Raw genomic sequence first — 53917 nt, 5'->3', positions numbered from 1 at the left:
TCCATCCGGACCGCCAGCGCGATATCACGCGGCAAACCAAGGTTTTGACCTCTCCTTACGCGCCGAGCAGCGTCTATCGCGACAGTTTCGGCAACCAGGGTCGCCGCTTTATGGCGCCCGCGGGCGGATTGCGCATTCTCTACGACGGGCTGGTGCAGGACAGCGGTTTGCCCGAGCCCGTCAATACGCTCGCTGGCGAAACAGCTGTCGAAAATCTTCCGCCCGAAGTGATCACATTCCTGCTTGGCAGTCGCTATTGCGAGACCGATCACATGTCCGATCTCGCATGGCGGCTGTTTGGCCATGTGCCGGCTGGCTGGGCGCGGGTCCAGGCGATTGTCGACTACGTGCATGAGCGCCTGTCTTTCGGCTACGGCTACGCCCGGTCTACTCGCACAGCCGCGCAGGCGCATGAGGAACGCGTCGGCGTATGCCGCGACTTTGCCCATCTGGCGATTACGCTGTGCCGATGCATGAATATTCCGGCGCGCTATGTGAACGGCTATATGGGCGATATTGGCGTGGAGCCCAACCCATCGCCGATGGATTTCAATGCCTGGTTCGAAGCCTTTCTCGACGGCAAATGGTACACATTCGATGCCCGACACAACCAGCCGCGTATTGGCCGCGTTGTCGTCGCGCGTGGGCGCGATGCCACCGATGTGCCGCTGCTGCATTCCTTTGGTGCCCACAAGTTGACCACTTTCAAGGTGTGGACCTATGAGCAGGAAAACCATCCGGCGACCCCGCCAATCCATGGCACCGACCGGACGCTATCGACGCCGTTGATCGCCTGACCCACAAGGAGACCAGCAATGACCCGCTTTGTTCCCGCTCTGATGGCCGTAATTCTGATGTCGGGCCCTGCTGCAGCGCAGACCAAGCCACCCGTGGTGCCAGCGCAGAACGCTATCAAGCTGTCTGAGATCATCACCCGCATAGAGATGCGGGCGCAATTCCACTATATTGAGGCTATCGACTGGGACCGGGGCGGCTTCTACGAAATTACCTATTATACGACCGACAAAGCCAAGGTGGAGATCAAGATCGATCCTGTCACCGGCGAGGCGCGCCTCTAGCTGGCATCTGTTTGTCAAAGCATTGGACGCAGTTCCAGACGCATCGGTCGCGTTAACCCTCCAGCAACTGCTCATCTTGATTTGCATCTTTTGCGTGTATACCGTCGTCGGTTCGAGGTATGGACGTAACGAGCAACCCCCCTTTCGTTCTCTATGCAGACACTGTTGCAGGGTGCGCCAGTGCCTGCCGGAACCATGTGTGCGGGCAAAGATCGAGGATTATTTTATGAGAAGCGCTGCATTTATCCTGGTTGCTGCCAGCACGCTGGCTGCGCCATCACCCTCAGGCGCGCAGATGCGCAACCATGCGTTGCCACCGGAGAACTCGCTCAGACTGTCCGAGATCATCACGCGGGTCGAGCAGCGCGATGGCTTTCGCTTTGTGGATGAGGTGGAGTGGGACCGGGATGGCTATTACGAGGTTTCTTACTACACCGTTGACGGGGCGAAAGTTGAGATCAAGCTTGATCCCGTGACGGGAAGTCCGCGCATGTGACCTTCCGGCAGCGGGAATAAAACCGCTTGTCAAAATTCGCTTATAGGAATAAATACCTTGCATGGTATTTCCTCATGCAAGACACATTTGTCGCGTGTTCGGCGCGATCTGGCTCGCAGGCGCGCTGACCTTCTGGGGAGCCCTTGCGCATTCTGAAAACTTTGAAGGGCCGGTGCGCGCGACAGTGCTGAAGGTGCTGGATGGCGATACGTTTGTAGCGGTTGCGCATATATGGCCCGACCAATCCATCGAGGTGCACGTGCGCGTTCGCGGTATCGACGCGCCCGAAATGAAAAGCCGATGCGCCTCCGAACACGCGGCGGCATTGGACGCGCGTGATGCATTGGCCGACCTGCTGGGGCCGTCCGTTTTCATCTCCAACATTGGCGGCGGGAAGTTCTACGGCCGCATTCTCGCTGACGTGACGACGCGCGAGGGAGACAGGGTCGACGAGATCCTGACGACCATCGCGCTGGCACGACCCTATGCCGGAGGGCGACGAGCCGGCTGGTGTTAGGAATGCGTGAAAAGAAAAGGCCGTCCCTTTGCAGGAACGGCCTTCCGTGTTTCCGTCCATGGCGCGGCTCATAGCGTCGACCCGAAGGTCGTCCGCCGCGCTTGTCGCGCCTAGCGGGAAGACTGCTTCCCGAAAGTGCAATCCGCTGAGCCTGCGTTCTGGAAAACGAAATCACTCGACATCGGATCACCTCCTTTCGATTGTTGAAGACAAGAGTAAGGTGGGACCGATATGCGATTTTGGCAAGGGCTAATTTTCACGTAGCGTTAGCGGTTTCCTCGGCAAATACGGCACGCGCGGCGAGCAAAGCGTTGAGGGCTGATGGAAAGCCGCCATAGACCGCCATCTGCATCATGATCTCGACAATTTGCTGCCGTTTGAGGCCGACATTCAGTCCGGCCTTGATATGCATTTTCAGCTGCGGTTCTGCATTGCCCATGACAGTCAGCGCGGCGATGGTGGCGATTTCCCGCGCTTTCAAATCGAGTTCTGGCCGAGAATAGAGATCACCAAAGGGGAACTCCACCAGCATTGTGGCAAAGTCTGGCGCTATGTCTGCCAACGCCTCTGTAATCTGCGCAGAGGCTTCGGCGTTGATTTTTGAAAGGGTGCGGGTGCCGCGGACGAACCGGGTCTCTGGCTGGGTCATGGGTGGGCCTCGTTCTCGTGGGCCTTGCCCATTGCCAAGGGTGGCCAGACTGAAATCGACGTCGGAACCCATCCCTCCACGCTGGGCACTTATTGGCGCAACGGTGTTTCATGTCCAGATGTTGGCCATTATTTCCGAATGTCCGGCCGATCGCCTGCGAATCGAATGCCTATCGTGCGGCGTCTTCCTCGGTTGTTCGCACATCCATGCTCAAAGTTTCCGGTGTCGTGGTGGGCACGACCGGGATGACACGGAAGTCGGGTCGCAGCGACGGGTGCATCGCCGTGGTTCGTACCGAGCGCCAGAGCGCATAAAGCCCGTAGAGCGCGTATACCCCGCCCATGGCAACGAAAAAGCCGTTCGGTCCCATCTGGTCCATGAGACGCCCACCAAGCTGGGGGCCCACCATGTTGCCGACACCGTAGACGATCAACAGGCCGCCTGAAACCTGGATGAACTCGTCCGCATTGGCCTGGTCGTTGGCATGCGCAACATTGAGCGCGTAGATCGTGAACAGGACGGAACCGAGCGCAAACATGCCTGTGATGATTCCAACCGGTTCAGTTGGCGCCACGATGACCATTGCGACGGAGATCGCCACCCCTATCGCGCCGGCCAGAGCCATCACGTAGCGGCGGTCGAAGCGGTCGGACAGTTTGCCGAACGGCACCTGAAAAACCATCCCCCCGATCATTGCCGCCGTCAGCATCGCCGCGATGCCCGTCGAGGACAGTCCGAGAGCCTGACCATAGAGAGGGCCAAAATAGATCCAGTTACCGAAGATGACGCCGGAGAGAAATGAGCCGACAACAGCCACGGGGGATCTCCTGAATAGTGCGGGCGCGTCGATCGACACCTGTGTGAGTGGTTGGGGAGCTGGCGCAATCGAAAGAGCCACGGGGATGAGGGCTGCTCCAAAAGCAAGGGCTGCCACCATGAACAGGGTCTGGTTCATGATGTCTCCAAGCGGCAGGATGAATTGCCCGGCCGCAACACCTGACATGGAAACGATCATGTAGGCTGCGAAGACAGTGCCGCGATTGGCATTGTCGACCCGCTCATTCAACCAGCTTTCGACGACCATATAGCCGCCAACGAGGGTCAATCCTCCGACAGCCCGGAAGGCAGCCCAGGCAAGTGGGTGTGGCACGAGCGCAAGCAGCAGCATCGAGGCCGCAAGCATGGTCTGCAAGATGGCGAAGACCCGGATGTGGCCGACGCGTCTAACGAAAAGTGGCGTCAGCAGGCAGCCGGCCGTAAAGGCGACCGCGTAGGCTGTTCCGATCCAGGCTATTGTCGTTGACGACCAGCCTTCGGCTGATGCCCGCAAGGGTATCAGCACATTGCCGAGGCCAGCGCCGACCATCATCAGGAAAGTACCCAGAAGAAGCGCCGCAAATGATCGAAGTTGAAGCCACACGATGAACGCTCACGCCATTATCAATGGTCCAATGTAGGCTGCTTCGCAATCGGGCAACCATGCGAAAGCGCCCGGTCCGTGACGCTTTCCAGCTAGTGCGATCTTGCCGAAAAGGTATGTGGTGAGCGCTTATCTGGCGCGCCGTCAGAGTGACGCGCCAGATAAGGGATTCACCCCTTTTTGTTTTGCCGGTTGGCGACAAGATCATCCACGACAGCCGGATCGGCCAGGGTCGAGGTGTCGCCGAGCGCACCAAAATCATCCTCGGCGATCTTGCGCAGGATGCGGCGCATGATTTTGCCGGAGCGCGTCTTGGGCAGGCCGGGCGCGAACTGGATCTTGTCGGGTGAGGCGATGGCGCCGATTTCCTTGCGCACATGGGCAACCAGCTCCTTGCGCAGATCGTCGGTCCATTCCTCGCCGGCCATCAGCGTGACGTAGCAATAAATGCCCTGTCCCTTGATGTCGTGGGGATAGCCGACGACGGCCGCCTCAGAGACTTTTGCGTGGCTGACCAGCGCTGATTCAACCTCCGCCGTTCCCATGCGGTGGCCCGAAACATTGAGCACATCATCCACGCGGCCGGTGATCCAGTAATAGCCGTCGGCATCGCGCCGGCAGCCATCACCGGTGAAATATTTGCCCTTGTAGGTGGAGAAATAGGTCTGGATGAAGCGTTCATGGTCGCCATAGACGGTGCGCATCTGGCCTGGCCAGGAATCGGCGATGCACAGATTGCCGTCGGCAGCCCCTTCGAGCACGGTGCCCTCGCCATCGACCAGCTGCGGCTGGATTCCGAAGAAGGGGCGTGTCGCCGAGCCTGCCTTCAGGTCGGTCGCACCTGGCAGCGGGGTGATCAGAATGCCGCCGGTCTCGGTCTGCCACCAGGTGTCGACAATAGGCACCTTCTTGTTGCCGACAATGTTGAAATACCAGTCCCAGGCTTCCGGATTAATAGGTTCGCCAACCGAACCCAGAACCCTGAGGCTTTTGCGCGAGGATTTTTTGGTCACATAGTCGTTGCCGGCGCCCATCAGCGCGCGGATGGCGGTGGGGGCGGTGTAGAAAATATTGACCTGGTGCTTGTCGACCACCTCCCAGAAGCGAGCCGGCGTCGGGTAGTTGGGCACGCCTTCAAACATCAGCGTGGTGGCGCCATTGGCGAGTGGGCCATAGACGATGTAGCTGTGGCCGGTGACCCAGCCGACATCGGCGGTGCACCAGTAGATATCGCCTTCGTGATAGTCGAATACATATTCATGCGTCATCGACGCATAGACCAGATAGCCGCCGGTGGTGTGCAGCACGCCCTTCGGCTTGCCGGTCGAGCCGGAGGTGTAGAGGATGAACAACGGGTCTTCCGCCTTCATCTTTTCGGGCTTGCAGTCCGGCTTCACTGCCTGGACTGCGTCGTGGTACCAGACGTCGCGGCCATCAGCCCAGCCGATCTTGCCGCCGGTGCGGCGCACGACCAGAACAGTTTTGACCGTCGTGCCGGCCTTTTCGGCAATGTCGACTGCGCGGTCGGTGTTTTCCTTCAGCGGGATGGTCTTGCCACCGCGCAAACCCTCATCGGCGGTGATGACAAAGGTGGATTTACAGTCGTCGATGCGACCGGCCAGCGCGTCGGGTGAAAACCCGCCGAAGACGACCGAATGCACCGCGCCAATGCGCGCGCAGGCGAGCATGGCATAGGTCGCCTCGACGATCATCGGCATGTAGATGGTGACCCGGTCACCCTTCGTGACGCCGTGCGCTTTCATCACATTGGCCAGCCGGCAGACGTGCTCGTAGAGCTCGTTGTAAGTGACCTTCTTGTCGTCGTAGGGGTTGTCGCCTTCCCAGATGATGGCGGTCTGGGTGCCGCGCTTCTTCAAATGCCGGTCAATGCAATTGTAGGCAACATTGGTGAGGCCGTCCTCGAACCATTTGATCGACACTTTGCCGGTAAAGCTGGTGTTCTTCACCTTGGTGTAGGGCTTGAACCAGTCGATGCGCTTGCCGTGCTTGTCCCAGAACTTGTCGGGGTTTTTCACGCTGTCGCGATACCATTTGAGGTAGGTATCATTGTCGATGAGGGCGCGTTCGCGCCAGGCCGGCTGGACGCGATGAAGTTTTGCGTCGGACATTGTTGGTACCCTCCCCAGGTCATGCACTATCGCGCTGCCGATCGTGCAGGCGGTCGGCGGCATTATTAGCATTTGGCACTCAACCACAACATTAGACGATGGACCCGGTGGCGGCTTGACGCAGCCAGGCGCTGGCTATTTGCCTGTTTCGACGTCAGCACTCCCCTAAAGAGGCTGCTAACATATTGTTTTTCCTGAGGGAAAAGGGTCGGGGATGTCGGCCTTCAAGAATCCATTAAGGTTCGAGGATCACACTGGTCTTCGCAAACGTAACAGCGCCGGAAGGACTGACATGCGTAACAATGCCGAGATGGACATGATGCTGAGGGGCTACGGCCTCACCACCGCACAGTTTCTGTATCATATGCCCGACCACCCGCATGTGCTGCAGACGTTTCTCTGGCAGCACTATGATGTGGCACCGAAATTCCCGGCACTGTTTCACTTCATCGAGTTCTGGAAAGCCACGCTCGACGGGCCGCTGCATTCGGTCGCCTATACCCACAAGCAGCTGATCGCGCCGTCGGAATGGCGCAATGTGAGCGGGGAGCTGATCTTGCATTGAGGGGGGAGGGGAGCGGTGCAGTGCACCGTTCCCTGCTGCAGGCAGCTCACACCATCGGCGGGTTCAGCCGGGCAAATCCTTCCTGGCGTTGGTAGGGGAAATAGGGGTAGGGCGCGGTCACTGCGCTGGCCGCATCGAGCCTTGCTATCTGGTCTGCGCTCAGCGCCCATCCGACCGCGCCCAGATTGTCGCGCAGCTGCTTTTCATTGCGGGCGCCGATGATGACGGACGAGACTGTCGGTCGCTGGAGCAGCCAGTTGATGGCGATCTGCGGCACGGTCTTGCCGGTTTCCTTCGTTACGGCGTCCAGCGCCTCGACTACCTTGAACAGATGCTCGTCCTCGACGGGCGGGCCAAACTGCGCCGTTTCGTGCAGACGACTGCCTTCGGGAAGCGGTGTGCCGCGGCGGATCTTTCCGGTCAGGCGGCCCCAGCCGAGCGGCGACCATACCAGCGCGCCAACGCCCTGATCGCGGCCCAGCGGCATCAGCTCCCATTCGTAATCGCGACCCAGAAGCGAATAATAGACCTGGTGGGCGACATAGGGCGACCAGCCATTCTGCTGGGCGATGCCTTGCGATTTCATCAGCTGCCAACCGGAAAAGTTGGAGACGCCGGTGTAACGCAGCTTGCCGGCGCGGATCAGCGCGTCCAGCGTCGACATCACTTCCTCAATCGGCGTCGCGGCGTCATAGGCGTGTAGCTGCAGAAGATCGATATAGTCGGTGCCGAGACGTTTCAGCGCCTTGTCGACCGCGCTGATCAACCGCGAACGCGAGGTGCCGTAGTCAGCCGGGCCATCGCCTGTCGGCAAGGCCATCTTTGTCGAGATCAGCACTTTGTCGCGGCGGCCTTTGATCGCCTCGCCCAGCACAGTTTCGGAGGCGCCGTCCGAATAGACATCGGCGCTGTCGAACAAATTGACGCCGGCATCGAGGCAGATGTCAACCAAGCGTCGCGCTTCCTGCGCATCACTGGTGCCCCAGGCGCCGAACAGGGGGCCGGAGCCGCCAAAAGTGCCGGCTCCAAAACTGAGAGCCGGCACCCTGAGGCCGGATGCGCCGAGATTTCTATATTCCATCTGCTTGTCCTTTGGTGAGGAACGCGATTGCGCGCTGGTTGGCTGGAGATGGGTGCGAGAGGATTTGTGAGCCAGACTTGAATTTGAGCAACATAATGTGAAATACATTCACAAATGAGCCACATAGAACTCAACCGATCCGGCGAGATCGAAGTCTTTTTAAGGGTAGTCGAGCTGGGCAGCCTGTCGGCTGCAGGGCGCGCGTTGCGGCTGACACCGTCGGCAGTCAGCAAGCTGGTGACACGGCTCGAAGATCGGCTGGGCACCGTGCTTTTGCGCCGCACGACACGCAAATTGCAGGTCACCGCGGAAGGTGCGGCTTTTTATGAAAAAGGCCTGCAAATACTGGCTGACCTAGACGAGGCCGAGCGCGAGGCTTCACGGGGGGCTGCGCCGCGAGGCCGACTGCGGGTGAACTCGTTCGTGCCGTTCGGCCAGCATGTGCTGATCCCGTTGATCCCGGCCTTTCAGGTGGCACATCCCGAAGTGCAGGTGGATCTGATGTTGACCGACCGGATCGTCGACCTTCTCGACGAGCGGGCCGATGTCGCCATCCGCGCCGGGCCGCTTGCAGATTCGCGGTTGACGGCACGCAAGCTTGGCCAAAGCCCGATGGTGCTTGTGGCAGCTCCAGCCTATCTCGAAAAGCACGGGACACCGGATGCACCGGCCGATCTCGACCGGCACAGCCTGATTGGCTTTTGTTTCACACGCCATGTCGCCGGGTGGACACTGACGGGCCGGGACGGGGATGACATTCGGGTGGTGCCCTCAGGCGGGCCGCTGGTCAGTGATGGGGAGGCTATGCGTCTTCTGGCGTTGGCCGGAGGCGGCATCGCGCAACTGGCGCGGTGGCATGTCGCGCGGGATATGGCAGACGGTCGACTGATCGAGGTGATGGGCGCGTTTCGCTCCCGAGAGGCAGAGCCGGTCCATGCCGTTTATGTCGGGGCGTCGCGCCATTTGCCGGCGCGGGTCCGGGCGTTTGTCGATTTTCTGGCTCAAAGCGTCGCCCTTTGACCCAACTTCGCGGCACAGCTGGCCTAGCGGGAGCCGAAAATGGCGGAACCGACGCGCACACTGGTGGCACCAAAGGCGGTGGCGGTTTCATAATCACCCGACATGCCCATCGAAAGTTTTGCCACGCCGGCCTCGCGGGAAAGCTTTTCCAGGAGGGCAAAATGGGGGCCGGGATTCTCGTCGGCGGGCGGGATGCACATCAGGCCTTCGATCTTGAGGCCATGGACATCACGGCAGCGCGAGACGAAGGCGACTGCCTCGGTTGGCTCGATGCCGGCCTTTTGTGGTTCGGAGCCTGTGTTGACCTGGACATAAAGCCGCAAGTCTTTCTTTTGTTTTGTGATTTCGGCGCCGAGCGCGGCTGCGATCTTTTCACGGTCGACGGTTTCGATCACATCAAACAGCGCCACCGCGTCGGCTGCCTTGTTGGATTGGAGCGGGCCGATCAGGTGCAGCTCGAGGTCTGGAAACGCAGCCCGCAGAGCAGGCCATTTGCCTTGCGCCTCCTGGACCCGGTTCTCGCCGAAGACGCGCTGGCCTCCGTCGAGGACGGGACGGATTTCGTCAGCGTCAAAGGTCTTTGATACAGCCACCAGCGTCACTGCATCCGCCGGCCTCCCGGCCTCCTCAGAAGCGGCGGCAATGCGCTGTTTTACCTCATGAAAAGCGGCGGTTATGTCGTGCATGAACGCTTCTTCCTAGTCTCCATTTGCCGCCCGGAGTTGACGGGTTCGGCAAAGCATGGTGAACGTCTCCGGCATTTCTTCATAGGCGAAAATACGGGCATGGCAACCGAACGATACAACCCTCGCGCAGCAGAGCCGAAGTGGCAAAAGGCGTGGAACGAGGCGGAACTCTTCACCACGAAGAATGACGACCCGCGCCCGAAATATTTTGTGCTCGAGATGTTCCCCTATCCGTCGGGTCGCATCCATATGGGCCACGTGCGCAACTATACGATGGGCGATGTCATCGCCCGCTGGCGCCGGGCCATGGGCTACAATGTGCTGCATCCGATGGGCTGGGATGCATTCGGTCTTCCGGCCGAGAATGCGGCGCGCGACAACAAGGTCAATCCGCGCGACTGGACCTATGCCAATATCGAGACAATGAAGGGCCAGCTCAAGACCATGGGTCTCTCGCTGGACTGGGCGCGCGAATTCGCCACCTGTGATCCAGATTATTATCGCCACCAGCAAAAGCTGTTCGTTGATTTTTGGAGTGCCGGGCTGGTGGAGCGCCGGTCGGCCAAGGTGAACTGGGACCCCGTCGACATGACGGTGCTCGCCAACGAGCAGGTGATCGACGGTCGCGGCTGGCGCTCGGATGCGCTGGTGGAACAGCGTGACCTGACGCAATGGTTTTTCAAGATCACGAGCATGGCGCAGGAGCTTCTGGACGGGCTGGATACGCTCGACCGCTGGCCCGAAAAAGTGCGCACCATGCAGGCGAACTGGATTGGCCGCTCGGAAGGCATGTTGCTGCGCTGGAAGCTTGATGCCGCAAGCGCGCCGGAGGGCGAGAGCGAGCTGGAGGTTTACACGACCCGGCCGGATACGATTTTCGGCGCTTCCTTCATGGCAGTGGCCGCGGATCATCCCCTGGCGCGCAAGGCGGCTGAAAATAACCCCGAACTGAAGGCGTTCATCGATGAAGTGCGCCATATGGGCACCTCGGCCGAAGCGTTGGAAACTGCCGAAAAGCGGGGCTTTGACACCGGTGTTCGCGTGGTTCATCCGTTTGATGAAAGCTGGACGCTGCCGGTCTATGTCGCCAATTTCGTGCTGATGGATTACGGCACGGGCGCGATCTTTGGCTGCCCGTCCGGCGACCAGCGGGATCTTGATTTCGCCAACAAGTATGGCCTGAAAGTTGTGCCTGTCGTCATGCCTGAAGATGGCGATGCAGCGACATTCCAGATCATCGACGAGGCGTTTGTTGATGATGGCGTGATGATCAATTCGCGCTTTCTCAATGGCATGACGCCGAAGGCGGCTTTTGATGACGTTGCGAAGCGGCTGAGCGAGACCACGATCAATGGGCGTCCACAGGGCGAACGCAAGGTGCAGTTTCGCCTGCGCGACTGGCTGATTTCGCGCCAGCGCTATTGGGGCTGCCCCATCCCGGTCATCCACTGCCAGTCCTGTGGTGCTGTACCGGTGCCAGACAAGGATCTGCCGGTCGAACTGCCGATGGACGTTACTTTTGATAAGCCTGGCAACCCACTGGATCACCATCCGACATGGAAGCATGTGGACTGTCCGACATGTGGCTCAAAGGCCGTGCGCGATACCGACACGATGGATACATTTGTGGATTCGTCATGGTATTTTGCCCGCTTTACCGATCCGTGGAATGAAAACGCGCCAACGACGCTTTCGGCGGTGGACGGGGCCAACGGCTGGCTGCCGGTGAACCAGTATATTGGCGGTGTCGAGCATGCGATCCTGCATCTGCTTTATTCACGGTTCTTCATACGGGCGATGAAGGTTACCGGGCATCTGAATGCCGTTGAAGAGCCATTCGACGGGCTTTTCACGCAGGGCATGGTGGTGCACGAGACCTATCGTGCCGGTAGCGGTGGCAAGGGTCGCTTTGTTCAGCCGTCAGAGGTGGAGATCGAGGAGATCGATGGAAAGCGCAGTGCAACGCTGATTGCCGACGGCTCTCCGGTCGAGATCGGCGCTATCGAGAAGATGTCGAAATCGAAGAAGAATGTGGTTGATCCCGATGACATTCTGGCCAGCTATGGTGCCGACACCGCGCGCTGGTTTGTGCTGTCGGATTCCCCGCCTGAACGCGACGTGATCTGGACCGAGGCCGGCGTTGAAGGCGCGCACCGCTTTGTGCAGCGCGTCTGGCGGCTGGTCTCGGAAACCGCGCCGCATCTGGCCGGCATCGCGCCGCAGGCAGGCAGTGCGGGCGAAGCTGCGCAGCTTTCCGCGGCTGCCCATAAGACAGTAAAGGCAGTGGGTGAGGATATCGGTCGGCTTGGCTTCAACAAGGCCGTCGCGCGGCTCTACGAACTGGTCAATGTGTTGAACGCGCAGGCAGGCCCGCTGGCGGCCGGCACGGCGAAGCCAGAGATGGCGGGTGCCCTGCGTGAAGCCACGGAAATGCTGGTCCTGATGATCGCGCCGATGATGCCGCATCTGGCAGAGGAATGCTGGTCGGCCCTGGGTGGCCAGGATTTCGTCGCCAACCAGCCGTGGCCTGCCTTTGAGGCGGGGCTAACCGTCGACAATGATGTCACCTATCCGGTGCAGGTGAACGGCAAGAAGCGTGGCGATTTGACAATTGCCCGCGACGCAGACCAAGGTACAGTCGAGCAAGCGGCGCTCGCCCTCGACTTCGTGCAGAAGGCGCTTGAGGGCAAGCCGCCTCGTAAAGTGATCGTCGTTCCGCAGAGAATCGTCAATGTCGTTGCCTGAGCGAAACAGCACTATCGTGAGCCTGCTGCTTCGGGCAGCGGTGGTTACCTGCGTGGCCTTTACTGCAGCCTGCACTGTGCGGCCGCTTTATGGAACCTATGTCGCGACCACAAGCGGGGGAGCCGATATGGGGACGGCACTTCAGTCCGTGTCGATCAAACCGGAATCGACACGCTATGGCCAGGAGATGCGCAACCATCTGATTTTCCTGTTCGGTGGTGGCAAGGGGCAACCCGCCAGTCCGGTCTATACGCTCGATCTTGGGGTTGTGGCGCAAAAAGAGGCTGCGGCGATCATTCAGGTGGGTGATGAAGACGAGCCGACGGCTGGTACAGTCACCATGGTTTCGAACTACCGACTGTCCAAGGATGGTGCGGCGGTGGGGAGTGGGCGCCGCCAGATTTCTTCGTCCTATGACGCCCCACGGCAGGAATTTGCCAAAATGCGGGCAATTCGAGATGCTGAGAACCGGGCCGCGCGTGAACTTGCAGAACTTGTGCGGCTGGCTGTTGCGCAGGATATCGAACGCCTGGCCTCCCGCTAGCGGCACGCGAGGAACAACATTCGCGGCGTTTTTGGTGTAGGCTGCGTGTCATGACCGCGTCACAGGTTTGGGCCAAACAGCGCTAACGGAGTTCAGGGAATGGATTCGCGGATGACGCCATCCGGCTTCACAGCAACGCTCGGTGCGCGGTGGTTTGGAACCACAGGCGACAATGCGCATATCGTCGACCAGATGATCGCCGAGCGGTCGACCAAGCTGTCGCGCCATCCCATGTGGCCGCTGCTGCGGCCGTTCCTGCTGCGCTTTTTGCATTATCGCCAGGCGGTCGACATGGCCGACACGGTTGCCGACATGTCCGGTTGGGATGCCATGTCCTACCTCAGCGACCTGCTGTCACTGGATGTTACGGTGGACGGCCTTGAAAACCTTCCGAGAAACGAGGGTTTTATTCTCGCGCCCACCCATCCGACCGGCATCCCCGACGGGGTCGCGATTTTCGATGTGCTGAAGAATGTACGTCCCGACATGGCGATCTTTGCCAACCGCGATGCGCTGCGCGTGGCCAATGGCCTACGCGATCTGATTATTCCCGTGGAATGGCGGCAGGGCGAAAAATCACACGCCAAGAGCCGCGATACGCTTGAAATGACAGCCCGCGCCTTCGCCGCCAACAAGGCGGTGGTTCTGTTTCCGTCGGGTCGCATAGCCTATTGGAACGAAGATGTTCTGACCGAGCGCCCGTGGCAGACGTCGATTGTCTCGCTTGCCCGTCGCTATCGCTATCCGGTTGTTCCGGCGCGGATCACGGCGCGTAACTCGGGGCTGTTTTATCTGCTGTCCAAATATTCCACCGAACTGCGCGACATGACGATCTTCCATGAGCTGCTCAACAAAAAGGGCCGCGCCTTTTCTGTGACGATCGGAAAACCTATCGCCCTTGAAGCGCTAGACGGCGAGCCGGCTGAACTGGCCGCGCAATTGCAACAGCACACAGTGCACGCGATTGCCGCTGACCGCGATGCTGAATTTTGTTCCGCGCCAGCGGCACCGGGGAGCCGGTCCTCATAGGGCGGGTATCAGTTCTCCGTGCGGGAGAATTCGGGCAGTTCTATATCTCCGCTGACGACAGTGCGCTGATCTGCGCCGCAGACAAAGGTGAGGGTCTGTTCGTCGGCGATCTTGCGGGCCATCTCATTGGCGCTGCTGTTGCCCGTGGCGACCACCAGCCCGATGACACAGCTTTCGCGCTCGACCATCTGGGCAACCTTTGAGACCACCAGCACTTCAATTTTGGTGTCCGAGTCTTCCGGACTGCTGACATTTCGACGATGGATGGTGGCGAAGGGGACCTTGCGGTCGCCGAAGGCCTCGACGCGCCATTCGATCTTCGGGCCGGATGAATTGAAGGCGCTGAAGCTTTCCCAGGCCGGGGCAACGTCGCCTGCCGGCGGAAAGCCGTAGAAAAGCGATTCACGTGCGTCATTGTAGGAAAGGAGCACTGGAAAGCCGCGATAGCCGGCACAGGCAAGATTGGCCCATTCACCGTCGCCTTCTGCAGCAGTTGCATAGGTGACGCAATCTTTCACCGTATCCAGATCCGTATATTCGCTCGAAATCTCACCCGCCAGGGCAGGGGCTGAGACTAGAATTACCATAAGGGCTGCAGGGAATGTACGCATGTCGTCCTTGCTCCGTGTCAGAAATGCAAACTAAGGGCAAATCACGGATCCGCCAAGCACCCGATCAGACCTTGCAGCCGTTTTGCGGTTTCAGCTGGATCGCCCGCGATGCGTACGGTCTTGATCCGCGAAGTCGAGCCTGACGCCAGCGCCACATCCCGCACCGGAACACCAAGCCATGTGCTGACGAGGCGTTCCAGCGCAGTGTTTGCCCTGCCACCTTCCGGCACAGAACGGACGCGCACCTTGATATAAATCCTGCCGTCCGCGGCTTCCATCAGTCCGTCTATCGTGTCGGTTGCGGCGCGCGGGGTTAGCCTCACCTGAATATCGAGACCGTCGCTGCGTAGCCGGACCGGGCTTGCGCGCATGTGGTTCAGATCACCATCGGGGCGACGGTCTGGATCAGAAACTGACGGATGAAAAAGATGATGAGCAAGAGGACGATGGGTGCGATGTCGATGCCACCGAGATCTGGCATCCGGTTCCGAATTGGCCTCAGGGCCGGTTCCGTCACACGAAACAGCGCGTTGCCGATCGCGGCGATGGCCTGGTTGCGCGGATTGACGACATTGAACGCATAGAGCCAGGAGAAGATCGCCGAACCGATGATCAGCCACCAGAAAATGTCGAGCGCCATGAGGATGGTCTGGATCAGAGCGAGCATGCGGGTCTCCTTTGGTTGCCGACATGTAGCCACTGGCTGCATCTGCGGCAAGTGGTTGCAAGCGTCGCGCATGCCAGCCTGCTTGCCCACTAAAAATTCGCGCACATGCTGGGCTCAGCCGGGAGAGCGCGCCGATGGCAATGGCAAGGTCAGGAATTTGGTCCTCCTCAGTTCCACCTTGGGCCTCCAGCAAAGAGTTTCAGATGCAATTAGAGGTTGCCTTTGCGGCAGTCGTTACTTTTCGGCCACAGTGGCAAACACATCGTCCAAGAGGTCGCTCGAAAGGCATTTTTTTTTCGTGCACTCGGGGAGGGAATCCCCAAATGAAGCGGCGGGGGCTAGTTCACCTTTGAATGTGTGGTTCTGCGGAACTGCCCGCAAAAATTTTCGGAGCATAGAATGAATATCAGAAGTCTTATTCTCGGATCGGCAGCATCGCTTGTCGCCATTTCAGGCGCCCGCGCCGCGGACCCTGTCGTTTTGGCGGAGCCGGAGCCAGTTGAATATGTTCGCGTCTGTGACGTTTACGGCGCAGGATTTTATTACATGCCAGGTACTGAAACCTGCCTGAACGTTGGCGGCTACGTCCGTTACGACATCGGCGCCGGTTTCCTCGGTCACGAAGACGTGGTCGACAAGAAGGACCTGGTGAACGGCATCGTTGACTTCAACGACACCTACTACAAGCGTGCTCGCGCAGCCCTGAAGCTTGACGCCCGCACCGACACCGAGCTCGGCACGCTGCGCTCGTTCATGCAGATCAATTTCAACTGGGACACGACAACGCTCGCCACCAACTTCGGCGATGTCACCAGCACGAAGCAGGCTGTCGACGTTGAGCACGCCTACATCGAGCTCGGCGGCTTCCTGATCGGTCGCACCGATACGTTCTTTGACACGTTCTCCAACTATGCCGGCAACGTGATCAATGACGATCTGATCGCCTATGGCCCGACTTCAAAGTCGATCCACACCATCTCTTACACTTTCCACGGCACCAACGGCTTCTCGGCCGGTCTGGCGCTGGAAGAAGGCTATGACGATTACACGATCGACAGCTATGTTCCTCACGTCACCGGCGGTGTGAAGTTCACGCAGGGCTGGGGCGGCGTATCGGTCATGGGTGGCTATGATTCGGTCTATGAAGAATGGGCTGCCAAGGCACGCCTGGACTTCGTGGCCACGCAAACGATCTCGGCCTTCGTCATGGGTGGCTTCAAGAGCGACGATGCTGGCGAGCCAAACTTCTACGGTCAGTGGGGCGGCGACTGGGCTGTCTGGGGCGGCATGACGGCGACAGTTTCGCCGAAGGCAGCTTTCAACGTTCAGCTGAGCTACGACGATCACCAGAACTTCGCGGCCGTTGCCAATGTCGCTTACGAACTGGTGCCCGGCCTGACGATCACGCCAGAAGTTGTCTATGCTGACAACTTCGATGACGACACTGTCGATGCGTTTGACGGTGGCAAGTTCGGCGGTTTCCTGCGCTTCCAGCGCAGCTTCTAAGCTTCTGAACAATTGCCGGCATTTCAGTGTCGGTCGTTTCTGCTCTGGGCCCCGCTTGCGGGGCCCTTTGTATTTTAACAAGGAGTCAGCGCGCCAGACCAAGCGGGAAGGCGAAGGCCCAGCTCGTGCGGCGGGCCTCCGCAGGGATCGACGGAAAAGGCGCGGCGCGGCGTACGATGGCAAGGGCCGCCGCATCAAGTTCCGGCGAGCCCGAACTGCGCGCGATGCGGATGCTTCCGACACCGCCGGCGGACGACACCACAAATGAGACGTGAACATCATTGGATGCAGTAGCCCGCAACTGGCGGGACACACTGCGCACGGCGCGGCGCAGCTTTGCCGCGACCTTGCCCGGATAGTTTGTGGCTGCCGCATTGCCGGCAGTCAAATTGCGCCCGAAGGCCTTGCCGCTGGTGGTTGCCTTGGCGCGCGCTGTGCCATCGGCGGCACCTTTTGCGGCATGGGCTCTGCTCCTGCCGGCTCTGCCGCCTGCGGCGGGTTTCATCGCGGTGCCGGCAGCTTGTGCTGGCGCGGCTTTGTCGGTGACGGATCGCGCCGGCCTGTTTGTGCTGGGAACGGGTTGGTGCCGGCCGGCCTTCGGTGTCGGTTCAGCTGGTTTCGTGCGTTCAGGCATGGGTTTTGGCGCAACAGGTTGCTTGCGCTTCTTTTCAGGAGCGCGTGCTTTCTGGGTGGCGGGCTGGCTGGCAGGGCGTGGAGCCACGACCGGGAGCCGGACGGAATGTTCTTCTTGCGCAATGGGCGCGGTGTTGGTGGGATCAGCTTTCGCCGACGAAAGGATGGAGGGGGCAGGAGGCGGAGAGGCCAAAGCTTCAAGCGGCGCCGTTGTCCACGGCACCTCAACTGGTTTCTCCGGCTCCGGTTCTGCGGTTGGTGGCGGCGCTTCGGATGCAGCTTCCGGAGCAGGTTCGTCGAGAGCGGGCACAGGTTCGGGGACAACCCGCGCTGCCGGCTCCGGTGGCGTTGGTTCGGTCGGTTCGACCTGGCGTGGCAGTTCGCTCGGCGCAATCAGGGTGACCTCGACCTCGTCGCCTGCCATGGCAAGGTCCACGGCGGTAAACCCCAGAAGCGTGACAGACGGTGCGGCATCGCCGGCAATGTCTATGTGCTGGCTGGCTGTCGCCAGAAATGCCGAGGCGATGGAGACGTGGAGGAAAAGCGAGAAGGCAATCGTTGTTCTGGTGCGGGCGCGGTTGCCAGCGCTAGCTGGAAGCGCCAGAGGCGCGGGCGCAGCGATTGCCAGATCGGGATTGCCCTCCACAAGCTCCGGCTCATCACAGTAGAAACCGGCGCTGGCAAATGCGTCTTCTGCCAGCGCCACTGTCGGGTCATCCCTCTCGCGTGGCGACGTGCCTTCCCACGTTATGCCGGATGTGAACAGGCGTGGTTCTGCCACGGCATTCACGCGCAACACTCCAAGTGCCGGGCCTGTGCCAAACCTCTTTCGGGAAGGGCACAGGCCATTGTTCTACCAACCAAACTGCTTGATCAGTGCGACCTTGAAGGTCCGGCCCTTGGCTGGATCGTTGGAGAGGAACTCGCGGTATTGCTTGTTGAAGATGTTGTCGATGCCGAAGCTTGCCTCGATGTTTGCGAACTTTCCTTCCTCGGGCTTCCAGTTCAGAAACACATCATGAACGGAGAAGCCGGGAGTGGCGACGCGTGTATTTGGGGTGCCAGCGACGCGATCCTGATTATCGACAAAGCGCGCCTTCCAGCCAAATGAGAGGTCTTGGTCTGGCATGCGGCCGCCAATGGTGAGCGACAGTTCATCAGGGGCAATTGTGTTGAGACCGCCGCCCGTCACATCATTGCGGCCACGGGTGAGCGCGTAGCCCGCATTGGCAAAGACATAGTCTGAATCATAGCCAATTTCGATCTCGGCACCATAGAGATGAGCCTTTCCGACATTGACATATTGCGGATAGCCGTTGCGACGCCGTTCAATCAGGTCGGTGATGTCATTGTAGAAGCCGGTGGCTTTGAATTGAAGGGCATCGCCACCCTGGAGAATATCGTAGGCAGAGACTGCAAAGCCTGCCTCGTAATTATTCGAACGCTCCTTGTTCAGGTTGATACTGTAATTGGGAATGCCGCCCCTGGTGAAGTCGCTCGAATAGATTTCGTCGAGTGTGGGGAAACGCTCGGTATGGGCGTAGGAGCCAAACACCGACAGCGTGTCGTTCAAGCGGTAGAGGGCTGCTATCTTTGGCGAGATGGCCGTGTCTTCGACAGTGGGTGCATCGCGCACAGAGCCATCAGCTTCCAGTCTCTGGAAATCGAAGCGGATGCCAGGGATGATTGTCAGCCTTTCGTTCCAGACAAATTCGTTTTGCAGGAAAATCCCGGTCTGGAAATCGGTGCCTTCGGGGTGGGTGCCGATGGGCAGCTCGGTGTCTGTGGTGCGGTGCTGACGTGCGGTTTGCGAGCCGATGGTCAGATGGTTCTCGAAACTCTCACCTGTATAGTCGAAGGTATTCTGGACGTTGAACTGCCAGGTTTCATAGCCATAGCGGGTGTCCTGGAAGATCGTGCTTGGAAAATCCGGGTCGCCTGGAAACGGCTTGTGGTTGCTCTGATCGACGGAGGTGTCTGAGTAGGAGCCCGTAACTTTAAGATTGAGCCATGGATTGTCGCTTGCCGGGTTTTCATAGGAAAGCACAGCAGTCTTGTCAGTCACGAGGCGGTCTACGGTGCCGAATGCGCCGAAAACGCTGCCGGGCTTATCGCTGGAAACCTGTGCATAATCCTGATCGGAAGCGCTACTGGTCCAGTGCTGGTAGGAGAGGCGGATAGTCTGCTCGTTGCCATCGCCCAAGGTGCCTTTGATCAGGCCGGAGGGGGCCTCAAAATAGGAGCTGCGGATTTCCGTGCCGTTTCCAGTCACGTAATTATCGGCAACGCGGTAATTGCCAGCGGCCAGCACTTCGAAGTTCTCATTGAAGCGATGGGCCAGGATGGCCGCGCCCAGCCAGCCATTGCGGTTGGAATTAAACGCGCCCTTGAGGCGTAGTGCACCTGTCTGGCCGTCGGCAATGAAATCGGATGCATCCTTGGTGGTGAAGTTGATGACGCCGCCAAGCGCGCCTGAGCCATAAAGGGTCGAGGATGCAGGACCGCGCAGGACTTCGACGCGCTTGTAGAGCTCGGGGTCGCTGAAGAAGCCGCCCATGCGGTATTGTTCGTAATATTTGGTGGCGCCATCTACGGTGACGATGATGCGCCCTTCTTCGGAGCCACTTTCGGGCGAACCTATGCCGCGAATGTTGAAGGTTTCACCCAGAACGCGTTCGCTGCCTGAGACAGTGACGCCCGGGATCTGGGCAAAAATGTCGCCGACGGTGGTTGCCTGCGCGCGGTCAATATCTTCCTGCTCGACTACGGTGACCGCCTGGGGCGTATCAATTGCCACCTTGTCGGTACCAGCGCCAACAACGATGCGCTGGAGCAGCGTGACGCGTCCCTGCCTGGCCGTCTTTTCGACCTCTTGCGCGTGAGAAGCGCCCAGCCCCATCGCCAACAGTGCTGCCCCACTCAGCAGAATTGCCGTATTTCTTGATACCAACCCCATGCCCCTAATTCCTATCTGTTCGGTTATGCTGGCTGGCGCATCGCTCGCTTGCAAATGATTGTCCGGATGCGAATTTAAACTTGACTCGATTACTCCGGTATTGCACTCACTATTAAACATGAGTAAACGAGTCAACATTGATTTTGACGCTCCCGGAACCGTGAGGACGACCATGAACAGCCACACGAGACACGAATTCAGCGCGGGCAATTCCACGCCTTCACGTGGGCCGGACAGCATGCTGCCAGCGCCGCATCGTGTGGTGGATAGTACTGTCCTGTTTGTGGGTCAGCGCGAGATCGGCATTGAACATCATGGCGCGCTTTACCGGTTGAAAATCACCCGGCAGGGCAAGCTCATTCTCAATAAGTAAACGGACCGGGGATCGACATGAATGCACAGGTGAGACTGACACCAGCCGATATACGCAAGGCACGCGCTGACAATTCGAAGATGCGCGAGCGCGACCTTGCGGGCCAATTGGGCATCTCTGAAGCTGAGTTCGTCGCGGCGTTTCTCGGTGAGACCGTCACGCGCATTGAGCCGCGTGTGAGCGACCTTCTGGGCGGTCTTGAAGCCGTTGGCGAAGTTATGGCGCTGACACGCAATGAGAGTGCTGTGCATGAGAAGATCGGCGTCTACGACAAGGTGGTAACCGGCGAGTTCAATGCAATGGTACTGGGTGCCGATATTGATCTGCGCATTTTCCCACAACGTTGGGCGCACGGTTTTTCAGTTGAAAAGCGTGATGGAGAGACAGTGCGGCGCAGCCTGCAATTCTTTGATGCGGCAGGGCAGGCGGTGCACAAGATACATTTGCGGGAGGCCTCCAATCTGCAAGCTTTTGAGGCATTGGTGGCAAGCCTTGTTTCAGACGATCAATCGCCGATGGCGCCTCTGCCGACAATGAATGGGGAGAGCAAAATCGTCGAGATTAGTGCCGATCCGGTGGACGTGGCCAGCTTGCGTGAGCGCTGGAGCGGATTGACCGATGTTCACCAGTTCTTTGGCATGCTGACTGCTTTGAAGATCGACCGCCAGGCTGCCGTGCGCCATGTCGGGCGTGATTTTGCCTGGCAGCTCAATGCGGGCAGCGTCAAGGCCATGTTCGATGACGCTGTGACGGGTGCCATTCCGATCATGTGTTTTGTCAGCAATAAGGGCTGCATCCAGATCCATTCGGGACCGGTCCACACAATCAAGGAAATGGGTCCGTGGCTGAACGTTATGGACGAGACATTCCATCTGCACTTGCGGCAGGACCACATTTCGGAACTGTGGGCCGTGCGCAAGCCGACCAAGGACGGCCACGTCACTTCGATTGAGGCCTATAATAAGGATGGGGAATTGTTCATTCAGTTCTTCGGCAAGCGGCATGAAGGCGAGGGTGAACGCGCAGACTGGCGTGCGCTGGTCGAGGCGCTTCTCGCCGTGGATCAGGTGGATGCCGCATGATACAGGTCTGCACCCTTCGCCGCGCCATGGCGGTGCTGCCCATGGCTGTAATGGCGTTCGCTTTTGCGCTGTCTCCGGCTCTGGCTGAGGAGACACAGACAGCCCTGCCAAAGGATGCGCGAATCGTTGCGATCGGTGGTTCGATCACCGAGATTATCTATGCGCTTGGTCAGGAAAATAGGCTTGTGGCGCGTGATTCCACCAGTCTTTACCCAGAGGCGGCACTTGCGCTGCCTGATGTGGGCTATATGCGCCAGCTTTCGCCTGAAGGCGTTCTTTCTGTGGGGCCGCAAGGCATTATTGCGCTGGAGGGCAGTGGCCCGCGTGAGGCGGTCGATGTGTTGAAGAAGGCCAGTGTGCCCATATTCATGGTCCCGGAGCGTTTTGATCGGGATGGCATTGTGGACAAGATCCACGCCGTAGGGGCCGCGCTTGGTGAGAGGGACAAGGCTTTGGAACTGGCGGCCTCAGTCAGTGCCGATATAGATGCCGCAGAGGCGCTGACCAAGGATGTCGGTGCGCGCAAGCGTGTGCTTTTCATTCTCAGCATTCAGGGTGGCAAGGTCATGGCATCGGGTAGCGGAACGGCTGCCAATGGGGTGATTGCCATGGCGGGCGGCGTCAATGCGATCGAAGGTTTTTCAGGTTATAAGCAACTCAGCGATGAGGCGATCATTACGGCGCGGCCAGACCTGATCCTGTTGATGGACCGGGGTGGTGCCAATGGCATCACCCAGGAACAGCTTTTGGCAAATACCGCACTTGCCACAACGCCTGCCGGTACTGCCAAGGCTATTGTGCGCATGGACGGGACATATCTGCTTGGCTTTGGCCCGCGCACCGGCGCTGCAATCCGAGATCTGGCCACAGCTCTTTACGGCGCCAAGGTGCGAGGCTGAGATGAGCGATCAGGCCGTTGTCGGGAGCTTCGCGCCCTATGCAGCGCAGCGCGCCGGAGAGCGAGGCGCGCGCGCCAGGCTTGCCATTGCAGGTCTGGCGCTTCTTCTCTGTGTTACAGCGGCGATAAGCCTTGCTTCGGGTGCGTCTGATGCATCGGTGCTTTCGGTACTGGGCCAATGGATGAAGGGTGGCGTGAATGCCGATGCGTTGTCGCTGCGCGACAGGGTCATCATCCATGATATCAGGTTGCCGCGGCTTGTGCTTGGCATGCTGGTGGGTGCTTCGCTTGCCGTTTCCGGGGCCGTGATGCAGGGGCTTTTCCGCAATCCTCTGGCTGATCCGGGGATTGTGGGTGTTTCCAGCGGCGCCAGCCTTGGCGCAGTCTCGATGATTGTCCTGGGGGGCACATCGCTTGCACCCTTTACCAGCCTGTTTGGAAATCACGCTTTGCCTTTGGCAGCCTTTATGGGTGGCCTGCTCGTGATGTTCGTTCTCTACCGCGTTGCAACGCGCGGGGGGCAGACTTCGGTTGCGACGCTTTTGCTGGCCGGTATTGCTATCGGTGCATTGGCCGGGGCGCTGACCGGCATGCTGGTCTTCATGGCCGATGACAGCCAGTTGCGCGACATGACTTTCTGGCAGCTTGGCTCCTTGGCAGGGGCTACATGGAGCAAGGTCGCCGCTGTTGCGCCTGTCATGATTGCGGCGCTCGCTGCAGCGCCTTTTATGGCACGCGGGCTGAACGCGCTGGCGCTTGGAGAGGCAACGGCTTTTCATCTGGGCGTTCCGGTCCAGCGGCTGAAATATGTGGCGATCGTGGCGACTGCGGCAGCAACTGGTGCCGCCGTTGCCGTGAGTGGCGGGATCGGTTTTGTGGGGATCGTCGTTCCGCATTTGCTGCGCCTTTTGATCGGACCGGACAATCGTTATCTGCTGCCAGCTTCAGCGTTGCTTGGGGCAACGCTTCTGCTTTTGGCTGATGCTCTCAGCCGGACAATTGTAGCACCGGCAGAACTGCCCATCGGCATCGTGACGGCGGCGGCTGGCGCGCCCTTCTTTCTTTGGATTTTGCTGCGTCGCCGCGGCATGCTGGACCTTTAGGCGCGATATGATTTCGGCTCACAATCTATCCGTCTCGCTGGGTGGGCGCGCTATTATTCAGGGCGTGGATTTTGCCGCATGTGCTGGCTCTCTCACAGCGATTGTCGGCCCCAATGGGTCTGGCAAGACAACACTTCTCAAAGCTCTCTCAGGCGATTTATCCTATACAGGCAGCGTCATACTTGCAGGGCAGGAACTTGGGCAGATGACGGCAGGCGCGGCAGCACGGCGCCGCGCGGTGCTGCCGCAGCAGGCAGTCCTGGCCTTTCCCTTCACAGTGCGCGAAGTGGTGCGGCTTGGCATGTTGGCCGGCTTTTCGGGTGCGCGGCCCGGAGAGGTGGACACGCTGCCTGAGCGGGCACTGGCGCGGGTTGACCTTGCCGGGTTTTCGAACCGGTTTTACCAGGAACTATCGGGCGGGGAACAGCAGCGTGTGCAGCTGGCACGTGTGCTGTGCCAGGTCTGGGCGCCGGTGCTGGATGGCCAGCCGCGGGCATTGCTTCTGGATGAGCCAGTATCCAGCCTCGATATACGCCACCAACTGACGGTGATGGATGTTGCGCGCGATTTTGCGCGTGCTGGCGGGGCAGTCGTGGCCGTACTGCACGATCTTAACCTCACGGCCATGTATGCCGACCATCTGCATGTCATGCATGGGGGCCGAGTGGCGGCGTCCGGGCGGGTGGAAGATGTGCTTGATGATGAATTGATGGAGCGGGTGTTTGGGTGCCGGCTCAAGGTTGGGCATGTGCCTTTGGGCAATGTGCCTTTTGTGCTGCCGCAATCCGTTCTGGATCAGCGCTCAGCGGCCTAAGGACGAATCAGAACCGCCAGCATCATTACGGCAATGGCGACGACAGCGATTTTCCAGAAGTCACCGCGCTTTTTCAGACCCGGCAGGCCGAGCGGCTTGATGAGATGGACGAGCATTGCTGCCAATAGAAGCAGCGCCATGATCTTGCCCATTGTCAGCCCCAGTCCGTTGCACCTTGTTGGTAATAGACAGGTGCTGTCAGGAATGCCAATTCTTGGCCGACATTTCGGGAGGATGGCTGATGAACACACGGTATTTCGAGGTTTACGATAGCTGGAAGAACGATCCCGAGGGTTTTTGGGCGAAAGCCGCCGGGGAAATCGACTGGTTCAAACCATGGGATCGTGTGTTTGATGCTGAGGCGGGTGTCTATGGGCGCTGGTTTGTGGGGGCAGAATGCAACACCTGCTTCAACGCGCTCGACCGGCATGTGGACAATGGGCGCGCCGATCAGATTGCGCTTATCCATGACAGCGCCATTACCGCAAGCATCCGCAAATTCACCTACAGGCAGGTGCTGGAGGAGGTGACCGCGCTTGCTGCCGTGTTGCGTGCCAAGGGCATTGGCAAGGGTGACCGGGTGATCATCTATATGCCGATGGTGCCGGAAGCGGCCTTTGCGATGCTCGCCTGCGCGCGGCTGGGGGCGGTGCATTCGGTGGTGTTTGGCGGGTTTGCGGCGCATGAGCTTGCGACGCGTATTGATGATGCGCAGCCTAGACTCATCATCTCGGCGTCGTGTGGCCTCGAACCCGGACGGTTGATTGCCTACAAGCCGCTTCTGGATGGTGCGATTTCGCTGGCGCGTCACAAGGTGGATCATTGCGTGATCTTGCAGCGCGATGCGCAGCGATGCGAATTGATTGAAGGGCGCGATATTGATTATGCCGATGCCGTGGCCCGCGAAAAGGCGGCAGGCACGGTGGTGGAGTGTGTGTCCGTGCTGGCGACGGACCCGCTCTACGTGCTTTACACATCAGGCACGACGGGCCAGCCCAAGGGCGTGGTGCGCGATAATGGCGGCCATATGGTTGCGCTCAAATGGTCGATGTTCAACGAATTTGGCGTGAAGCCGGGCGAGGTGTTCTGGGCAGCGTCGGATGTGGGCTGGGTGGTTGGGCACTCCTATATTGTCTATGGCCCGCTGCTGCATGGCGCGACATCGGTGATGTTTGAGGGCAAGCCTGTCGGCACACCGGATGCCGGGACATTCTGGCGGGTGATCTCTGACCATGGCGTGGTGGCGCTGTTTACGGCGCCGACTGCGTTTCGCGCGATAAAAGGGCAGGACCCGCAGGGCAGTTTTGTGCCCAAATATGATCTGTCGAAGTTTCGCACCTTGTTTCTGGCCGGCGAGCGGGCTGATCCTGAAACCGTGAAGTGGGCCGAGCAGAAACTGAAAGTGCCGGTGATCGACCATTGGTGGCAGACCGAGACCGGATCTCCGATGACGCTGAACCCAGCGGGGCTTGGGCTTTTGCCGGTGAAATATGGTTCTCCGGGCGTGCCGATGCCGGGCTATGATATTCGCATTCTGGATGATGCCGGCGATGAGGTGGCGCGTGAGACGCTTGGCAATGTGGTGATCAAACTGCCGCTGCCGCCGGGCTGCCTGCCGACCCTGTGGAACGCTGACCAGAGGTTTCGTGAGGCCTATCTGAGCGAATTTCCCGGATACTATAAAACCGCAGACGCCGGCTATATCGATAATGACGGCTATCTTTTCGTTATGGCGCGCACCGATGACATCATCAACGTTGCCGGGCACAGGCTTTCAACGGGTGCGATGGAAGAGGTGCTGGCGGAACATCCCGATGTTGCCGAATGTGCGGTGGTGGGCATTGCGGATGCGCTGAAGGGGCAGGTGCCTTGTGCGTTTGTGGTGTTGAATGCAGGGGCTGACCGCGATAGCGCCGAGATTGAGCGCGAAGTGGTGGCGCTGGTGCGCGAACGCATTGGGGCTGTGGCAGCTATGAAGACAGTGGTGACAGTCAAGCGGCTGCCGAAAACGCGCTCGGGCAAGATTTTGCGCGCCACCATGCAGAAAATTGCCGACCGCGAGGAATGGACAATGCCGGCGACCATTGATGATCCGGACATTCTGGACGAAGTAACAGTTGCGCTGAACCAACGCGGCATGGGTGTCTGACGCTTGACCGCAGGAATTTGGCACAGCAGGGTCTGCGCCAAACAGGAGCACTATGACTATGAAACTTGCAGGAAAATCAGCCGTTGTGACGGGGGCTGCCGGAGGCATCGGCTATGCCATCGCCGAGCGCTATCTCGCTGAGGGCGCGAAGGTCATGATCGGCGATTTTGACCGCGCGCGCGGGGAAAAAGCAGTAAAGCAGCTGGAGGGCGCCGGTGAGGTGCATTTCGTCGAGACGGATGTGGCCAAGCGTGCGGCAATCGACGGACTTCTGGAAGCTGCGCTGAAGGCATTCGGCACGGTTGATATTCTCGTGAACAATGCCGGCATTGTGCATGGAGCCGATTTTCTGGATCTCGAGGAGAGCGATTTCGATCGTGTTCTCAACGTTAATCTCAAAGGCTCATTTCTGGCAGGCCAGGCGGTTGCCCGGCACATGGTGGAGCGCGTGAAGAAGGGCGAAAAGCCGGGCGCAATCGTCAATATGTCTTCGGTGAATGCGGTTTTCGCCATTGCCAACCAGGTGCCCTATTCGGTTTCCAAGGGCGGCATCAACCAGCTGACCAAGGTGATGGCGCTTTCGCTGGCGCCTTATGGTATCCGCGTGAATGCTATCGGGCCCGGCTCGATCATGACAGATATGCTGGCCAGCGTGAATTCTGACCCGGCTGCTAAGAACCGCATCCTGTCGCGCACGCCGATGGGCCGCATTGGCGACCCTTCGGAGATTGCATCAATTGCTGCGTTTCTGGCGTCAGACGATGCAAGCTACATCACCGGTCAGACCATCTATGCCGATGGTGGCCGCTTGCCGTTGAATTATACAGTTGCAGTACCCGAACAGAAATAGAACGCATACGCATCCCTCCTGACGGAGTGCTGGCAGGAGGGGTGTGCGACGATGTTTTCTCAGTAGGAGACATTGTCATGACCCATTTCAGCACCGGCCTTTTTCGATCCGCGCGGCGGTATGTCGACGCCGTGCGCACCCGCCAGCGGAATATTCGTGCAAAGCGCGTGATGCGCTCGCTGCCTGAACATTTGCGACGGGATATTGGTTGGGTGGAAACGGGATGCGGCGTGAAATGGCGCTGATATCTCCATCCTTGCGCGCAAGGCTCCTGACATCATGGTGTCAGGAGGACTGTGGCAAGCTTAGAAGATGGGGCAGCCTCCTTGCTGCCCCTTCCGTGCGGCCGATACCGCCGGTTGAGGGGATGGGACACAGCAATGAGACGCGCCGACCGATTATTTCAGATCGTCCAGCATTTGCGCGGGGGACGATTGGTGACTGCACACAAACTAGCCGGATGGCTGGAAGTTTCCGAGCGGACGATTTACCGCGATATCGCCGACCTTCAATCGACCGGCGTGCCGATCGATGGGGAGGCCGGCGTCGGCTACATGATGCGCGAAGGCTTCGACCTTCCACCGCTGATGTTCACGCGTGACGAGATCGTCGCTCTGGTTGCCGGCGCCCGCATGGTGCGGGCCTTTGGTGGCGTGACGATGGCGCGGGCGGCGGAAGAAGCGCTGGTCAAGATCGGCGCTGTGCTGCCTGACTCTGAAAAAGACAGGATCGCAAGGACAGAAATCCATGCGCCGATGTATGTCGTCAACGATGCCTCACGGGCCGCTATTGACGTGATCGAGCGTGCGATTGAAAAACGTCAAGTACTAGCCATTGATTACCGAGACGAAGCCGGGCGTGGCTCCATGCGCAATTGCAGGCCGCTCGGCCTGTGGTTCTGGGGCAAGGTGTGGACGCTGATAGCCTGGTGCGAACTGCGCGACGACTTCCGTACGTTCCGTATCGACCGCATCGCCTCGGTCATCCCGGGCGATACGTTCAGGCCGGAGCGTGGCAAGCAGCTCGCCGACTTCTACCGCCGCGCCGAAATGAGCGAACGCACCGGAGCCAACATGCCCCGGGCGTTCCCGACCTCGTCGGCTTCGTAAGCGGGATAGTGAGGCCCCAAATCTGGATTATTGGTTCCAGACCCCGGTTGACGCTGTCTCGCGGGCATAGTCTGCAAAATCTCTTGGAGGCCGTCCTAATGCTTGCTGCACGCCGTCGGCGAGGCTTTGGTTGCGGCCATCCAAGACCACTGTGAAAAGCTCCTCTAGCAACAAGACCATATCGGCGGGTACTCCGCCTTCTTCCAGCATGGCCTTAAACTCGGCGTGGCTTATTTGTGTGTAGGAAATGTCGCGGCCTGCTGCCGCGGCAATTTCAGCTATGGCAGTTGAAAAGCTCAGGAGCCTTGGTCCGGTGATCTCATAAAGGCGATTTTTATGATGATCTTCCGTTAGAGCGGCGACGGCGATTTCTGCAATATCTTCCGCATCTACAAATGGCTCAAGGATCTCGCCAACGGGGAGTGCGACCTCGCCTGCAAGCACTGCATCGAGCAGGAAGCTTTCGCTGAAATTCTGGTCGAACCAGCTGCACCGCAGGATCGTCCAGTCAGCGCCTGACGCTTTTAGAATTTCCTCGCATCGTTGTGCCTTAGGCTCGGCTCGTCCTGATAAAAGGACCAGCCGTTTCACGCCATTGGACAAAGCGAGCGAGATGAATTCGCCAATGGTTTCGGGGGCGCCTGGAGCAGTCAAATCTGGATAGTAGGCGATATAGGCAGCAGAAACGCCCTGTAGCGCCGGCTGCCAGGTTTGTTTGTCTTCCCAATCGAAAGATGGCGTGGCCTGGCGGGAGCCGGATCGCACCGGAACACCCTTATCTTGAAGCCGCTGAACGATGCGCCGTCCGGTCTTCCCGGTGGCCGCGGTAACGAGAACTGTACCTGTTGTCATAGCGAGATCCCAAATGTGAGTAATGCTCATATTTGTGTTATGTGATAAATCCTCATATTGTTGCTGTCAAGCGGGGAACAGACGGAGCTGGAAGTGGTTGATGTGCCGGGATCACCAGTGTGCGACATGGGAAGGCTGACTGCGCTTCGCAGGGAGCCAAGCCAGAAGCGCAGCCGTGAGCGCGTGGAGCGGATGGTGGCCGCGGCCTCGGAGCTGATTGCCGAGCAAGGCAGCGATGCCATGCGGATGGGTGAGGTTGCCGAGCGCGCAGAGGTCTCGATTGGCTCGCTCTATCAGTATTTCCCAGACAAGGGCTCGATCATCCGCACCCTGGCCGACCGTTACAATATGGCGGGACGGGAGTGCATTGAGCTTGAGCTGGCGCCGGTTCACGACGAGGCAGGCTTCCGAAACGCTTTCGGGAGTCTGATTGACACCTATTACCAGCTTTTTCTGGATGAGCCTGTGATGCGTGACATCTGGTCAGCGACGCAGGCTGACAAGCAGCTGCACGACATTGACCTTGTCTATGGGCGGGCGAATGGCGAGATTCTCGCCAGGACGCTGAAGCGGGTGAGGCCGACCGCCGATCCTCAGCGGATCGAGCGGGCGGCATTCCTGGCAATGTCGCTCGGCGAATCGACGATGCGCCTTGCGATCTCGGTAGGGCGCGAAGAAGGTGCAAGCCTCGTTGCGATCTACAAGGATATGGTGTTGAGCGAACTGCTATCGGCTGCGTGAACGGGTGGAAACAGAGCGGAGAAGACCGCTCTATTCGTCGTCGGGCTCAGGGTCTTTCGACTTCAGCGAAGAGAGCTTGGCGAATACGGCGGATGCGTCGAGTTCGGCGTCATCATCGCGAGGCTTGGGCGCTGCCGGTGTCAGGCGCTCGGTCAGCGAGGCGGGAAGCAGCGTGTCACCCGCAGGCGCCGCGTTATCGCGACCGCGCGAGGCGCGCTGTACCTCGATGTCGAGATCGATCTGGGTGCACAAGCCAAGCATGACCGGGTCCATCGGAACCAGATTTGCAGCATTCCAGTGCTTGCGGTCGCGGATCTGCTCGATGGTGGCCTTGGTAGTGCCGACCAGGCGGGAAACCTGTGCATCCTTCAGCTCAGGATGGTTGCGGACCAGCCACAGGATGGCATTTGGGCGGTCCTGACGCTTGGAAAGCGGCGTATAGCGCGGACCCTTGCGCTTTTGATCGGGCACCCGCACCTTGGGCTCCGAAAGTTTCAGCCGGTGGGTGGCGTCTTTTTCACCCCGGGCAATCTCATCGCGGGTCAGCTGGCCGGTCATGACCGGGTCCATACCCTTGATGCCCTGCGCGGATTCACCGTCGGCAATGGCGCTCACTTCGAGCGGGTGCAGCGTACAGAACTGGGCGATTTGCTCGAACGTTAAACCGGTGTTGTCGACCAGCCATACGGCGGTCGCCTTGGGCATGAGCAGCGCATTGGCCATCAGAATATCCTTCTCGTTCGCCCGCGTTCCCGCGCGGGCGGTGGTTTAGAAGCCACCAAAAATGGGAAATCGAGGCGTATATAGCGTTGTTCGGCCATAGGGGCAAGAATGTTTGCCTGTGGACGAGGCATGATCGTCGCGAAACTGTCATGTCAGTGTCATCGGCGTGAAACACGCAAGCCCCATGGCATGGCCCTCGTATCGCCAAAGGGGTTTTCTGACATGTTGAAACTACACACCGCTGCCTTGTCTGCAGCACTGGCAGCTTCCGTGGCTGTTCCGGCCGTGGCCGACCCGATGTTCAACCGCATCGCCAGCTTTCCCGTAGCCCACAACCTGCCAGAGGATGCCAACAAGGCGCAGCTTACCTCCTCCGAGATTATTGACGCCAGCGAAGATGGTATGACGCTGGTCTATTCCGACAGCCCGCTTGGAGCGATCGGCTTCATCGACCTGACTGACCCCAAGGCGCCGAAGCCGGGCGGCAGCGTGAAAATCGAGGGGGAGCCTACCTCCGTCACTATTCTCGGCGGTAAGGTTTTTGCAGGGGTGAACACGTCTGAAAGCTACACTGCGCCATCGGGCAAGCTGGTCGTGATCGACCTGGCATCCAGAAAGATTGAGCTCAGCTGTGACCTGGGTGGCCAGCCGGATTCCATTGCACATAGCAAGGACGGCACGTATCTCGCGATTGCCATCGAGAATGAGCGCGATGAGGATTTGAACGACGGTGCGTTGCCGCAATTGCCTACGGGTAATCTGAAGATCATTCCGGTGACTGAAGGGTCCGTCGATTGCGCATCCATCAAGACGGTTGAGCTGACCGGTCTGCCTGAGGTTTCGCCGGACGATGTGGAGCCGGAGTTCGTGGCGTTTAACGACGCCAACGAGATCGCGGTGACCATGCAGGAAAACAACCATATCGCCATCGTTGATGCCGCGACTGGAAAAGTGCTCAGCCATTTTTCGGCGGGTGCGGTCTCGCTGGACAATGTCGACACCAAAAAAGACGGTGCGTTGAAATTTTCCAGTAAAATGGAGAATGTGAAGCGGGAGCCGGATGCGGTAAAGTGGCTCGATAATGATCGTATCGTGATCGCCAATGAGGGCGACTACGAAGGCGGATCACGCGGTTTCTCGATCTTTTCGAAAACCGGTGAGCTGCTGTTTGATGCCGGCACAACACTCGAATATCACGCGGCCAATGCCGGCCACTATCCCGAACACCGTAATAAGAAGGGCGTCGAGCCGGAAGGCCTCGAAGTGGCCAGGATCGGCGACGACACGCTGATCTTCGTGGCGCTGGAGCGGGCGTCGCTGATTGCGGTCTACAAGGACACCGGTGCAGAACCGGAATTTGTGCAGATCCTGCCATCAGGTGTCGGCCCCGAAGGTCTGGTGGCCATCCCCTCGCGCAATCTTCTCGTCACAGCCAACGAGACGGATCTGGTAGAAGACGGGCTCGGCCGTTCGCATGTGATGGTGTATGAGCGAAGCGAAGGTGCCGCGACCTATCCGATGATTAGTGCCGCGCTGACCGACGAGAAAACACCGCTTGGCTGGGGTGCGCTTTCGGGTCTTGCTGCCCATCCAGACGAGGCCGGCAAGCTTTATGCGGTTTCGGATTCGGTCTATCGCAACGCGCCGGCGATCTTCACCATCGATGCAACGCAGACACCGGCCATGATTACCGGCAAGATGGTTGTAACGCGCGATGGAGCGGCGGCCCAGAAGATTGACCTCGAAGGCGTGGCGACGGACGGCAAGGGCGGCTTCTGGCTGGCTTCTGAAGGCAATAGCGACAAGCTGACGCCACACGCAATTTTGCACGTCAACGAGAAAGCCGAGATCAAGGAAGAAATCGCGTTTCCGACCGAACTTCTGGCACATGAAATCCGCTTTGGCCTCGAGGGTATCACCACAGTTGGTGAAGGCGATGAGATGATGCTGGTGATGGCCATTCAGCGCGAATGGCGCGACGATCCGAAGGGCCAGGTCAAGCTTCTCGCCTACACGCCTAAGTCCAAGGAATGGTCGGCCGTGCGCTATCCACTGGAGAGCCCCGAGGCGGGCTGGGTGGGCCTGTCTGAAATCACGGCCCATAACGGCAAGCTCTACATCATCGAGCGCGACAACCAGATTGGTGAGAATGCCCGGATCAAGCGTCTCTATACCGTTGCTCTGGATGGCTTCAAACCGGCCAAGCTGGGCGGCGAACTGCCAGTCGTCGAAAAGACACTGGTGCGGGACCTGCTGCCGGACCTGAAGAACACCAACGGCTATGTGGTCGACAAGGTGGAAGGCTTTGCTATCGACAAGAATGGCGATGCGTTCGTAGTCACCGACAATGATGGTGTCGACGATTCGTCGGGGGAGACCCTATTTCTGAAGCTCGGCAACATCGAAGCCGTGAACTAATCCAGCCGGACCTCCCAAGCTCGGCCAGAGCAGACCTGCGTGAGAAGCGCTGGTCTGCTCGATCTCTTCCTCTGAGAAAGCAACAAAAAACCCGCTGACCATTCGGTGCAGCGGGTGTTTTGGAGCCTGCGGCGGGACAAGTCCCGGCTGAAGCGGCTCTGCTTAGCGTGCCTGACGGGCAACCATCTCGATATCGGCGCGGGTAATGCCAAGATCGGAGAGCTGGCGGCTGTTCATCCGGCTCAATTCACGCACCGTCTCATTGTAGCGGCGCCAGTTCCTATAACTGCGAACCAGGTTCATTGGTTCCTCCATTCGTTTCGATGCCGCTCATATGGATGCGGCGCGAACCGAGGAGAATGGATAGTTTTGCATAGGCGGCTTGCATCTGTTGCATTGCACAACCCGCGAAGAACGCATTGCATGACACATATCAGCCGACGTCGAGCACGATCTTGCCGATGTGGCTACCCTCTTCCATACGCTCATGGGCGCGCCAGGCTTCATGGAGCGGGTAGATCATGTCCATCACCGGGGCAATGCGGCGTTGTTCGAGAAGGGGCCACACTTTTGCCTCCAGCTCGGCGGCAATGGTGGCCTTGAACTCCGTGGATCGAGGCCGCAACGTCGAACCGGTATGGGTGAGCCGCTTGACCATCAGCCGCGAAAAATCGCCGCTGGCGATAGCACCAGCCTGGGTTGCGATCTGGACGATGCGGCCATCGACCGCAGCGGCCTGATAATTGCGCGCGACATAGTCGCCGCCCACCATGTCGAGGATGACATCGGCGCCGCGACCGCCGGTCGCTTCCCTCACAGCGGGTACGAAGTCTTCCTCGTGGTAATTGATGGCGCGGTCTGCGCCGAGGCGCAGGCAGGCGTTGCACTTTTCCGCCGAACCGGCGGTCACCACCACATAGGAGCCGAAAGCGGATGCCAGCTGGATTGCCGTGGTGCCGATGCCGGACGAGCCACCATGGACGAGGATGGTTTCTCCCTTCACAAGCGCGCCGCGTTGAAACACGTTGTGCCAGACTGTGAAGAAGGTTTCGGGAATTGCAGCCGCCTCGGTGAAGGTGAAGCCGGATGGCACCGGCAGGGCGTTGCTTTCGTGAACCAGCACATATTCGGCATAGCCGCCGCCCGGCGTGAGCGCGCAGACGCGGTCGCCGACGCGCCAGCGAGTGGCTGCCTCGCCGGTTGCGGCCACTTCGCCAGCAACTTCGAGGCCTGGCAGGTCAGAAGCGCCGGGCGGCGGTGGATAAGCGCCCTTGCGTTGGAGCACATCAGGGCGGTTGACGCCTGCGGCGCGCACGCGGATCAGGATCTGACCCGGGCCGGGCACCGGCACATCGCGCTTCTCGGGCTTCAGAACCATTGGGCCGCCCGGCTCGGAAATGGCGACCACCGTCATGCGGGCCGGAATTTTCGAATCGTTAGACATAATGTTTCCTTTTCCGACCTGGTTTGCTGCGAGATTTGCATCAACAGCCTTCTGGTATGTAGTCTCCTGACAGATCATGTAAACGGGAGCATTTCGATGGCCCTTTTCGACGACGCGCCGCCCAAGCCTAAACGGGCGCATGAAATAGGGCAGGACATTTCGCTGCTGTCGGTCGGTGAGCTGGAGGAGCGAATCGGGATTCTGCGCGGCGAAATTGCCCGACTGGAAAGTGAGCTTGCCTCCAAAGGCACCACCAAGGCAGCGGCCGAAGCGCTGTTTCGGCGAGACTAGCCGGTCGATTTGTGTCGGTGCCGTTGAAAAGCCCCAAACGGGCTATCTTGAGGGGTCGATCCGCACACCCACCATAATCAGGCAGTTCTTCGATGTTTGCAGCCTATCGCCCTATCCTGTCGCTCCTGCGAGGCACTGCATTTTTGCTCGCAGCATCGGGTTTGCACGGGCTGCTTCTGCCGCTGCGCGGCCAGGAGGAGGGGTTTTCGACCGCTTCGCTCGGCCTGCTCGGAACCGCATGGGCCGGCGGCTTTGTTGCTGGCTGCTTTTTCGCGCCACGTTTGGTGCGCCGGGTCGGGCATGTGCGTGCCTTTGGCGCGTTTGCGGCGGCAGGAGCCATCATCGCGCTGTTGACCGGCCTGATGATCAATGCGCCGGTCTGGATTATCTTGCGGATCGGAACCGGGTTTGCGATGGCCGGCGCCTTCATGGTGATCGAAAGCTGGCTTAACGAAACGTCGACCAACGAGAACCGCGGCACCGTGTTCGGGCTCTACATGATGGTGACCTACGGCTCGATCATGGCAGGGCAGATGGTGGTTGCCGCTGGCGATGTCAGCGAGGCCTCGCTGTTTATGGTTGCTGGCATCCTGTTTTGTTTTTCGCTGATCCCGACCGCTGTTTCGTCTGCCGCAACGCCGAGACCGCTGCAGGACGTGTCGCTGGATATCAGGGGTCTGTACGCCAATTCACCCGTGTCGGTGCTGGGCTGCCTGCTGATCGGCGTCGCCAATGGTGCCTGGGGCACGCTGGGCGCTGTGTACGGCGCACGGATTGGCATTTCGACGAGCGAAATTGCGCTGATGATGAGCCTCGTTGTCGTCGCGGGTGCCGCCATGCAACTGCCGATCGGACGGATTTCAGACAAGACGGATCGACGCTATGTGCTGGCCGCCGCTTCCCTTGGTTCAGCGCTGGTCGGGGTGATGATTTTCATGCTGGCACCGCGCTCAAGTGTTCTCGTGATTGCCTTGACGGCAGCCTATGGAGCGCTTGCCTATACGCTGTATTCCCTGGCGGTTGCTCATGCCAACGATCACGCCTCGTCTGAAGACTTCGTCAAAGTGTCGGGCGGGCTTTTGCTGCTTTATGGTTTTGGCACCATGATCGGCCCGGTTCTGGGTGCAATTTTGATGGGCAGTTTCAGCCCCGAGAGCCTGTTTCTGGCGACAGCGCTCGCGCATGGAGCGCTGGCGGCCTACACGTTGGTGCGCGTCAACGCCCGTGCGCCGGTGCCGCTGGATGAGAAGGACGCTTTTACCTCATTGCCTGCAGAGCGCGCGGTAACGCCGGAAGCGTTGCGGATGGATCCCCGCGGCGATGCTGAGCAAAACGAAAACGCCGCCTGAAAAGGCGGCGTCGAGGGAGGATTTGTAGAAACAAAGCCGGCGGGAAATCCGGCTTCACCTGTTAATGCGTTGTATAATCTGATCTCAATTTTTCCATCTCATCCTTCAGAGCCAGCTTGCGTCGTTTCAGTCTAATGATCTCCAGATCGTCGACTGAGGGGTGTAGCAGCGCCTGATCGAGTTTCCGTTCGATATCGCCGTGTTTGCGCTGCAACTCTTCGAGATGGTTAGTCAAAGACATGATTGGAGTTCCCTTTCATGGTTTCCTCGAGATGCCGCCACCCACAGTCCACCGTCGGAAGCAGATGGACGGACACGGATAGTTTGCCACCACACAAAGCCGAAGTCGATTTCGTCGTAGTAGCATTTCCTGTCCGCGTGAAATGTGATAGGAGCGCCTGCGCCGGATGATTGAGTCCGGTCCCGCCCGGAATGGCGCATATCGGGCGCCGGAATCATGCAGACGGTTGAAGATGTCGGATCAGGCAAAGGCGGAAATTCGTCTCGAATATTCGCGGTTGAAGCAGGAACACGCAGATTTTGACGCCGCCATCGACGCGATGATGGCCATGGCCTGTGATCCCCTTCAAGTTCAGCGGATGAAGAAGAAGAAGCTGACGATAAAAGATCGTATGACGAATCTGGAAGACCGGATGGTTCCCGACATCATCGCCTGAATGCCAGCAATTCTCTCGTATTGGTGCTGCCATCCTTGCGGTTCCCGCCAATCTCCGTTAATCGGCCACTTCCTTCGGGTCGGGAGTGCATGCCGTGGCACACAAAAGCGCTGACGTCGCCATCATCATGGGCAGCCAGTCGGACTGGGCCACGATGAAGCACGCTGCTGATACGCTGGCGTCACTCGGCGTTTCCCATGACAGCCAGATCATTTCCGCGCACCGCACTCCGGAGCGGCTCTACAGTTTTGCCAAAGGCGCCAAGGCTCAAGGGTTCAAGGTCATCATCGCCGGCGCAGGAGGCGCCGCGCATTTGCCGGGAATGGCAGCGGCCATGACCGTGCTGCCGGTGTTTGGCGTTCCCGTCGAATCAAAAGCGCTGTCGGGGCAGGATTCTTTGCTTTCCATTGTGCAGATGCCGGGCGGAATTCCGGTTGGAACTCTGGCGATTGGCAAGCCCGGCGCCATCAACGCCGCATTGCTTGCTGCTGCCGTCCTGGCGCTTGGCGATGATGGTCTGGCGGGACGGCTCGAGAGATGGCGCGCCGAGCAAACTGCCAAAGTGGCCGAACGACCTGTGGACGGCGCATGAGCGCCGCACTTCCCGCCGGCTCGATCATCGGCATTATCGGTGGTGGTCAGCTTGGCCGCATGCTGGCAATGGCCGCGGCACAACTGGGCTATCGCACCGCGGTGCTTGATCCACAGGCAGACTGCCCGGCATCGCAGGTGGCAAACCGCCACATCATTGCTGCCTATGATGATGCGCGTGGGCTGGTCGATCTGATGGGTGGCGCGGCCGTCATTACCTATGAGTTCGAAAACGTCCCGGTCAGCGCCATTGAAGCACTTGGTGCCGATATAGCGGTATTTCCACCGGCGCGTGCGCTCGATGTGAGCCAGGACAGGATGCGTGAAAAAGCATTCCTCAATGACCTTGGTTTGTCCACAGCGGCCTATTTTCCAGTGGATAGTGATCACGATCTGGAGGAGGCCCTGAAAAGGTTTTCCGGTATTGGCATCCTGAAAACCAGACGCATGGGTTACGACGGAAAAGGCCAACGGGCTTTCAACGGGAGCGATCATTCTAACGGTACCTACTCCGCGATGGGCGAGGTGCCGCTTGTTCTTGAATCTTTTGTTTCCTTTGAGCGCGAAATCTCGGTGATCGCAGCACGCGGGCGCGACGGTACCGTTGTTGCGTACGATCCGGCTAACAATGTGCACCGCGCTGGCATTCTCCATTCCTCGACCGTGCCCGCAGCGATTTCCGCCGCCACGGCGGAAGCGGCGAAAGCTGCTGCAGGCCGCATCCTCGCTGCACTCGATTATGTCGGCGTGCTCGGTGTTGAGTTTTTCGTTCTGAAGGACGGTGGTCTGGTGGTGAACGAGATCGCGCCTCGCGTTCACAATTCCGGGCATTGGACTGAAGCAGCCTGTGCGGTTTCGCAGTTCGAGCAGCATATCCGCGCAATCGCCGGCCTGCCTCTGGGCGACACCCGCCGTCACAGCGACTGCGTCATGGAAAACCTGATCGGGGATGAGGTTCTGCGCGCGCCAGTGCTTGCGGCTGAGCCGGATCTTGTGCTGCACCTTTATGGCAAGGCCGAAGCGCGGCCAGGCCGAAAGATGGGACATTTCACGCGACTGACCCCCGCGGGGCGCTAATCGAAGCTGTCTCGCGGTTGACAGAGGCGAGCCACCTCGGTTATGAGCCTGTCACAAATTCGGCGCGTCTTCGGGCGCGCCTTTCAGTTAGGCCCTTCACGGGCCCAGTCGATGGGCAAGACCAATGAAGATCAAGAACTCGCTCAAAGCCCTTAAGGGCCGCCACCGCGACAACCAGCTGGTTCGCCGCAAGGGCCGCGTTTACATCATCAACAAGACTGCTCCGCGCTACAAGGCCCGCCAGGGCTGATTGGCGCTTTCGCGCCATCACGCGAATTTCAGTTTGACGTTCTGCAAGCTGCGGGTAGATTCGCAGCATGCGGAACGTATTTGCTTTTTTGCTCGCCCTCACCCTCTGCCCGGCAGCCCAGGCCGAAAGCGCCTTGCCCGGCGTCTCTGCCGGCCTGAGCATTCCTGAGGCGGAACCGGAACCACAAGCCACGAAATCGGTGGAAGAGCGGCTGGACACCCTGTTTTCCCAACTGAAGCGGGAGCCAAACGAAAAGGCTGCCCAGCGCATTGCCGGTAAGATCTGGCAGGCCTGGTTCGAGTCCGGAAGCGCTTCAATCGACCTGATGATGAAATGGGCGAACGACGCCATTGAGGCGAAGAACTATCCCGTCGCGCTCGATTTTCTGGACCAGATCGTTGTTTTGGAGCCAAAATTTGCCGAGGGCTTCAACCGCCGCGCCACCGTGCATTTCATGATGCGCGATTTCGGCAAGTCGATGGCTGATATCGAGCGGACGCTGCAGCTTGAGCCCCGCCATTTCGGCGCTTTGACAGGGCTGGCCGAGATCATGAAGGGGCGCAACAGCAAGCAATTGTCGCTCGATGCCTATCAGCGCGTGCTGGCCCTCTATCCCATGCTGCGCTCGGCCCAGAAAGAGGTTTCGGACATGTCCGAAGATCTCACCGGCGAGCGTATCTGAAACTGCTGGCGCCGCGCGCGCGTTTCTTCCTGAAATCTCCGACCCCGGGCTACCCACACGATGAACCTTATCACCGCTGCCGTTGCGTTCCTGCTCGCTTTATTCCTGGTGCTGGTCGGGGTGACCCGCGTCGGCGCGTGGCTGATCGAGCGGCGGCATCCGCCGGTCGGCAGTTTCGTGACGGTCAATGGAACCCGTATCCACTATGTGCATGTTCCGGCTGGTCCTGCCGCCGACCTGCCGCCGTTGGTGTTCGTGCATGGTGCAAGTGGCAATCTAAACGACCAGATGCTGCCGCTGAGGAAATTGTTCGCCGGGCGTGCCGAGATGTTGTTCTTTGATCGTCCAGGTCACGGCTGGTCCGACCGGGGGCCGCGCAATGAAAACCCCTCAGACCAGGCTGAAACACTGGCCGCCTTGATGGAAGATCAGGGCATTCGGGATGCGATCATTATCGGTCACTCGTTCGGCGGCGCAGTAACCGCGACCTTCGCAGTCGAGCATCCTTTGCGCACGCGTGGACTTGTGTTTCTATCTGCAGCCACCCATCCGTGGCCGGGCGGAGCGACCTCCTGGTACAATACGTTGGCCCGACAGCCTGTCGTGGGCTGGCTGTTCACCCAGGCGCTGACGTTGCCTGCTGGGACGTTGCAACTGGGCGCAGCAACGAAATGTGTATTTGCGCCAAACCGTTTGCCTGACGATTATGGGGCAGCTGCCATTTCGCTGGTGCTGCGGCCTTCCGCCTTTCGCGCCAACGCAATTGATGTTGCCGGGCTGTTTGACCATGTGGTCAAAGCGTCCACGCTTTACAGCACCATAGATGCGCCGACAGTGGTGATTACCGGGGATCGCGACACCGTGGTCTATGAGGAAATTCATTCGGAAGGGCTGGCGCGCGACATTCCGGGCGCCGAGCTGGTCTGGGTACATAACCTTGGTCACAAACCGGACTGGGTCGTGCCGGAGCTGGTTTTGGGGGCGGTCGAAAAGGTTGCCGGCAAGACGGTCGATCTTGACAGCATCGCGCGCTCGGTCGAGGCCCGCATATCGGGCGACGCTTTTGGGTCCGAATGCACTGATCCGGGGCTGCCGGGTGGTGAACAACCGGCAAACCCCTAACGGAACCCTAGCAGCCTCAGGACCCGCTGAGGCCGTCCGAGCCGATATAGGCGATGCGCAGCATGTTGGTTGAGCCTGGTGTGCGCAGCGGCACGCCGGCGGTAACGATAATGCGGTCGCCCACCTTGCCGAACTCTTCCTGAAAGGCGATCTGGCAGGCGCGGTTGACCATGTCGTCGAGATCAGTGGCATCTGGCGTCACCACGCAATGGGTGCCCCACAGCAGTGACAGGCGGCGGGCGGTTTCAAGCACGGGTGACAGCGCGACGATTGGAACATGTGGCCGTTCGCGTGCGGCGCGCAGGCCGGTGGTGCCCGATGCGGTGTAGGTGACGATGGCCTGCAACTTCAGGGTCTCGGCGATCTGGCGGGCGGCAAGCGAGATGGCATCCGCACCGGTTGCTTCCGGTTCGGAACGTTGGGCATTGATGATGCCGGCATAGGTCGGGTCGCGCTCGACCTGCTGGGCGATGCGGTCCATGGTTGCCACCGCCTCGACCGGGTAATCACCGGCGGCAGATTCGGCCGACAGCATGATCGCGTCAGCACCTTCAAAGACGGCTGTGGCGACGTCTGAGACTTCGGCGCGAGTGGGCACCGGTGCGGAAATCATCGATTCCAGCATCTGCGTGGCCACGACGACCGGCTTGCCAGCGCGACGTGCGGCGCGGGTTATCTGTTTCTGGATGCCCGGCACGGCCTCGAGCGGCATTTCGACACCAAGGTCGCCGCGGGCCACCATCAACGCATCAGAAAGTTCAATGATCTCGGCCAGCCGGGTTACAGCCTGCGGCTTTTCAATCTTCGACATCAAAGCGGCGCGTCCGCGCGCGATCTTGCGAGCTTCGGCCAAATCTTCGGGGCGCTGGATGAAGGAAAGCGCCACCCAATCCACGCCGGTTTCGAGCACTGCGTCGAGATCGGCGCGGTCTTTCGGGGTGAGGGCACCGACGGGCAGGTCCGTATCGGGCAGGCTGACGCCCTTGCGGTTGGAAATCTTGGTTCCCGAGATCACTGTGCAATCAATCGACTTGCCGTTGGAGGCATCCGCGCGAAGCTGCAGACGGCCATCGTCGATCAGCAGGCGGTCGCCCGGCTTCACCGATTGCAAAATTTCGGGGTGCGGCAGGTGTACGCGGGAATTGGTGCCGGGCTCTTCGTTGTCGTCGAGCGAAAACTTCTGGCCTGCGACGAGGATTTCCTCACCGTTGGCAAATTTGCCAACACGCAACTTCGGCCCCTGCAAATCTGCCAGGATGCCGATCGGGCGACCGAGATCATCCTCGACCTTGCGGATACGGGCGACCAGCGTTCGCATCATGTCGTGGTCGGTATGGCTCATATTGATGCGGAATACGTCGGCGCCGGCTTCGAAAAGCTTGCGGATCATGCCCTCATCGGAGGATGCTGGACCGAGCGTGGCGAGTATCTTGACCTTGCGGCTGCGTCTCATTGAGGATTTGTTCCCGTGATGGCACCTGTGCCATCCGTTGCGGGCTGGTCAGTCAGCTGGACCATCCAGCTCGCCTGTTCGCCCGTGTCGTATTCCTGGAAGCCGGCGCGCTGGAAGCCGCGGGCAAAACAATCGCTGACGCCGGAAATCTTGAACTCTTTTTCCGCCACGCACATGTTTACCGGTCCGTCCCAGCGCCCGCCTCTCTCCGAATCTTCTGCATAGAGATAGTAATAGCGTGATGACAGTTGCCCTTCGATCAGCGTCTTGCAGGTCGAACCCTCGATGTGCCACCAGCCTTCCGTCACCCAGCCGGCCTTGGAGCGATAGCCGATGCCGACACCAACAAGGCTTTGCGTGGCGTTGCAGACACGAAAATCGGCATGCGCTGGCGTCGCCGAAACTGCGGCCACCGCGATAAAACCGGACAGAGCGCAAAGTGCGGTCACCAATTGGTGAGCGCGCCGCCGCCAGGCGAATTTCATTATGACGTCCCTTATGCGCAAAATCAGCATTGCTGTGCCCTTTTCGGCAAGTTGCGTGCCCATGTCAACGCGATCCCTTGCCAATCCTAATCGATTAATGCCGCGTCGCGTGCGATGGGCGCCCGACACGAATTTCATTAGCCTGGAGAATGGCCAAACAACGGCGTTGCGCCAAGGGGCGCTTCATGGAAAGACAAGCCATCCCTCGTTCGCAATGGCTTTGCCGCCCCATGACCCGATCCGCTGTCTTTGCCCCTTTCGAACTCATTGAAGGCGACCGTAAACGCGGCATCGTGCTACTGGCTGACCATGCGCACCGGGAACTGCCTGAGGAGTATGGCGATCTAGGGCTGCCCGCTGCCGAGTTCGAGCGCCACATCGCCTACGATATCGGCGTCGAGATGGTGACGCGGAAGCTGGCAGAGCTGCTCGGCGCGCCTGCTGTAATGGCTCGATTTTCGCGCCTGCTGATCGATCCGAACCGGGGCGAGGATGATCCGACGCTGATTCGGCAGCTCTATGACGGCACGATTGTTCCCGCCAATTACCCGATGAGTGACCAAGAGCGCGAAAAGCGGCTCGATCGCTTTTATCGCCCTTATCATGATGTGGTTGCCGCGCTCGTGGCTTCTGTCGCGCATGATGCAAAGCGCGCCCCGCTCGTCTTTTCGGTGCACTCTTTCACGCCGGTGATGCAGGGGCGGCCACGTCCCTGGCATGTCGGTGTGTTGTGGGATCTCGACGACCGCGTGCCAAAGCCGCTGATGGAGATGCTGGCTGACGATAAAGCTTTGATTGTCGGTGACAATGAGCCCTATGACGGCGCACTGCACGGCGACACCATGTATCGCCATGCGATTGTGCATGGATTTCCACACGCGCTGATCGAGATACGCCAGGATCTGATTGGCGACGTGAAAAATGCCGACGCTTGGGCGCACCGGCTGGCACCGATCATTGAAGCGATCAATCAGGGACCCGATATTAAGCAGGTCAGGCAGTATGGCTCGCGCACCGGGCCACTTTAATCGGAGGCGCATGATGATCGATCTCAGCGAACAGCAGCAACGTGATTTCGAGGCAGCGGCGTTTCGGCGGCTGGTTGCCCATATGCGCGAACGCAGCGATGTTCAGAACATCGAGCTGATGAACATGGCGGGATTTTGCCGCAACTGCCTGGCCAACTGGTACCGTGACGCTGCCGAGGGGGAGGGCGTGGCGCTGACCAAGGAGGATGCACGCGAGATCATCTACGGCATGCCCTATGGTGAATGGCAGGCGGCGAACCAGACTGAAGTGTCCGACATCACCAAAACCACGTTCGCCTTGACCCGGCCCAAAGACCACTGACAGAAGCGCCGATTCAAGGCTTGACCCGTCTTCGGCTCTCAGGCATCGAACCGCCGACCCGCCGCTTCTACCGAGTCGTGGCTTTGAACATTTCCGGAGACAGACATGGCCGACGACATCACTGAAACCAGCCAGACCGTTGCTGCAGGCCAGTTGCGCGCCTTCATCGAGCGTGTCGAGCGGCTGGAAGAAGAAAAGAAGACGATTGCCGACGACATCAAGGAAGTGTTCGCCGAGATGAAGGGCACCGGCTTTGATACCAAAGCTGTGCGTACCATCATCCGGTTGCGCAAGCAGGACCATGCAGAGCGCCAAGAAGCCGAGGCAATCCTCGATCTCTACATGGCCGCTCTCGGAATGGAATAGCGGCTTCCAGCCGGACGCCGCATCACGGCCTGAGACGGGCCGCAGGAGAGAAGCGCAGGCATGCCTCAGGCAGCCAAAGCCGAACCTGGTTTCCTCATGGCGCGCTGGCGAGGCCTTGTGCCCCTCGACCGGCTTTTCTGGCGCGACATGCTGTTGATCGGCAGCGCGCTCAACGCCGTAGCCTCCGTGGTAGCGCTGTTGATGCTGGAGGCGAAGCTACCGCTTGCAGCCGTGTTGGCTGTGCACTTCGCGCCGCTTGTCAGTAATATTTTCCTGTTTTTCGCAGTCTGGAAGACAGCTGCCGCACAGCCCGGCCCGCTGGCATTGATGGCGCAGATTGTCGCCGCTATCTGGTTGGTTGTTGCTACGGTTGTCTAGTCAGTGGCCCCGTGACAATTCGCGGATCGCCCCGTCGATGCCTGACAGCGTCAGCGGATACATCCGTTCCGCAAAAAGCTGGCGGATCATGCCGATCGAATGGGTGTAGCCCCAGTGCTTTTGCGCAATCGGATTGATCCAGACAGTGCTCGGCCATTGCTGGTGCACACGGCTCAGCCATTGAGCGCCGGACTCTGCGTTGTGATGCTCAACCGAGCCGCCTGGGTGAGCGATTTCATAGGGGCTCATCGACGCATCGCCAACGAAGATGACTTTGTAATCATGGCCGTATTTGTGCAGCACATCAAAGGTGGCCATGGTTTCCGCGTGGCGGCGGTTGTTGTCTTTCCAGACGCGTTCATAGAGGCAGTTGTGGAAGTAGAAATATTCGAGGTGGCGAAACTCGGTTCGGGCCGCTGAAAACAGCTCTTCCACGACCTTGACGTGGTCATCCATCGAGCCCCCGACATCGAAAAACATTAGCAGCTTTACCGCATTGCGGCGTTCTGGACGCGTCTTGACGTCGAGATAGCCGTGTTCAGCGGTAGAATGAATGGTGCCTGGCAGGTCGAATTCATCCTCCGCTCCTTCGCGCACCCAGCGCCGCAGCCGCTTCATGGCCACCTTGATGTTGCGGGTGCCCAGTTCGACGGAATCGTCGAAATTGCGGAAGTCACGACGGTCCCAGACCTTTACCGCTCGGCGGTGGCGGCTTTCCTGCTGGCCGATCCGCACCCCTTCCGGGTTGTAGCCATAAGCGCCGAATGGCGAGGTGCCGGCAGTGCCGATCCATTTGGAGCCGCCCTGATGGCGCCCCTTCTGCTCTTCAAGGCGCTGCTTCAGCGTTTCCATCAGCTTTTCAAAGCCGCCAAGCGCCTCGACCAGTTGCTTTTCCTCTTCGCTCAGATGTCTTTCGGCAAGCCGCCGCAACCAGTCATCCGGCAACTCAGTCGGCGCGATGCCCGACTCTCCCGAGATTGTCTCGACGCCTTTGAAAAAATGGGAAAACACTTGGTCGAAACGATCGATATGGCGCTCGTCTTTCACCAGAGCGGCGCGGGCGAGATAGTAGAAGGCCTCGACGTCGAAAGTGACCAAACCTGCCTCCATGCCTTCCAGCAAGGTCAGATATTCGCGCAGCGACACGGGCACGCGGGCCGCTTTGAGATCAAGAAAGAAGGGCAGGAACATGTTTCATTTTTGCCCCCCAATGCGCGCCGATGCAAGCGCAGCGTCAGCGCGGCACGTCATCGCACATCAGATATGCTTAAAATTTGATTCAGTCTTTCTTGGTAATTTATCGTTAGCAATTGCATTCGGGTCCGATGCCGCCGTTTGCCGGCTATTGTGTGTGTTGTGTTTGTGTGCGGGTGCTTATGCGTTCTCCAGCAGTTTTTGCCGTTCTCTCCGCGTGCCTTGTGCTCAGCGGGTGCACATCCAGTGGCGTGGATGCACTTGATGTCGGACGGCCATCGATGGAGATCACGAGCTCGGTCAGCAGGCCCAATGCGCCTACACCCCCGGTAGCAGTCGGTACACGTGAAGACCCGGTGGAGGAGCTGGCGCTTGTCGCTGCGCCTAGGGCCATGGTGATGATGCCAACGCCCGACCTTAAACCAGAAAGCGCCTCGCCGCGCGCAAGCCCAGCCGTGCTGCGCGCACCTGAAACTCGGCGCAGGATCAACCCGCAGCGTTTCAGCGACGCCAAGCCGATCAATTTCGGCAAGGCAAAGCCGCAGTCGCTTGCCGTCCACGGGGTCGATGTCTCGCGTTGGCAGGGCAATATCGACTGGGCGAAGCTCAGGAGCCAGGGTGCGAATTTTGTCTATATCAAAGCCACTGATGGCGGTGACCACCTCGACCCGATGTTCAAGAAGAACTGGAAGGGTGCTGCCGACGCCGGATTGAAGCGCGGGGCCTATCATTTCTTCTACTGGTGCCGGGTGGCCAGCGAGCAGGCCGACTGGTTTATCCGCAACGTACCGAAGGTGCCCGGCGCACTGCCGCCGGTCATTGATGTGGAGTGGAACGGTGAGTCCAGGAACTGCCGCAAACGCCCCTCGCGTGAGCGCGTGCTGGAAAAGATGCAGGTCTTCATGGACCGGCTCGAGCAGCACTATGGCCAGCGGCCGATCATCTATACGGCACCCGATTTTTACGCCGATAATCTGCAAGGCGCCTTCAAGAACTACCCGTTCTGGCTCCGCGCGGTGGCTGAGCACCCTTCAAAGGTCTATCCGGGCCGCGATTGGGTGTTCTGGCAGTATTCCGGCTCCGGCCTCGCGCAGGGCCTGAACGAAAAGATCGATCTCAATGTATTCCACGGCAGCGAAGATGCCTGGCACAAATGGGTGTCGCGGCACGCCAGCTGATTGCGGTTCACAGCAGATCGTATTCGATGAAGCCCGTGCGCCTGGCGACGCGGTCATAGAGCTTGCGCGCCGTCGCATTGGTTTCGTTGGTCATCCAGTAGACGTTCTTCACTCCGAGCTTGCCAGCCTCATCGCGCACCGCCTCGATGAGCGCCGAGCCGATGCCGGTGCCCCGTGCTTCGGCGCTGGTGTAGAGGTCCTGAAGGTAGCAGTTGTTGACCAATGACCAGCAACTGCGGTGGTAGAGATAATGGACGAGCCCGGCGGGAACATCGTCGTTAAGCGCCAGAAATCCCTTCGGTTCAAACTCGCCCTCGGTAAACAGACGCTTCCAGGTGCGCTTGTAGACATCTTCAGAAACGGTTGCCTCATAGAAGGTCAGGTAGTCGGTCCACAGGCGACGCCAGTCGTCATGGTCGGACTTTTGCAGCGGGCGAATGGTGATCATCAAGTTGCTCCCATTTTCCCAGCATTTTGCCGGGCTATGGGGCCGGGCCAAGGGCCAGCCCGGCTAAACCACTATCCCTGACGGCGCGCCATGAAGGCCAGCCTCTCGAACAGGTGAACGTCCTGCTCGTTCTTTAACAGCGCACCGTGGAGCCTGGGCAAAGCGTTTTTTGTATCGCCGCGCAGGTCCTCCGGCTTGATGTCGTCCGCGACCAAAAGGCGAATCCAGTCCAGCGCCTCGGAGGTCGAAGGCTTTTTCTTCAGGCCCGGCATGTCGCGTAGTTCGTAGAACTGGGTGAGGGCGGCGCGCACAAGGTCTTGTTTGATGCCGGGATAATGGACATCAACGATCTTCTGCAGCGTCTCGATTTCAGGAAAGCGAATATAGTGGAAAAAGCAGCGGCGCAGGAATGCGTCGGGCAACTCCTTCTCATTGTTTGAGGTGATGATGACAATCGGCCGCTCAACCGCACGAATGGTTTCGCCGGTCTCGTAGACATAGAACTCCATCCGGTCGAGTTCCTGCAGAAGGTCGTTGGGAAACTCGATATCGGCCTTATCGATCTCGTCGATCAACAGCACGATCTTGCGGCCAGCGGTGAAGGCCTCCCACAATTTGCCGGGTTTGATGTAGTTTTTGATATCATTGAAACGGTCGTCGCCCAGTTGCGAATCGCGCAGACGTGAGACGGCGTCATATTCGTACAAGCCCTGCTGCGCGCGGGTGGTGGATTTGACATTCCACTCCATGAGGTCGAGATTCAGCGCCGAGGCTACCTGCCGCGCCAGTTCGGTCTTGCCGGTGCCGGGCTCGCCCTTCACCAGCAGGGGCCGCTGCAACGCGATTGCTGCATTGACGGCCACCATCAGATCCTTGTCGGCGACATAAGACGCCGTTCCTTCAAAACGCATGCAAGACTTCCTCTGTTGTTGCTCAAACCGTAAGGATTGGAAGATGGTGGTGCAAGCTTTTGCCGGGAGACCTGAAACAGTTTCCGTGTCCAAACCGTAGCTTGGGGACAAACAGGACGTATCAATGATGCAAGAAAAACGCGCCCTGCAGGCGATTGTCTCCGTGCTGGCCGCAGTTCCGGTGATGGCCGGGCTTGCAGGAGTAGTGATGGGCCCAGCGTTCCTGAAGACGCCGCAGCCTTGGCCAGCCGATCTCGACAGCCACTTTCGCTTTCTGTCAGGCGTTTTCCTGGCGGTGGGGGTTGCCTGGTACAGTTGTGTTCCGCACATCGAAACGAGGACGAATCGCGTTCGGCTGCTGGGTGCGATAACGGTGTCAGGCGGTGCGGCGCGGCTGGTTTCGCTGGTGCTCGCAGGCGCGCCCTCAGCCGGGCACATCTACGGGCTAGCGGCGGAACTTATCGCAGTGCCGCTGCTTATTTTGTGGCAGCGCAGAATTGCGCGCTCGGCGTAACGAATTATATGGCGCTGCCTCAAGCGCGGACCTATATTGCAAATGCGGTCTGCGCTTCCCGGCAGGAGATTCAAATTCCCCGGGGCCTTATTGATCCCTAGGGAGCTGTCCCTGGAAAGACTCGTGGGTTTTTCTATATGGCGCCCACCTACTTTGTAGGTTCCCGGGATCGTTTTCTTCACCGGTTGGGTGGATCGCACTTTTGACTGTTGTCTGCTGGATTGGCCAACTGGCGTTTTGGCCGCACACGCCGCATAAAGTGGCATGACTGATCGCCGTCCACTCAAACAGATTTTGCGCAAGGAAGCGCTTGCACGTCGCGACGGACTTGATCCGTTCTGGCGGGTCGAGGCTGCGCTTGAAATGGCGGAGCGTGCCGCCGAACATGTTGAGTTCGTGCCGGGCACCGTCGTTTCAGGGTTCTGGCCCATTCGCACCGAAGTCGATGTGCGGCCCTTAATGTTTGCACTGCGCGAAAAGGGAGCGCGGCTCTGCCTGCCGGCCATTCTCGACAAGACAACGATCACTTTTCGCGAGCTGGTGCGGGGGGCTGCGCTGGTGGAGATGGGGTTCGGCACCGCTGGACCAGGGGCAGACGCTGCGGTGATTGATCCCGAGATCATGCTGGTGCCGCTCGCCGCTTTTGACAGCCGGGGGCATCGGATAGGCTACGGTGCCGGCTTTTATGATCGGGCGATTGCAAAGCTGATCGAGGCGGGCAGGTCGCCAAGGCTGATCGGCGTCGCGTTCGACTGCCAGCAGGTTGAGGCTGTTCCCGACGAGCCGCACGACATCGTTCTCAGCGAAATTCTGACCGAATCCGGGTTGCACCGGTTCAGCGTTTAATCCGGCGAGGCTTGACGGATTTCCCGGAAGGCTGAAAAGACTAGGTTTCAAACGTATGGGACATCCATGAGACTTCTTTTTCTGGGCGATATGGTCGGGCGAACCGGCAGAACTGCAGTGTGGGAAAGGCTTCCCGGTCTGATCTCGGACTTCAAGCTGGATTTCGTCATCGTCAATGGCGAGAACGCGGCTGGCGGCTTTGGCATCACCGAAGACATTTTTCATGACACGATTGCAGCCGGCGCTGATGTTGTCACCACCGGCAACCATGTCTGGGACCAGCGCGAGGCACTGAACTTTGCGCCGCGCGAGGACCGGTTCTTGCGGCCTTCCAATTTTCCCAAGGGCACGCCGGGTCGCGGCTCGGGCGTTTACATTGCCCGCAATGGCGCACGTGTGATGGTGTCCAACATTATGGGCCGGATATTCATGCATCCCGAGCTTGATGATCCGTTCCAGGCCGGCGAGCGCGAACTGGCCGCTTGTCCGCTGGGTGAGCAGGCGGATGCGGTGGTGATCGATTTTCACGCCGAGGCCACCTCGGAGAAAATGTGCTTTGCACATTTTGTCGACGGTCGCGCCAGCCTCGTGGTGGGGACTCATACGCACCAGCCGACTGCAGATCACCAGATCCTCAATGGCGGCACTGCCTACATGACCGATGCCGGCATGTGTGGTGATTATGATTCATCGCTCGGAATGGACAAGGAAGAGCCGCTCAACCGGTTCATGTCGAAAGTGGCCAAGGGGCGGTTTGAGGCCGCGACCGGTCCCGCGACAATCTGCGGTGTCGGTGTGGATATTTCGGATGCCACCGGTCTGGCCGAGCGCATCGCGCCGCTCAGGCTGGGGCCCCGTCTCGAGGAAACAATGCCGGCGTTCTGGTCATAGGATGTAGGAATAACAGCCGCATCATGGCACCGTGCCCTTGAGTCATATTGAAGGGTGGCCAGGCATGACCTATCTGCCGGCGGATCATGCAGCGGACCGCTGACAGAGTAATCGAGGGGATACCATATGCCGATCATCGAGTTTTTCGCGCCCTATTTCGCTTTTACCAGCGATCCCACCGCCTGGGTGGCGCTGTTGACGCTGATCGCGCTTGAAGTAGTCCTCGGTATCGACAATCTGATTTTCATCTCCATCCTCACCAACAAGTTGCCAAAAGAACAGCAGGTGCCCGCACGGCGGCTTGGCATCGGCGCGGCCTTAATCATGCGACTTCTTCTGCTGGCGACGATATCCATCATCGTCGGGCTCACCGCTCCGGTGTTCACGCTGTTTGATCACCCGTTCTCCTGGCGAGACCTGATCCTGATCTCGGGCGGACTGTTTCTGGTGTGGAAGGCGACCAAAGAAATCCACCACACGGTCGATCCCGACGATCACAAGGACACGATGGTCGGGCGCACGATTTCGATGTCTCTGGGAGCAGCGATCTTCCAGATCTTGTTACTTGATCTGGTGTTCTCGATCGATTCCATCGTCACGGCTGTCGGCATGACCGATGAAATCGCCATCATGTATATCGCGGTGATCGTTGCTGTCTCGGTGATGCTCCTGGCCGCCACGCCGCTCGCAAATTTCATCGAACGCAATCCCACCATCGTGATGCTGGCGCTTGGCTTCCTGTTGATGATCGGCATGACGCTGATTGCCGAAGGCATGGGCTACCATGTGCCCAAAGGCTATATTTATGCAGCCATGGGCTTCTCAGCGCTGGTCGAGGGGCTCAACATGCTGGCGCGCAAGCGCAAGTGATTGAACCAAGGGACGTGCGCCGGAGGCAGCGCGCGTCCCTTGTTCCAGCATCCGGCTGGACCTTTGCCGGCGATTTATTTATATAGCCCGCCATTCCCGCAGTCCGATTTCAGGTTACAGGGGCGTTATGGCCGGCCATTCACAATTCAAGAACATCATGCACCGCAAGGGACGGCAGGATGCCGTTCGCTCCAAGATGTTTTCCAAGCTTGCGCGCGAAATCACCGTTGCTGCCAAATCAGGAGCGCCTGACCCGGGTATGAACCCGCGTCTCAGGCTGGCTGTGCAGAACGCCAAGGCGGTCTCGATGCCGAAGGACAACATCGCGCGCGCGATCTCCAAGGCCTCGATGGGTGATGCCGAGAACTATGAGGAAGTGCGCTATGAGGGCTATGGCCCGGGCGGCGTCGCGCTCATCGTGGAAGCGCTCACCGACAACCGTAATCGCTCAGCCTCGAATGTTCGGGCGGCCTTTACCAAGGCTGGTGGCGCGATGGGTGAAACCGGATCGGTTTCGTTTATGTGGGATCGGGTGGGCGAAATTTCCTATCCAGCCAGCGCTGGCACCGCCGATGCCGTGATGGAAGCGGCGATTGAAGCTGGTGCCGACGATGTCCAGTCGGACGACGAAGGCCACACGATCATTTGTTCCTTCGAAGGACTTGGCGATGTTTCCAAGGCTCTGGAGGCAGCGCTTGGTGAAGCTTTGTCCGTCAAGATCATCTGGCAGCCGCAGAACAACATTCCAGTTGACGAGGAGCGCGCGCAATCGCTGATGAAGCTGGTCGCCACGCTTGAAGATGACGACGATGTGCAGAGCGTCTACGCCAATTTCGAGGTCGACGACGAGACCATGGCAAAGCTCAGCGCCGCATGAGTGCGGGTTCGGAGGGCCTGCCGGTCATCCGGATCACCTACTGCACCAAATGCATGTGGCTTTTGCGCGCCGGCTGGATGGCGCAGGAGCTGCTTTCGACTTTTGGTCCCGAACTGGGCGCGGTGACGCTGATCCCCGATGCCTCGGGCGGGCTGTTTTCTATCACCTGCAACGACATTCTGATCTGGGACCGCAAGCGCGACGGCGGATTTCCAGATGCCGCGCAGCTCAAGCAGCTGGTGCGCGACGTGATTGCACCGGCGCGGGATCTGGGACACTCGGATCGCAAGTCGACATAACGTACCCGGGAGATAAAAAAACCCGCCAGATCGGCGGGTTTTTTTACACTGCATTAGATCAGAGGCTCAGCCGAGGGTGAGGCCTTCGTAGCGCTTCTTGAACTTGGAGAGACGGCCGCCACGGTCGAGCAGGTTCTGATGACCGCCGGTCCAGGCTGGATGCGTGGAAGGATCGATGTCGAGGTTCATCGTGTCGCCTTCTTTGCCCCAGGTGGAGCGGGTCTCATATTCGGTACCATTGGTCATGACGACCTTGATGGTATGGTAATCTGGATGGATATCGGTTTTCATCGGTCTGGTCCTGAAACTGTTGGATGGCTGCCGGGCTTGCGCCTGCGGCGATGTCACCCACTCTCAAAACTTGAAGCCGTGCCTCGAGGGAGATACGGCTTCAAAATCGGTCGGCTGGCCTATACAGCAGCCGCAAATGAAGCACAAGGCCGCCAGCACATTTCGCCAGCGCGGCAAGCAGGGAAGCCCCCATGGCAGATGCCAACCGGCCGGACACTGGCCAGCGCTCGCTCCGACCGCTGCAACGGCTCGTGCCCTATGTGCTGCGCTACAAGCGCATGGTCGCCTTTGCAATCTTCTTTCTCAGCCTTGCGGCGGCCACGACGCTGACGCTGCCATTGGCCGTGCGGCGGATGATCGATCACGGCTTCAGTGGCTCGGACAGCCATTTCATAGCGCAATATTTTGCCATGCTCGTGGTGATGGCCGCAGTGTTGGCGGTCGCGTCTGCTGGTCGCTATTATTTTGTCATTACGCTGGGCGAACGCGTGGTGGCGGATCTGCGCCGCGATGTGTTTGCCCATGTGACCCGATTGTCGCCGGCCTTTTTTGACCGATCGCAGTCGGGCGAGATCGTGTCGCGACTGACTGCGGATGCGACGCAGATCAAGTCAGCCGTTGGCGCAACGGCCTCGGTG

63 protein-coding genes and 1 other RNA gene (2 of these 64 only partly in view) are annotated in these 53917 nt (G+C 59.3%); 42 read left to right on the top strand and 22 right to left on the bottom strand.

Going from position 1 to position 53917, the window contains the following annotated elements; genetic code table 11:
- The 4 genes from GA830_RS03265 to GA830_RS03250 form a co-directional block, all read left to right on the top strand.
- A protein-coding gene (locus GA830_RS03265; protein ID WP_195163686.1) for a transglutaminase-like domain-containing protein crosses the window boundary here: on the top strand, positions 1–797 show its 3' portion. It extends 73 nt beyond the left edge of the window; 797 of the gene's 870 nt are visible here — the last part of the coding sequence; the start codon falls outside the window, past its left edge; the stop codon is at positions 795–797.
- An 18-nt stretch (positions 798–815) separates the two neighbouring features.
- Complete coding sequence (locus tag GA830_RS03260; protein WP_195163685.1) at positions 816–1079, top strand: PepSY domain-containing protein; 264 nt, start codon at positions 816–818, stop codon at positions 1077–1079.
- 226 nt (positions 1080–1305) lie between these two features.
- Entirely contained in the window at positions 1306–1575 is a 270-nt protein-coding gene (locus GA830_RS03255; protein WP_195163684.1) for a PepSY domain-containing protein, read from the top strand.
- Between the two features lie 94 nt (positions 1576–1669).
- Positions 1670–2092, top strand: coding sequence for a thermonuclease family protein (locus tag GA830_RS03250; RefSeq protein ID WP_195163683.1), 423 nt, complete (start codon positions 1670–1672; stop codon positions 2090–2092).
- Between the two features lie 256 nt (positions 2093–2348).
- On the opposite strand, the gene GA830_RS03245 is transcribed toward GA830_RS03250, so the two are convergent.
- The 3 genes from GA830_RS03245 to acs all read right to left on the bottom strand — a co-directional run bounded on the left by GA830_RS03245 (position 2349) and on the right by acs (position 6290).
- Positions 2349–2741, bottom strand: a complete 393-nt coding sequence (locus tag GA830_RS03245; protein WP_195163682.1) for a carboxymuconolactone decarboxylase family protein — start codon at positions 2739–2741, stop codon at positions 2349–2351.
- Positions 2742–2910: 169 nt separating this feature from the next.
- Entirely contained in the window at positions 2911–4161 is a 1251-nt protein-coding gene (locus GA830_RS03240) for an MFS transporter (RefSeq protein ID WP_195163681.1), read from the bottom strand.
- A 170-nt stretch (positions 4162–4331) separates the two neighbouring features.
- Complete coding sequence (gene acs / locus GA830_RS03235; protein ID WP_195163680.1) at positions 4332–6290, bottom strand: acetate--CoA ligase; 1959 nt, start codon at positions 6288–6290, stop codon at positions 4332–4334.
- 292 nt (positions 6291–6582) lie between these two features.
- Here acs and GA830_RS03230 point away from each other — a divergent pair, with 292 nt between their 5' ends.
- On the top strand, positions 6583–6855 hold the full coding sequence (locus GA830_RS03230; RefSeq protein ID WP_195163679.1) for an usg protein: 273 nt from the start codon (positions 6583–6585) through the stop codon (positions 6853–6855).
- Between the two features lie 46 nt (positions 6856–6901).
- Here the strand turns inward: GA830_RS03230 and GA830_RS03225 are convergent, their stop codons facing one another.
- The gene (locus GA830_RS03225; protein ID WP_195163678.1) at positions 6902–7936 is read right to left on the bottom strand and encodes an aldo/keto reductase; all 1035 of its coding nucleotides are present in this window, start codon (positions 7934–7936) and stop codon (positions 6902–6904) included.
- Between the two features lie 114 nt (positions 7937–8050).
- On the opposite strand from GA830_RS03225, the gene GA830_RS03220 reads away from it, so the two are divergent.
- Positions 8051–8956, top strand: a complete 906-nt coding sequence (locus GA830_RS03220) for a LysR family transcriptional regulator (RefSeq protein ID WP_195163677.1) — start codon at positions 8051–8053, stop codon at positions 8954–8956.
- 23 nt (positions 8957–8979) lie between these two features.
- On the opposite strand, the gene GA830_RS03215 is transcribed toward GA830_RS03220, so the two are convergent.
- A complete protein-coding gene (locus GA830_RS03215; RefSeq protein WP_195163676.1) occupies positions 8980–9642 on the bottom strand; it encodes a YggS family pyridoxal phosphate-dependent enzyme in 663 nt (220 codons plus the stop codon).
- Positions 9643–9741: 99 nt separating this feature from the next.
- Between GA830_RS03215 and leuS the strand changes: the two genes are divergently transcribed.
- The 3 genes from leuS (at position 9742) to GA830_RS03200 (ending at position 13960) form a co-directional block, all read left to right on the top strand.
- Positions 9742–12387 carry a leucine--tRNA ligase gene (gene leuS, locus GA830_RS03210; protein WP_195163675.1) on the top strand — a complete coding sequence of 882 codons (2646 nt, stop codon included), beginning with the start codon at positions 9742–9744 and terminating at the stop codon, positions 12385–12387.
- 16 nt (positions 12388–12403) lie between these two features.
- Entirely contained in the window at positions 12404–12931 is a 528-nt protein-coding gene (locus tag GA830_RS03205) for an LPS assembly lipoprotein LptE (protein ID WP_308460466.1), read from the top strand.
- 99 nt (positions 12932–13030) lie between these two features.
- Complete coding sequence (locus GA830_RS03200) at positions 13031–13960, top strand: 1-acyl-sn-glycerol-3-phosphate acyltransferase (RefSeq protein ID WP_195163673.1); 930 nt, start codon at positions 13031–13033, stop codon at positions 13958–13960.
- Between the two features lie 8 nt (positions 13961–13968).
- On the opposite strand, the gene GA830_RS03195 is transcribed toward GA830_RS03200, so the two are convergent.
- From GA830_RS03195 to GA830_RS03185, 3 genes are read right to left on the bottom strand one after another with little or no spacing between them, the layout of a single operon-like run.
- On the bottom strand, positions 13969–14571 hold the full coding sequence (locus GA830_RS03195) for a hypothetical protein (RefSeq protein ID WP_195163672.1): 603 nt from the start codon (positions 14569–14571) through the stop codon (positions 13969–13971).
- A 41-nt stretch (positions 14572–14612) separates the two neighbouring features.
- Positions 14613–14942 (bottom strand): DUF167 family protein, encoded by a 330-nt coding sequence (locus GA830_RS03190; protein WP_195163671.1) that lies wholly within the window; start codon positions 14940–14942, stop codon positions 14613–14615.
- Positions 14943–14947: 5 nt separating this feature from the next.
- Complete coding sequence (locus tag GA830_RS03185) at positions 14948–15238, bottom strand: YggT family protein (RefSeq protein ID WP_195163670.1); 291 nt, start codon at positions 15236–15238, stop codon at positions 14948–14950.
- A 399-nt stretch (positions 15239–15637) separates the two neighbouring features.
- Here GA830_RS03185 and GA830_RS03180 point away from each other — a divergent pair, with 399 nt between their 5' ends.
- Positions 15638–16744 (top strand): porin, encoded by a 1107-nt coding sequence (locus GA830_RS03180; protein ID WP_195163669.1) that lies wholly within the window; start codon positions 15638–15640, stop codon positions 16742–16744.
- Positions 16745–16829: 85 nt separating this feature from the next.
- Here GA830_RS03180 and GA830_RS03175 read toward each other — a convergent pair whose 3' ends face one another.
- Together GA830_RS03175 and GA830_RS03170 are read right to left on the bottom strand one after the other, a co-directional pair.
- Entirely contained in the window at positions 16830–18167 is a 1338-nt protein-coding gene (locus tag GA830_RS03175; protein WP_195163668.1) for a TonB family protein, read from the bottom strand.
- 63 nt (positions 18168–18230) lie between these two features.
- The gene (locus tag GA830_RS03170) at positions 18231–20333 is read right to left on the bottom strand and encodes a TonB-dependent receptor domain-containing protein (RefSeq protein WP_195163667.1); all 2103 of its coding nucleotides are present in this window, start codon (positions 20331–20333) and stop codon (positions 18231–18233) included.
- A gap of 172 nt (positions 20334–20505) precedes the next feature.
- Here GA830_RS03170 and hemP point away from each other — a divergent pair, with 172 nt between their 5' ends.
- The 5 genes from hemP to GA830_RS03145 are packed head-to-tail and all read left to right on the top strand — an operon-like array spanning position 20506 to position 24603.
- A complete protein-coding gene (gene hemP / locus GA830_RS03165; RefSeq protein ID WP_374939289.1) occupies positions 20506–20706 on the top strand; it encodes a hemin uptake protein HemP in 201 nt (66 codons plus the stop codon).
- Between the two features lie 17 nt (positions 20707–20723).
- The gene (locus tag GA830_RS03160; RefSeq protein ID WP_195163666.1) at positions 20724–21788 is read left to right on the top strand and encodes a hemin-degrading factor; all 1065 of its coding nucleotides are present in this window, start codon (positions 20724–20726) and stop codon (positions 21786–21788) included.
- Positions 21785–22687: a heme/hemin ABC transporter substrate-binding protein gene (locus tag GA830_RS03155; RefSeq protein ID WP_195163665.1), complete on the top strand. Its 903-nt coding sequence runs from the start codon at positions 21785–21787 to the stop codon at positions 22685–22687. The genes GA830_RS03160 and GA830_RS03155 overlap by 4 nt, the downstream gene beginning before the upstream one ends.
- A 1-nt stretch (position 22688) precedes the next feature.
- Complete coding sequence (locus GA830_RS03150; RefSeq protein WP_195163664.1) at positions 22689–23789, top strand: FecCD family ABC transporter permease; 1101 nt, start codon at positions 22689–22691, stop codon at positions 23787–23789.
- Between the two features lie 7 nt (positions 23790–23796).
- On the top strand, positions 23797–24603 hold the full coding sequence (locus tag GA830_RS03145) for a heme ABC transporter ATP-binding protein (protein WP_195163663.1): 807 nt from the start codon (positions 23797–23799) through the stop codon (positions 24601–24603).
- Here GA830_RS03145 and GA830_RS03140 read toward each other — a convergent pair.
- Positions 24600–24755, bottom strand: coding sequence for a hypothetical protein (locus GA830_RS03140; protein WP_195163662.1), 156 nt, complete (start codon positions 24753–24755; stop codon positions 24600–24602). The two genes, GA830_RS03145 and GA830_RS03140, sit on opposite strands and share 4 nt — an antisense overlap.
- Positions 24756–24844: 89 nt before the next feature.
- On the opposite strand from GA830_RS03140, the gene GA830_RS03135 reads away from it, so the two are divergent.
- The 4 genes from GA830_RS03135 (at position 24845) to GA830_RS03120 (ending at position 28711) form a co-directional block, all read left to right on the top strand.
- Positions 24845–26752 (top strand): propionyl-CoA synthetase, encoded by a 1908-nt coding sequence (locus tag GA830_RS03135; RefSeq protein WP_195163661.1) that lies wholly within the window; start codon positions 24845–24847, stop codon positions 26750–26752.
- Positions 26753–26810: 58 nt separating this feature from the next.
- Complete coding sequence (locus GA830_RS03130; RefSeq protein ID WP_195164741.1) at positions 26811–27602, top strand: SDR family NAD(P)-dependent oxidoreductase; 792 nt, start codon at positions 26811–26813, stop codon at positions 27600–27602.
- A gap of 77 nt (positions 27603–27679) precedes the next feature.
- A complete protein-coding gene (locus GA830_RS03125; RefSeq protein ID WP_195163660.1) occupies positions 27680–27847 on the top strand; it encodes a hypothetical protein in 168 nt (55 codons plus the stop codon).
- 135 nt (positions 27848–27982) lie between these two features.
- Entirely contained in the window at positions 27983–28711 is a 729-nt protein-coding gene (locus tag GA830_RS03120) for a helix-turn-helix transcriptional regulator (protein ID WP_195163659.1), read from the top strand.
- 27 nt (positions 28712–28738) lie between these two features.
- Here the strand turns inward: GA830_RS03120 and GA830_RS03115 are convergent, their stop codons facing one another.
- A complete protein-coding gene (locus GA830_RS03115; RefSeq protein WP_195163658.1) occupies positions 28739–29563 on the bottom strand; it encodes an NAD(P)H-binding protein in 825 nt (274 codons plus the stop codon).
- 126 nt (positions 29564–29689) lie between these two features.
- On the opposite strand from GA830_RS03115, the gene GA830_RS03110 reads away from it, so the two are divergent.
- Positions 29690–30304 carry a TetR family transcriptional regulator gene (locus GA830_RS03110; protein ID WP_195164740.1) on the top strand — a complete coding sequence of 205 codons (615 nt, stop codon included), beginning with the start codon at positions 29690–29692 and terminating at the stop codon, positions 30302–30304.
- Positions 30305–30334: 30 nt separating this feature from the next.
- On the opposite strand, the gene GA830_RS03105 is transcribed toward GA830_RS03110, so the two are convergent.
- Positions 30335–31027: a DUF1013 domain-containing protein gene (locus GA830_RS03105; protein ID WP_195163657.1), complete on the bottom strand. Its 693-nt coding sequence runs from the start codon at positions 31025–31027 to the stop codon at positions 30335–30337.
- A gap of 222 nt (positions 31028–31249) precedes the next feature.
- Between GA830_RS03105 and GA830_RS03100 the strand changes: the two genes are divergently transcribed.
- Positions 31250–33445 (top strand): esterase-like activity of phytase family protein, encoded by a 2196-nt coding sequence (locus GA830_RS03100; protein WP_195163656.1) that lies wholly within the window; start codon positions 31250–31252, stop codon positions 33443–33445.
- A 162-nt stretch (positions 33446–33607) separates the two neighbouring features.
- Here GA830_RS03100 and GA830_RS03095 read toward each other — a convergent pair whose 3' ends face one another.
- The gene (locus GA830_RS03095; RefSeq protein WP_195163655.1) at positions 33608–33748 is read right to left on the bottom strand and encodes a DUF1127 domain-containing protein; all 141 of its coding nucleotides are present in this window, start codon (positions 33746–33748) and stop codon (positions 33608–33610) included.
- A 130-nt stretch (positions 33749–33878) separates the two neighbouring features.
- A complete protein-coding gene (locus tag GA830_RS03090; RefSeq protein ID WP_195163654.1) occupies positions 33879–34889 on the bottom strand; it encodes an NAD(P)H-quinone oxidoreductase in 1011 nt (336 codons plus the stop codon).
- Between the two features lie 96 nt (positions 34890–34985).
- Here GA830_RS03090 and GA830_RS03085 point away from each other — a divergent pair, with 96 nt between their 5' ends.
- Complete coding sequence (locus GA830_RS03085; RefSeq protein WP_195163653.1) at positions 34986–35180, top strand: DUF1192 domain-containing protein; 195 nt, start codon at positions 34986–34988, stop codon at positions 35178–35180.
- A gap of 92 nt (positions 35181–35272) precedes the next feature.
- Complete coding sequence (locus tag GA830_RS03080; RefSeq protein ID WP_195163652.1) at positions 35273–36529, top strand: MFS transporter; 1257 nt, start codon at positions 35273–35275, stop codon at positions 36527–36529.
- Positions 36530–36590: 61 nt separating this feature from the next.
- On the opposite strand, the gene GA830_RS03075 is transcribed toward GA830_RS03080, so the two are convergent.
- Positions 36591–36770 (bottom strand): YdcH family protein, encoded by a 180-nt coding sequence (locus GA830_RS03075; protein ID WP_195163651.1) that lies wholly within the window; start codon positions 36768–36770, stop codon positions 36591–36593.
- 232 nt (positions 36771–37002) lie between these two features.
- Here GA830_RS03075 and GA830_RS03070 point away from each other — a divergent pair, with 232 nt between their 5' ends.
- The 6 genes from GA830_RS03070 (at position 37003) to GA830_RS03045 (ending at position 40928) form a co-directional block, all read left to right on the top strand.
- The gene (locus GA830_RS03070) at positions 37003–37206 is read left to right on the top strand and encodes a YdcH family protein (RefSeq protein ID WP_195163650.1); all 204 of its coding nucleotides are present in this window, start codon (positions 37003–37005) and stop codon (positions 37204–37206) included.
- 127 nt (positions 37207–37333) lie between these two features.
- The gene (gene purE / locus GA830_RS03065; protein WP_374939305.1) at positions 37334–37798 is read left to right on the top strand and encodes a 5-(carboxyamino)imidazole ribonucleotide mutase; all 465 of its coding nucleotides are present in this window, start codon (positions 37334–37336) and stop codon (positions 37796–37798) included.
- Positions 37795–38874: a 5-(carboxyamino)imidazole ribonucleotide synthase gene (locus GA830_RS03060; protein ID WP_258045542.1), complete on the top strand. Its 1080-nt coding sequence runs from the start codon at positions 37795–37797 to the stop codon at positions 38872–38874. The genes purE and GA830_RS03060 overlap by 4 nt, the downstream gene beginning before the upstream one ends.
- Positions 38875–38998: 124 nt before the next feature.
- The gene (gene ykgO, locus GA830_RS03055) at positions 38999–39124 is read left to right on the top strand and encodes a type B 50S ribosomal protein L36 (RefSeq protein WP_047568381.1); all 126 of its coding nucleotides are present in this window, start codon (positions 38999–39001) and stop codon (positions 39122–39124) included.
- Between the two features lie 67 nt (positions 39125–39191).
- A complete protein-coding gene (locus tag GA830_RS03050) occupies positions 39192–39806 on the top strand; it encodes a hypothetical protein (RefSeq protein ID WP_195163647.1) in 615 nt (204 codons plus the stop codon).
- 60 nt (positions 39807–39866) lie between these two features.
- On the top strand, positions 39867–40928 hold the full coding sequence (locus GA830_RS03045) for an alpha/beta fold hydrolase (protein ID WP_195163646.1): 1062 nt from the start codon (positions 39867–39869) through the stop codon (positions 40926–40928).
- A 16-nt stretch (positions 40929–40944) separates the two neighbouring features.
- On the opposite strand, the gene pyk is transcribed toward GA830_RS03045, so the two are convergent.
- Positions 40945–42381, bottom strand: coding sequence for a pyruvate kinase (pyk, locus tag GA830_RS03040; protein ID WP_195163645.1), 1437 nt, complete (start codon positions 42379–42381; stop codon positions 40945–40947).
- Complete coding sequence (locus GA830_RS03035; protein WP_374939288.1) at positions 42378–42929, bottom strand: DUF1036 domain-containing protein; 552 nt, start codon at positions 42927–42929, stop codon at positions 42378–42380. Before GA830_RS03035 ends, pyk begins: the two co-directional genes overlap by 4 nt.
- A 167-nt stretch (positions 42930–43096) precedes the next feature.
- Here GA830_RS03035 and GA830_RS03030 point away from each other — a divergent pair, with 167 nt between their 5' ends.
- The 4 genes from GA830_RS03030 to GA830_RS03015 all read left to right on the top strand — a co-directional run bounded on the left by GA830_RS03030 (position 43097) and on the right by GA830_RS03015 (position 44960).
- Positions 43097–43894, top strand: a complete 798-nt coding sequence (locus GA830_RS03030; protein WP_195163644.1) for an N-formylglutamate amidohydrolase — start codon at positions 43097–43099, stop codon at positions 43892–43894.
- A 13-nt stretch (positions 43895–43907) separates the two neighbouring features.
- Positions 43908–44216: a DUF1244 domain-containing protein gene (locus GA830_RS03025; RefSeq protein ID WP_195164738.1), complete on the top strand. Its 309-nt coding sequence runs from the start codon at positions 43908–43910 to the stop codon at positions 44214–44216.
- 105 nt (positions 44217–44321) lie between these two features.
- A complete protein-coding gene (locus GA830_RS03020; protein ID WP_195163643.1) occupies positions 44322–44582 on the top strand; it encodes a DUF2312 domain-containing protein in 261 nt (86 codons plus the stop codon).
- A gap of 60 nt (positions 44583–44642) precedes the next feature.
- Positions 44643–44960, top strand: coding sequence for a hypothetical protein (locus tag GA830_RS03015; RefSeq protein WP_195163642.1), 318 nt, complete (start codon positions 44643–44645; stop codon positions 44958–44960).
- On the opposite strand, the gene GA830_RS03010 is transcribed toward GA830_RS03015, so the two are convergent.
- Positions 44961–46151: a vWA domain-containing protein gene (locus GA830_RS03010; protein WP_195163641.1), complete on the bottom strand. Its 1191-nt coding sequence runs from the start codon at positions 46149–46151 to the stop codon at positions 44961–44963.
- 185 nt (positions 46152–46336) lie between these two features.
- Between GA830_RS03010 and GA830_RS03005 the strand changes: the two genes are divergently transcribed.
- On the top strand, positions 46337–47332 hold the full coding sequence (locus GA830_RS03005) for a glycoside hydrolase family 25 protein (protein ID WP_195163640.1): 996 nt from the start codon (positions 46337–46339) through the stop codon (positions 47330–47332).
- Positions 47333–47339: 7 nt separating this feature from the next.
- Here GA830_RS03005 and GA830_RS03000 read toward each other — a convergent pair whose 3' ends face one another.
- Both GA830_RS03000 and GA830_RS02995 read right to left on the bottom strand, forming a co-directional pair.
- Entirely contained in the window at positions 47340–47780 is a 441-nt protein-coding gene (locus GA830_RS03000; RefSeq protein WP_195163639.1) for a GNAT family N-acetyltransferase, read from the bottom strand.
- A 71-nt stretch (positions 47781–47851) separates the two neighbouring features.
- Complete coding sequence (locus GA830_RS02995) at positions 47852–48691, bottom strand: AAA family ATPase (RefSeq protein WP_195163638.1); 840 nt, start codon at positions 48689–48691, stop codon at positions 47852–47854.
- Positions 48692–48815: 124 nt separating this feature from the next.
- Here GA830_RS02995 and GA830_RS02990 point away from each other — a divergent pair, with 124 nt between their 5' ends.
- The 7 genes from GA830_RS02990 to GA830_RS02960 all read left to right on the top strand — a co-directional run bounded on the left by GA830_RS02990 (position 48816) and on the right by GA830_RS02960 (position 52988).
- Entirely contained in the window at positions 48816–49205 is a 390-nt protein-coding gene (locus GA830_RS02990; protein ID WP_195163637.1) for a DUF4345 domain-containing protein, read from the top strand.
- A gap of 43 nt (positions 49206–49248) precedes the next feature.
- Positions 49249–49405: non-coding RNA, 6S RNA (gene ssrS / locus GA830_RS02985), on the top strand.
- 64 nt (positions 49406–49469) lie between these two features.
- On the top strand, positions 49470–50051 hold the full coding sequence (locus tag GA830_RS02980) for a 5-formyltetrahydrofolate cyclo-ligase (protein WP_195163636.1): 582 nt from the start codon (positions 49470–49472) through the stop codon (positions 50049–50051).
- Positions 50052–50117: 66 nt separating this feature from the next.
- Positions 50118–50942, top strand: coding sequence for a TIGR00282 family metallophosphoesterase (locus GA830_RS02975; protein WP_195163635.1), 825 nt, complete (start codon positions 50118–50120; stop codon positions 50940–50942).
- 126 nt (positions 50943–51068) lie between these two features.
- Positions 51069–51812 carry a TerC family protein gene (locus tag GA830_RS02970; protein ID WP_195163634.1) on the top strand — a complete coding sequence of 248 codons (744 nt, stop codon included), beginning with the start codon at positions 51069–51071 and terminating at the stop codon, positions 51810–51812.
- 127 nt (positions 51813–51939) lie between these two features.
- Entirely contained in the window at positions 51940–52689 is a 750-nt protein-coding gene (locus GA830_RS02965; protein ID WP_195163633.1) for a YebC/PmpR family DNA-binding transcriptional regulator, read from the top strand.
- The gene (locus GA830_RS02960) at positions 52686–52988 is read left to right on the top strand and encodes a SelT/SelW/SelH family protein (RefSeq protein WP_195163632.1); all 303 of its coding nucleotides are present in this window, start codon (positions 52686–52688) and stop codon (positions 52986–52988) included. Before GA830_RS02965 ends, GA830_RS02960 begins: the two co-directional genes overlap by 4 nt.
- Positions 52989–53054: 66 nt before the next feature.
- Here GA830_RS02960 and rpmE read toward each other — a convergent pair whose 3' ends face one another.
- The gene (gene rpmE, locus GA830_RS02955; RefSeq protein ID WP_195163631.1) at positions 53055–53279 is read right to left on the bottom strand and encodes a 50S ribosomal protein L31; all 225 of its coding nucleotides are present in this window, start codon (positions 53277–53279) and stop codon (positions 53055–53057) included.
- Positions 53280–53470: 191 nt separating this feature from the next.
- Between rpmE and GA830_RS02950 the strand changes: the two genes are divergently transcribed.
- A protein-coding gene (locus GA830_RS02950) for an ABC transporter transmembrane domain-containing protein (RefSeq protein WP_195163630.1) crosses the window boundary here: on the top strand, positions 53471–53917 show its beginning. Its footprint extends 1353 nt past the window's final position; 447 of the gene's 1800 nt are visible here — the first part of the coding sequence; it begins with the start codon at positions 53471–53473; its stop codon lies beyond the right edge, outside the window.

The organism is Mesorhizobium sp. NBSH29, assembly GCF_015500055.1.
Taxonomy (GTDB): domain Bacteria; phylum Pseudomonadota; class Alphaproteobacteria; order Rhizobiales; family Rhizobiaceae; genus Neomesorhizobium.
This window is presented reverse-complemented; position numbering and strand designations above follow the sequence as displayed.

Bases quoted from the DNA above. Each gene is read 5' to 3' on its own strand.
- GA830_RS03255 (WP_195163684.1), top strand. From the start codon at position 1,306: ATGAGAAGCGCTGCATTTATCCTGGTTGCTGCCAGCACGCTGGCTGCG.
- leuS (WP_195163675.1), top strand. From the start codon at position 9,742: ATGGCAACCGAACGATACAACCCTCGCGCAGCAGAGCCGAAGTGGCAA.
- GA830_RS03085 (WP_195163653.1), top strand. From the start codon at position 34,986: ATGGCCCTTTTCGACGACGCGCCGCCCAAGCCTAAACGGGCGCATGAA.
- hemP (WP_374939289.1), top strand. From the start codon at position 20,506: ATGAACAGCCACACGAGACACGAATTCAGCGCGGGCAATTCCACGCCT.
- GA830_RS03215 (WP_195163676.1), bottom strand. From the start codon at position 9,642: ATGCACGACATAACCGCCGCTTTTCATGAGGTAAAACAGCGCATTGCC.
- acs (WP_195163680.1), bottom strand. From the start codon at position 6,290: ATGTCCGACGCAAAACTTCATCGCGTCCAGCCGGCCTGGCGCGAACGC.
- GA830_RS03190 (WP_195163671.1), bottom strand. From the start codon at position 14,942: ATGCGCGCAAGCCCGGTCCGGCTACGCAGCGACGGTCTCGATATTCAG.
- GA830_RS03070 (WP_195163650.1), top strand. From the start codon at position 37,003: ATGTCGGATCAGGCAAAGGCGGAAATTCGTCTCGAATATTCGCGGTTG.
- GA830_RS03015 (WP_195163642.1), top strand. From the start codon at position 44,643: ATGCCTCAGGCAGCCAAAGCCGAACCTGGTTTCCTCATGGCGCGCTGG.
- GA830_RS03145 (WP_195163663.1), top strand. From the start codon at position 23,797: ATGATTTCGGCTCACAATCTATCCGTCTCGCTGGGTGGGCGCGCTATT.
- pyk (WP_195163645.1), bottom strand. From the start codon at position 42,381: ATGAGACGCAGCCGCAAGGTCAAGATACTCGCCACGCTCGGTCCAGCA.
- GA830_RS02970 (WP_195163634.1), top strand. From the start codon at position 51,069: ATGCCGATCATCGAGTTTTTCGCGCCCTATTTCGCTTTTACCAGCGAT.
- GA830_RS03150 (WP_195163664.1), top strand. From the start codon at position 22,689: ATGAGCGATCAGGCCGTTGTCGGGAGCTTCGCGCCCTATGCAGCGCAG.
- GA830_RS03195 (WP_195163672.1), bottom strand. From the start codon at position 14,571: ATGCGTACATTCCCTGCAGCCCTTATGGTAATTCTAGTCTCAGCCCCT.
- GA830_RS03090 (WP_195163654.1), bottom strand. From the start codon at position 34,889: ATGTCTAACGATTCGAAAATTCCGGCCCGCATGACGGTGGTCGCCATT.
- rpmE (WP_195163631.1), bottom strand. From the start codon at position 53,279: ATGAAAACCGATATCCATCCAGATTACCATACCATCAAGGTCGTCATG.
- GA830_RS03125 (WP_195163660.1), top strand. From the start codon at position 27,680: ATGACCCATTTCAGCACCGGCCTTTTTCGATCCGCGCGGCGGTATGTC.
- GA830_RS03030 (WP_195163644.1), top strand. From the start codon at position 43,097: ATGACCCGATCCGCTGTCTTTGCCCCTTTCGAACTCATTGAAGGCGAC.
- GA830_RS03130 (WP_195164741.1), top strand. From the start codon at position 26,811: ATGAAACTTGCAGGAAAATCAGCCGTTGTGACGGGGGCTGCCGGAGGC.
- GA830_RS03110 (WP_195164740.1), top strand. From the start codon at position 29,690: ATGGGAAGGCTGACTGCGCTTCGCAGGGAGCCAAGCCAGAAGCGCAGC.
- GA830_RS03000 (WP_195163639.1), bottom strand. From the start codon at position 47,780: ATGATCACCATTCGCCCGCTGCAAAAGTCCGACCATGACGACTGGCGT.
- GA830_RS03105 (WP_195163657.1), bottom strand. From the start codon at position 31,027: ATGGCCAATGCGCTGCTCATGCCCAAGGCGACCGCCGTATGGCTGGTC.
- GA830_RS03020 (WP_195163643.1), top strand. From the start codon at position 44,322: ATGGCCGACGACATCACTGAAACCAGCCAGACCGTTGCTGCAGGCCAG.
- GA830_RS03180 (WP_195163669.1), top strand. From the start codon at position 15,638: ATGAATATCAGAAGTCTTATTCTCGGATCGGCAGCATCGCTTGTCGCC.
- GA830_RS03025 (WP_195164738.1), top strand. From the start codon at position 43,908: ATGATCGATCTCAGCGAACAGCAGCAACGTGATTTCGAGGCAGCGGCG.
- ykgO (WP_047568381.1), top strand. From the start codon at position 38,999: ATGAAGATCAAGAACTCGCTCAAAGCCCTTAAGGGCCGCCACCGCGAC.
- GA830_RS03200 (WP_195163673.1), top strand. From the start codon at position 13,031: ATGGATTCGCGGATGACGCCATCCGGCTTCACAGCAACGCTCGGTGCG.
- GA830_RS03100 (WP_195163656.1), top strand. From the start codon at position 31,250: ATGTTGAAACTACACACCGCTGCCTTGTCTGCAGCACTGGCAGCTTCC.
- GA830_RS02990 (WP_195163637.1), top strand. From the start codon at position 48,816: ATGATGCAAGAAAAACGCGCCCTGCAGGCGATTGTCTCCGTGCTGGCC.
- purE (WP_374939305.1), top strand. From the start codon at position 37,334: ATGGGCAGCCAGTCGGACTGGGCCACGATGAAGCACGCTGCTGATACG.
- GA830_RS03260 (WP_195163685.1), top strand. From the start codon at position 816: ATGACCCGCTTTGTTCCCGCTCTGATGGCCGTAATTCTGATGTCGGGC.
- GA830_RS03185 (WP_195163670.1), bottom strand. From the start codon at position 15,238: ATGCTCGCTCTGATCCAGACCATCCTCATGGCGCTCGACATTTTCTGG.
- GA830_RS03005 (WP_195163640.1), top strand. From the start codon at position 46,337: ATGCGTTCTCCAGCAGTTTTTGCCGTTCTCTCCGCGTGCCTTGTGCTC.
- GA830_RS02995 (WP_195163638.1), bottom strand. From the start codon at position 48,691: ATGCGTTTTGAAGGAACGGCGTCTTATGTCGCCGACAAGGATCTGATG.
- GA830_RS03075 (WP_195163651.1), bottom strand. From the start codon at position 36,770: ATGTCTTTGACTAACCATCTCGAAGAGTTGCAGCGCAAACACGGCGAT.
- GA830_RS03115 (WP_195163658.1), bottom strand. From the start codon at position 29,563: ATGACAACAGGTACAGTTCTCGTTACCGCGGCCACCGGGAAGACCGGA.
- GA830_RS03245 (WP_195163682.1), bottom strand. From the start codon at position 2,741: ATGACCCAGCCAGAGACCCGGTTCGTCCGCGGCACCCGCACCCTTTCA.
- GA830_RS03170 (WP_195163667.1), bottom strand. From the start codon at position 20,333: ATGGGGTTGGTATCAAGAAATACGGCAATTCTGCTGAGTGGGGCAGCA.
- GA830_RS02965 (WP_195163633.1), top strand. From the start codon at position 51,940: ATGGCCGGCCATTCACAATTCAAGAACATCATGCACCGCAAGGGACGG.
- GA830_RS02975 (WP_195163635.1), top strand. From the start codon at position 50,118: ATGAGACTTCTTTTTCTGGGCGATATGGTCGGGCGAACCGGCAGAACT.
- GA830_RS03220 (WP_195163677.1), top strand. From the start codon at position 8,051: ATGAGCCACATAGAACTCAACCGATCCGGCGAGATCGAAGTCTTTTTA.
- GA830_RS03155 (WP_195163665.1), top strand. From the start codon at position 21,785: ATGATACAGGTCTGCACCCTTCGCCGCGCCATGGCGGTGCTGCCCATG.
- GA830_RS03230 (WP_195163679.1), top strand. From the start codon at position 6,583: ATGCGTAACAATGCCGAGATGGACATGATGCTGAGGGGCTACGGCCTC.
- GA830_RS03095 (WP_195163655.1), bottom strand. From the start codon at position 33,748: ATGAACCTGGTTCGCAGTTATAGGAACTGGCGCCGCTACAATGAGACG.
- GA830_RS03050 (WP_195163647.1), top strand. From the start codon at position 39,192: ATGCGGAACGTATTTGCTTTTTTGCTCGCCCTCACCCTCTGCCCGGCA.
- GA830_RS02960 (WP_195163632.1), top strand. From the start codon at position 52,686: ATGAGTGCGGGTTCGGAGGGCCTGCCGGTCATCCGGATCACCTACTGC.
- GA830_RS03140 (WP_195163662.1), bottom strand. From the start codon at position 24,755: ATGGGCAAGATCATGGCGCTGCTTCTATTGGCAGCAATGCTCGTCCAT.
- GA830_RS03080 (WP_195163652.1), top strand. From the start codon at position 35,273: ATGTTTGCAGCCTATCGCCCTATCCTGTCGCTCCTGCGAGGCACTGCA.
- GA830_RS03120 (WP_195163659.1), top strand. From the start codon at position 27,983: ATGAGACGCGCCGACCGATTATTTCAGATCGTCCAGCATTTGCGCGGG.
- GA830_RS03060 (WP_258045542.1), top strand. From the start codon at position 37,795: ATGAGCGCCGCACTTCCCGCCGGCTCGATCATCGGCATTATCGGTGGT.
- GA830_RS03225 (WP_195163678.1), bottom strand. From the start codon at position 7,936: ATGGAATATAGAAATCTCGGCGCATCCGGCCTCAGGGTGCCGGCTCTC.
- GA830_RS03045 (WP_195163646.1), top strand. From the start codon at position 39,867: ATGAACCTTATCACCGCTGCCGTTGCGTTCCTGCTCGCTTTATTCCTG.
- GA830_RS03035 (WP_374939288.1), bottom strand. From the start codon at position 42,929: ATGGGCACGCAACTTGCCGAAAAGGGCACAGCAATGCTGATTTTGCGC.
- GA830_RS03160 (WP_195163666.1), top strand. From the start codon at position 20,724: ATGAATGCACAGGTGAGACTGACACCAGCCGATATACGCAAGGCACGC.
- GA830_RS03010 (WP_195163641.1), bottom strand. From the start codon at position 46,151: ATGTTCCTGCCCTTCTTTCTTGATCTCAAAGCGGCCCGCGTGCCCGTG.
- GA830_RS03135 (WP_195163661.1), top strand. From the start codon at position 24,845: ATGAACACACGGTATTTCGAGGTTTACGATAGCTGGAAGAACGATCCC.
- GA830_RS02980 (WP_195163636.1), top strand. From the start codon at position 49,470: ATGACTGATCGCCGTCCACTCAAACAGATTTTGCGCAAGGAAGCGCTT.